This window comes from Synechococcus sp. GEYO (assembly GCF_900473955.1).
Classification (GTDB): domain Bacteria; phylum Cyanobacteriota; class Cyanobacteriia; order PCC-6307; family Cyanobiaceae; genus Synechococcus_C.
Genome location: NZ_UCNL01000003.1, coordinates 54,990 through 109,575, shown reverse-complemented (window position 1 = coordinate 109,575; position 54,586 = coordinate 54,990). Strand labels below are relative to the sequence as shown.

Genomic DNA, 54,586 nt, shown 5'->3' with positions numbered 1-54,586 from the left:
TTCGAGCGCGGCGGCGATCTGCTCGGCTTCCTGTTGGCTCAGATCACTGACCAGCCAGGAGTCGTCCTGACCAGCGTCAAGGATCAGCTGGCGGGAGCTCACACGCAACCGCACGGGTTCCAGCCCTCCGAGCCAACCTGCGAGGGCAAGGGCTCTGGTGCGACTGAACAGACGCAGCCCGGGAACTTCAAGATTTGCCTTGAGAGAGGGGGGGACAGGCAGCAGACCGTTAAAGCCAAGGGGCCAATCATTTGCATCCTTCAAGCTGCCGACGGGCAGCCCAGCCCAGGTCCAGGCGTCGCCCCGGACGGCTTCGGGCAAGGGCAAAGGTGGGGTTTCAACAGGGGACGGCGGCAGGGCAAGGGGGCCTGCCATGAAGCCCTCTTCCTGTGGGTATAGCGTCCGCTCTCGTTCATCCAGCCAGTCGAGCAGGGCATAGGTGCGCCTGCTCGATACCACTTCCAGCAGCAGTTCAGCCGCCGCACGCTGCACCATCGTTCTCATGGCACTGCGCCAGGCGCGCAGTCTCTGCGGTGGCTTCCAACCCTGCTCTTCAGCCTCGGCCAAGGCTTCGCGCAGGGCAGCGGCCAACCAGGTGGAATTCACCTCGCTTGCCGGACAGAGCTTCTCGAAGCGGAAGCATTCGTTGCTGTTGATCTCCGGGGTGCTGATGATCAGCAGCTCCCAGCGCTTCTTCCCATCCTTTTCGAGGATGGGCCTTGAATAGAAGTCCAGCTCCCAGTCGGCCTGACGATCGCTCCGGGACTGGGGGCCGGCGTCACCGGCAGACATGGAAGCTGTGATCATCCAGCTGACTGTTCCTGCTGCCTGAGGGCATTACGGGCTCTGTTGGCTCGATCGGCAGCCTCGGCCATGACGGTGTCCTTATCGACGAGAAGTTCCCCTGGTTGGCCTTCCAGTAGGGCAGTGTTGAGTGCGATCCGGCCTCGACCGGGATCAAGCTCGGTGATCAGAGCCTTCACGGTGTCGCCCTGTCCGAAGACTTCGCGCAGTGTGCGCAGACTCCCTCCGGTGATCACGGACTGATGCAGCAGTCCACTGACGCCTCCCAGATCGATGAACAGTCCATAGGGCTTGATCGAGGCCACCTGACCTTCCACCAACTGCCCCACCTCAAGCTCTGAAAAACGGGCGGCCGTTGCAGCGCGCTTCTCGGACAGGACCAGTTTGCGGGTCTCGGAGTTGACCTCAAGGAAGGCGACGCCAAGTATCTTCCCAACCAGTGCTTCGTGGTTTTCACCCTCCTGAAGCTGTGATCTGGGAATGAAGCCCCTTAATCCTTCGAGGTCGCAAGTAACACCCCCTCGATTGAAACCGGTGATTTTGACCTGAGCCACCTTGCCGTCCTTGGCGAGCTGCTTGACCTTGTCCCAGCTTTTGCGCAGAGCTAAGGCACGGCAGCTGATGGTGACCATGCCATCGGCGTTCTGTTCACGGGTGACCAGCACCTCAATCTCGAGCCCCTTGGGAAAGCGTTCCTTCAGATTGGTGATGACCCCAAGACCACATTCGCTTTTGGGCATGAAGCCGGGAGCCTTGCCGCCTATATCGACATAGACACCATCGCTTTCCATTGCAATCACGGTGCCAGTCACTACCTCACCTGTTGTGCCTACTGGCTCATTGGCATCGAGCGCTGCGAGGAAGGCATCTTCATCGAAATCAAAATCGTCAACGCTGCGGCTTGCTGCAGTGGATGATTCAGCGGGTGCATTACTCAGCTTGCGGCTTGAATCAGCAGGGCCGAGTAGGTCGGCCATGGTCATCCCCGCTAGATCTTCATCGTCGGCATCGCGTGACGGAGCGGCAGACGCTTGTGGCCCTCTGGGAGGCGCAGGGGGGCTGGGAGCAATCGACTGGCTTCCTTCTGCTGCAAGTGCGGCTTGCTCAAGCTGTGCGGCACGCTTCGCCGCCGCATCTGCTGCGGCACGGGCCTCGTCCGCTTCTTTGCGCAAACGATCCTGCTCTTCCCGCTTGCTGATATGCATCACCTGAAGCGGTTTTCGTGGCGGCTGTGCCGAAGCTGCAGCAGCTTTGCCACCATCAAGTCGGGGATTCTGACGTTCTGTTCCGGCCATGGAACCCATTGTCCTTGGCAGGACAGTCTGACAGCAGGAGGTTGATTCAGGATGAGCGTCGATGGTGGACAAAACTCCAGGCGGCTGGGCTGCAAGACCTGGCCGGAGGCCTCTCTGGCATTGGAGCGGAGCGGCTCAACCCTTGTCTGGCCATTCGGCGCTTTTGAGCAGCATGGTCCGCAGCTCCCTCTCCTCACGGATGCGCTTTTCGCGCAACGCATTCTCGATCGCGTGCTGGAAGGGCTTCCCGAAGAGATGCCGATTTGGGCTTTGCCGACTCAGGCGATCGGTCTTTCACCTGAACATCGCGGCTTTCCAGGAACACTCAGCCTCAGTGCCGAACTGCTGATTCGGCTTGTTAAGGAAGTTGGTCAACAGCTCGCGGCCCAGGGTGTGCAGCGATTGGTGTTGTTCAACGCCCATGGCGGTCAGATCGGTCTGTTGCAAACAGCTGCCCGTGAACTGGCGGTCGAGACCCCTGCGATGGCCGTCCTTCCCTGTTTTCTCTGGAGTGGAGTTTCGGAACTCAAGTCCCTCGTGCCTGCTGATGAGCTGGCGAATGGGTTGCATGCTGGGCTCGCTGAGACCAGCCTGATGCTGGCGCTTGAGCCCTCTCTGGTTGGTGAACAGAGGCCGCTCGATGGTGACCACTTCAGCGAGACGGCGGCAGCCACTCCTCCTGAAGGCTGGAGTCTTGAAGGTTCCGCCCCTCTCGCCTGGTTTGCCGCAGACCTCAGCCATTCCGGTGTTGTCGGGGACAGTCGCGGTGCTGATGTGATGCTCGGAAGTCAGTTGGAGACTGCGCTTGTGGCCCATTGGCGTCGACTGTTCAGCAGCCTGATGAGATCCAGCTGGCCACCTCAAGCAGACCCGCGACGTATCTGAACACCATCAATCGAACATCCAATATCGGTGGCACTGGTTACAGTCACCGACGTTGACCGTTACGGAAAGATCCATGCCGACCCCCGTCAGCCCCGAGGTCGCCGTCCTTGACGAGCGGGATGCATCGGCACAGCAGCTGCCTGACTTCACCACTGAGGCTTACAAGGACGCCTACAGCCGCATCAATGCGATCGTGATTGAAGGTGAGCAGGAGGCCTACGACAACTACATGTCGTTGGGCACCATGATCCCCGAGCATGCTGATGAACTGGCTCGGCTAGCCAAGATGGAAATGAAGCACATGAAGGGCTTCACGTCTTGCGGCCGCAATCTTGGAGTTGAAGCAGACCTGCCTTTCGCCAAGGAATTCTTCGGTCCCCTACACGGCAATTTCCAGACCGCCTTCAAGGAAGGCAAGGTCGTGACCTGCCTTTTGATTCAGGCATTGCTGATCGAAGCCTTTGCTATCTCCGCTTATCACATCTACATCCCTGTGGCAGATCCGTTTGCCCGCAGGATCACCGAAGGTGTCGTGAAGGATGAGTACACCCATCTCAACTATGGCCAGGAGTGGCTTAAGGCCAATTTTGAAGCCAGCAAGGAAGAGCTTTTTGCTGCCAACAAGGCCAATCTTCCTCTGATTCGTTCGATGCTCGATCAGGTTGCTGGTGATGCTGCTGTTCTTCAGATGGATAAAGAAGATCTGATTGAGGATTTCTTGATTGCCTATCAAGAAGCTCTCAGCGAGATCGGCTTCAACATGCGTGAGATTGCTCGAATGGCAGCAGCAGCTCTCTGAACCTCGGCTGAAACGAGCCTACTAAGTCCCATTTGGAAGGTTCAGGTCCGGTTCAAGCACAGGCACGTTTTCCATCGAACGTGCCTTCATGGGAACATGAGTTATCAGCCCGTTATCAGGGTGAGATTGAATTCAATGCGTACACGTACGACCGTCGGCAGTACATGTTTGGTCTGATCGGGCACTCCACCAGCTTTGAGGCGGCGAGGCGCAAGGCTTCAGATCTCGGGTTCGATCACATCGCCGGAGGCGATCTAGATGTCTGGTGCAGTGCGCCTCCCCAGCTGGTGGAGAACGTTGAGGTCACGAGTGCTACAGGCAAGACCATCTCTGGTGCCTACATCGATTCCTGCTTTGTGCCTGAGATGCTGAGCCGCTTCAAGACGGCTAGGCGCAAAGTGCTGAACGCCATGGAGCTTGCTCAGAAAAAGGGCATCAACATCACGGCTCTTGGCGGCTTCACGTCGATCATTTTTGAAAATTTCAACCTTCTCCAGCATCAGCATGTGCGCAGCACAACCTTGGAGTGGGAGAGGTTCACCACGGGCAACACCCATACGGCCTGGGTGATCAGTCGTCAGGTTGAGAACAATGCTCCTCTTCTGGGCATCGATCTCTCGAAAGCCAAGGTTGCCGTGGTCGGTGCCACTGGAGATATCGGTAGTGCTGTCTGCCGTTGGCTCTCCAATCGCACGGGTGTTGCTGAGCTGCTGCTGGTTGCCCGTCAGCAGCAGCCCCTCAAGGATCTCCAGTCGGAACTGGGTGGCGGAAGGATCCTCAGCCTTGAAGAGGCACTCCCTGAGGCTGATGTCGTGGTCTGGGTCGCGAGTATGCCGCGAACGCTTGAAATTGATTCAGCCTCGCTGCGGAAACCCTGTCTGATGATCGATGGGGGTTACCCCAAGAATCTCGATGCCAAGGTCGCCTGTGAAGGCGTTCATGTGCTGAAGGGAGGCATTGTTGAATTCGGCAGCGACATCGGCTGGACCATGATGGAAATCGCTGAGATGGATAAACCTCAGCGCCAGATGTTCGCCTGCTTCGCGGAGGCGATGCTGCTTGAATTCGAGGAGTGTCACACCAATTTCAGCTGGGGGCGTAACAACATCACTCTGGAGAAGATGGATTTCATCGGCGCTGCATCGGTCCGTCACGGTTTCTCCACCCTCAATCTCCAAGGACAGCCTCAGGCTGTTGTTGTCTGAAGTCGTTTTCCCCTTCCTCAATGGCACGTCGCCCCCTGCTTGATTTCGAGAAACCGCTGGTGGAGCTCGAACAGCAGATCGAGCAGATCCGTCAGCTGGCAAGAGATTCAGAGGTCGACGTCAGCCAGCAACTGCTGCAGTTGGAAACGCTTGCAGCCCGCCGTCGTGATGAGATTTTTCGTTCCCTGAGCCCGGCTCAGAAAATTCAGGTTGCCCGGCATCCTCATCGGCCAAGCACCCTCGATTTCATCCAGATGTTCTGTGATGACTGGGTTGAATTGCATGGTGATCGCCGTGGCAGTGATGACCAGGCACTGATTGGTGGGATCGGACGGCTAGGGGAACGATCGGTTCTTCTGATCGGCCATCAGAAGGGGCGTGACACCAAGGAGAATGTGGCGCGGAATTTCGGCATGGCCACTCCGGGTGGCTACCGAAAAGCTCTGCGGCTGATGGAGCATGCCAATCGCTTTGGTCTGCCGATTTTGGCCTTCATCGATACGCCCGGGGCTTATGCCGGTCTGTTGGCGGAGGAACAGGGGCAGGGTGAGGCCATTGCCGTGAATCTGCGCGAGATGTTCAGCCTGCGGGTTCCCATCGTCGCCACGGTGATCGGTGAGGGGGGCTCCGGCGGTGCACTCGGAATCGGAGTCGCTGACCGGCTGATCATGTTTGAGCACAGCGTTTATACCGTGGCCAGCCCTGAGGCCTGCGCCTCGATTCTTTGGCGTGATGCGGCGAAGGCTTCCGAGGCTGCGGCTGCGTTGCGGATCACCGGCAAGGATCTGCTCAGCCTTGGTGTGGTCGACGAAGTTTTGCCTGAGCCAGCTGGTGGTAACAATTGGGCTCCCCTCGAAGCAGGTGAGACGCTGAGAGCAGCACTGAATCGCCATCTCGACGATCTTCTGGCTTTGTCCGTCGATGATCTGAGGGATCAGCGCTACATGAAATTCAGGGCCATGGGGCGTTTCCTCGACGCCACCTCGCCGGAAGGAGGTTTCGCTGCCTAGGGTGCTCCGGATTGCACGGATTTCTTGCCTTCCGTTCTGATCACCGGCGCATCACGTGGAATCGGTCATGCCGCTGCCAAGGCTTTTGCCGAGGCGGGGTGGGATTTGCTTCTTGTGTCCCGCAGTGAGGCTGCATTGCAGTCTCTCGAGTCGGAACTGAGTGCTGGTGGTGTTCGTGTCGCCTACAAGGCGATCGATCTCACCGACTCATCCGCCATCGCTCCCGGCATTGGTGAATTACTGAATCAGGGTTTTCGCCCTTCAGTGCTCATCAACAATGCCGGTGCTGCCTGGACCGGGGAATTGTTGGAGATGCCTCTAGACCGCTGGGACTGGTTGATTCAACTCAACCTCACCAGTGTTTTCCAGGTTTGTTCCGCTGTTGTTCCTGCCATGAGACCAGCGGGTGGATTGGTGATCAACGTGAGTAGCCATGCGGCCAGAAACGCTTTTCCCGGTTGGGGGGCGTACTGCACCGTCAAAGCTGCTCTGGCGAGTTTCACTCGCTGCCTGGGTGAGGAAGAACGTGCTCATGGCATTCGTGCCTGCACTCTCACGCTTGGTGCGGTCGATACCTCCCTCTGGGACTCCCCGACCGTAGACAGTGACTTCGACCGACGTGCCATGCTGCCCGTCAATCAGGCCGCTGCCGCTCTTCTTCACTTGGCCCAGCAACCTGCCACTCAGGTTGTTGAGGATTTAACCCTCATGCCAGCTACAGGCGCTTTCTGACTTCTGAAAGAGATGACTTCTACACTTCCTACTTCCACTAACGGAACCACTGCCGCTGCGCTCAGTCAACTGAGTTCGCATGCGTCACTGAGTAAGGGCCGTGGTCAGTTCGCTCTTACTGACGCCAAGATCTCCGAGGTGATTCGCGAGCGTCTGCGTGAGCGTGGGGCTTCATTCCTCGCCAATGACAACATCGCCGATCACATTCTCCCTGGAGAATTAGAGGAGCTTCAGATGGAAGTGGCAGATCGCTTCCGTGATCTTCTGCACAGCCTCGTGATTGATATCGAGAACGACCACAACACCGAAGAGACGGCCGAACGGGTCGCCAAGATGTATATCCAAGAGGTCTTCAAGGGGCGTTATCACCAACAACCCAAGGTGGCCAGCTTCCCGAACGTGAAGCAGCTCGATGAGATCTATACGGTTGGACCTCTCACCGTCCGTTCCGCCTGCTCTCACCACTTTGTGCCAATTATGGGCAACTGCTGGGTCGGCATTAAGCCAGGTGCCCGAGTGATCGGTCTCTCCAAATTCACCCGCGTCGCGGACTGGGTGTTCTCACGGCCTCACATCCAGGAGGAGGCAGTGATGATCCTTGCAGACGAAATCGAGAAACTCTGCGAGCCCAAGGGCCTCGGGATCATCATCAAGGCTCAGCATTACTGCATGAAATGGCGTGGTGTGAAAGAGCCTCAGACCAGCATGGTCAATTCCGTGGTCCGGGGTGACTTCCGTCATGACCCCAGCCTCAAGCAGGAATTCTTTGAGCTTGTGCGCCAGCAGGAAGCTCTGCTGAGTAACTGATCTGATCCGCTCGCTGGCTGAGTAGGACATGGGGTGCCTCAAGCAGCTCCCCAATTGTTCAATTGCTGATCGGACCGATCACGTTGCTGCTGACTCGTTGAACGTTGCCGTCAAGGCCGCGCACTACCAGTACAGCCATCAGCCTTTCGTTTCGGTCCTGCGGGCCGACTTGATAGCTGTGGCCTGAGCCCGATTCCACCAGCGTCCAGTTCCCCTGGCCACTGCGGCGGTACCAGTGGACATCAAGTTCATCCACTTCAGCTCCCTGAAGTTGCAGTTCCGCTTTCAGCAGCGCACCTTCCCTGGCCTCTCCAACCAGCACAAAGCGTTGCAGTCCTTGGATCGCCTGCTGCAGATGTCCCTCCTGCTGAAGCCCCTGGTCGATCTGTCCATCGAGCACCTGAATCTGCTTTTCAGGGCTTGCCGTCAGGCCTGGCACACATTGAAGACTGCCGTTCTCCAGTCGGCATCCCGGCAGCATGCCCTGGGCTGAACCCCCGAATGGGACTGCCGCCATCAGGGTGAGGAAAAGTGACGTAGCCCGGAACATGGGTGCTGTTGAAGGGAGATTCAACCTATCCCCGGTTGCCCGAATTGACCCTGACGGCCTCAACGAGTGCTTCGACACGACGGAGATCCTTCACCCCCGGACTGTGCTCCAGGCGGCTGGACGCGTCCAGACCAAAGGGGCTCACTTGATGCACCAGTGTTGGGACCCACTCAGCGCTGATCCCTCCAGCCAGCCACCAGGGAAGGTTGCTGCAGATCCGCGTCTCCAGCCGCTCAAGCCATGCAGGATCGAGGCGATGCCCCGTCCCTCCCAACTGCTTCGGGCTCCAGGCATCCAGAAGCAGGGCATCCACGCTGGCGGCATAGGCGTCGATGCCGTTGAGATCCTCCTCCCCACGCAGGCGTAGGGCTTTCCACCACTTGATGGCGGGATACAGCCAACGCAGCTCTGCGCATCGTTGTGGCGATTCCTCCCCATGCAGCTGCACCACCGAGGGCTGTCCCTCCCCCGACAGTGCCGATGTCAGGAGTTCATTGCTGGGGTCTGCCACGACCCAGACCCGCTTCAGTAAGGGATGTTCCTGGGTCAGTCTCTGAAAGATGGCCCTACGTTGATTCGGCTCTACGAAACGCGGCGTGTCCGGGACTCCGATCACGCCGATCGCATCCACTCCCATGGCGGCGATCTCACAGGCCTGATCGCAGTCGGTTAGGCCGCAGATCTTGAGAGACAGGCCCTGATCGACCATGGGGGAGCAGCATTGGATCTCCTTTCTAGGATTGAGCTAACACTGCCGGCCAGCCCGCCGGAAAATCATTTGGGTGATGGCTGGCAACTTATGCGAATCGGCGGGATCCCTCTGAGGGTCCATCCCAGTTGGTTCATTGTTCTGGTGTTGTTCACCATGGCCTTTCAGCAGCAGGTCGCCAAACTGCCTGCCGCAGCCGGTGCTGATTGGATCAGCTGGTCCATGGGGCTTCTCACTGCGCTGCTGTTGTTTGTGTCTGTGCTGTTGCATGAGCTTGGCCATTCCTTTGTGGCCCTGCGCGAGGGAGTGAAGGTGAGCAGCATCACCCTGTTTTTGATGGGTGGAGTCGCTCGGGTGGAACGGGAATGCTCCACGGCGATGGGCTCGCTCAGGGTGGCTGCCGCCGGTCCGGCGGTGAGTCTGATCCTTGGAGCTGTGTTGCTGTTCAGTGTCCACTCCGCTGAACATGTCAGCCCCCTACTGGGAAATCTTGTGGCTCAGCTCGGGGGGCTCAATCTGGTGCTGGCGCTGTTCAACCTGCTGCCGGGGTTGCCGCTGGATGGCGGCTTGATTCTCAAATCCCTTGTCTGGCAGTGGACCGGCAGTCAACGTCGAGGCATTCAGGTGGCGACCGCCAGTGGTCGTTTCCTATCTCTCCTTGCCTTGGTGATCGGGTTCTGGATTGTGCTTAGGGGAGGTGGATTCGCTGGACTGTGGCTCGTGCTTCTCGGCTGGTTCGGAATGAGCGCGTCCCGAAGTCAGACCCAGACCCTGGCCCTGCAACAGGTGCTCAAGCGGGAAACTGTTGGACCGGCGACCTCCCGTCGCTTCCGCGTGGTGGAGGCGGATCAGAGTCTGCGCAGTCTCAGCAAGTTGCGTCTGGGAGCGGTGGACAGCGACGATCCCTGCATCCCTGACTGGGTGCTTGTCTGTCGAGGCGGTCGATGGATTGGCTTCATCACGGATCAGCCACTTAAGGACCTACCTGTTCAGCAATGGGATCGCCAGACCATTGCTGATCATCTTCAGCCCCTGGAGCGTTTGCCCTCGATCAAGCAGGCAGCACCACTCTGGGAGGCGGTCCTTGCTCTGGAAGAGACGGAGCAGGGGCGTCTGCTGGTGCTCGGCCCTGCCGGTTTGCCCGACGGAACGCTTGATCGCATTGATCTGGGCGAAGCCGTTCTCAAGGGTTTATCCGTGAAACTGCCGGAGGCCATGCTCACGGCGGCACGCCGCTCCAACACTTATCCGTTCGGAATGCCCCTGGCCCAGGTGGTGAAGAGTATGCGTGCTTCAGGGCTTCTTGATGATCAAAGTGCTGAAGTATCCAGTCGATAACGCTCAGCACCTTGCTGCATCAAGGTGAGTTCTTCGCTGCTCAGGGGCTGATCAGTCCAGTCGTGATTTGACAGCCCCTCGCTGAAACTGGAGATCAGCGCTGTTTCGACTGCCGAGGCATCGGGCGCGGCTGGCCTCCATTGCGGAGGGTCGGTTCCGAATACGGTTCGCCAGAGATCCGCCGGTGAGTTGAGAGGGATTTCACCGTGCTGCAGAAGATGGCCGTGCTGCCAGAACTGGGCACTGCCAATGCGTTTGGTTCCCTGACTGTCGACAAGGTCGGCCGCTGTGGAACGGGCAAAGCAGTTCACGGCGCCGGCCTCTGCAGGGGCGACGCCTGGATTAAGACTGAAGCCCAGTTTTGAGAAGCCTGCGGTGAGCCAGTGGTTCACCTGCAGAAAAGCCTCCCGCTTCTGTCGCGGTGCTTCAGGCCACACCAGTGCGTAGGTCAGGCCACCGGCATGGAGCACGGCACCGCCACCACTAGGGCGGCGTAGCAGATCTAGCTCACCTGTCCTGGCAAGGTTTCGCCAAGCCTCTGGAATGTCCCGTTGATGCCTGCCCAGGGAGAGGGATGGCCGGCTCCAAACGTAGAAGCGCAGCACCGGTTGCTTCTGCCCCCTTGTCCAGCACTGCTCAAGCAGCAGGGCATCCAAGGCCATCTGTTCGGCGCCGTTGAGCGTGAGAGTCGGCAGCAGGCGACCGTGGCGTAAGTGCTCGGACCGGCAGGATGCTGGCAGAGTCATGGCGGCGATGACATTGGCGGATGTGCTGCTGGCCGTGCCATTGGGGCTCCTGGCAGGAGCTCTGGCCGGTCTACTGGGAATCGGTGGTGGTCTGATCTTCGCGCCTCTTCTGCTCTGGATGGGGCTCAGCCCCCACCAAGCGCTGGCAACGAGCACGTTTGCCATCGTGCCGACGGCGATCGGCGGCAGTTACACCCATTGGCGGAGCCGTTCCTTGCCGCTGAAACCTGCCATGGTGATTGGCCTGACGGCTTTTGCGACTGCACTGATCTTCAGTCGTCTGGGTGGTCTGGTTGCCGGCTGGCACCTCTTGGCTCTGCAGGCCTTGCTGTATCTGGTGTTGGCTGGCTCAATCCGAGCCGATCCTGAAGCATCTCAACCGAGTGATGGGCAGCGTCCATCTCCCTGGGGGTTGTCTGCGGTCGGTGCTGTGGCGGGTCTGTCCGGAGGACTGCTTGGACTGGGCGGAGGGCTGTTGATGGTGCCCCTGATGGTGAGGGGACTGTCGATGCCCATCCGTCAGGCGATTCGACTGAGCACGTTGGCCGTGGCCTGTTCGGCCAGTGCAGCCTCGCTCCAGTTTCTGCAGGAAGGACGGGGACTGGCTTGGATGGGGTTGCTGCTCGGAGGCGTTGCTGCTGTTTCGGCCCAGTGGACCGCATCCCGCCTGGATCGGGTCAAGCCGGGAATGCTGGCCTGGCTCTTACGGCTTCTGGCATTGGTGCTAGCCATCGACAGCGGTCGCAGGGCCATCGCCCTCGCGCTCTCCCTGAACTGAACTCAGCCCCCAGTCCAGGCGATCAGAGGCTGAAGGCCAAGAGCGATCACCAGGCTGACAATTACGCCGATGGACGCTTTCCAGAGATCGCCGCCAACGATCTTGCCGAGACTGCCTCCGGATCGGTTGGTGAAGGCGTATTCAAATTCCTGTTCTTTGATGCGAAGGGCGATTTCACGACCACCCAGCAAACCCAGGAACACCCACGTTGTGCTTAACGGGAAGCTGCTGAGAAATGCCTTGTACAGCAGGCAAAGCCCGAACATGAAGTCGATCACCGTGGCCGAACGCAGATCAGTGGTGTTGGTTTTGCTGCGAAGCACACCCTGAATCGGACCACCGCCTATGGCGACGAGCACACACAGTCCGATGCAGAGGACGGCGGTGCAGACCAGCATCGGAAATAATTCAAGCTCGCGGGGAAGGAAGACGAAAATGTTGGCGAGATCCTGCACCATCCACATGCTCCAGAGGAAGCCGGTGGAGGACCACTGAAGGCCATACCAAACCTTGTTGAAATCCTTGCCTTCCTGGGTCCGCCGGAACACCCAACGCTCCAGTAGCCACATTCCAAGAACCCAGGCCGCCAGTCCGAGACAGAACGCCAGGAAATAACCAGCCAGAGAACTTTCGAGAAGTTTTGGGATGTTCTTGGGAACAAATGCGGAAAGCACCAGGAAGGATGTGCTGACGGGCGCGCCCCAGGCGGTCAGCCCCAGCACCGCAATCGGAGGAATGATGTAGGCCCAGGTGAAAGTTTCAGGAGTCGGGAAGTTTGCCAGCCGTCCCCAAGCAGGGTCGCCGCCGTTGATGGACCAGCCGAGCATCAGCACGCAGATCGTGACGGTGCAGATGAAAATCATCTGCACCACTTTGGGAGTGCGTTTTTTGTTGGATGAGATGTAAGTGCCGAGTGTCTGAAGCGAATCGTTCGCCACCACTGAGTAGGCAGCTAACAAAAAGCCAATAACCATCCAGATGTTGACGTCCATCGATCCAATGAATTCCATCTGGTTTTAAGAAGCGTCTCGCGGTGCTTGTGTTGTGTGAACAACACGTGGATTGTGCGCATCCTGCGTGCGGTCTTCTTTGAAGGCTTAGTTCAACACGGTCAGTGACTGGATTTGGAATGTTTTTACCCAACTTGCGAGTGCCTCCAGTGAGGTGCGATCTGGAAGACAGACGCAGCCACTGCCGGGGTTGCAACCATGGATGCCCAATCCGGAGCGGGTCGTTTCGAAGCGTGGCGTCAGGGTGAGCCAGATGTCGTCTCCCAAGGCTTCAGGCAGACCCAAGAAGTAGTTGCCCGAAGGCAGGGGGGCTCCATTGCCGGGAGACCAGCGGCGATCGAGTGATTGGCTGGAAGCAAACCCGCTCACGGCCTCCCAGCTGGCCAGAAGTCGATCGTCTTGATGAAGCTCAAGTTTCCAGAGGCGTTCTCCATCCTGACGTTCGTCTTCAGTGCGTCGAGCCGACAAAGAAAGAGGCGCTTGGCTCAGATTGGCAATGAGCTCTGGGGTTGGGCCGAGCTGCCCTGGTGGTGAAGGTTCCTGTGGCTGTGATCCTGAAATCGCTGCAGGGATGGAGGCTTGCGCTGGTGCTCTGAGGGCTTGCTCTGCTGGTGATCTCCTCAAGCAGCCCTGCAGAAGAACCCCCGCCAGCATTAGGCAGCACCACTGACCTCCGGCTCTCCTCGGGGTCATCGCGCCTGGTCCAGCAGCTCCCAGAACCCCCCATCCAACTCGAAGCCAAGGCTTGCCGCCATCAAGGAAAGATTGCCGCGTTGATGTCCAGGAATCCCCGCATCTGCTCCATGCTGATCTAGAAGCATCAGCCGGTGAGTGATCCAGATCTCAAGGGCCTGGGGGTCGAAACGGATGCCTTCGCTGGGGCTGAAATCGTGGGGAACCAACATCGCCACATGTTGAGCCAGGCTTCCGCCGGTGCGATCCAGCAACAAAGGCAGCCAGGGGTAGTGCGCGTCTGCACGCAGAGCCCACAGCCGAGGCTCAGGACATTCGCTCAGCTCTCTTGGGTCATTGACCTCACGGGGCCAGTCGTAACGCAATTCCAGGACAGCGCCGGCATCGAGCAGCTCCTGAAGAGGGCGTTCCATCCAGGCTGAAAGCGCCTGCAGGTTCAGTGTCCTGATCGCTTTTGCGTCGATCGTCACCAGGGAATCAGGACTCAAGGCTTCCATGCGGGTGTGACAGGCCTTTGCGAATGATGGCGCCCCGAGGCCTGCGCAGGAAAGAATGCAAAGGTTTCAAGCTTCCGTCATGGTCAGCACCCTTACCCAGGCCGAAATCTTCATCGCTCTCGTGGTGGCTGCTCACGCCGGTATCCTTGCGATTCGGCTTTGCGTGAGCCTCTATCGCGCCTGAGCTCTAAGGGGCCTCTTGGCACGAACGGTACGCCGCGTTACAAGCGGGCATGCAGAAAGCCGTTTCGTCAGCACCTGATGCCGCCTCTCTGGCGGCCTTGCTTCAGCAGCAGAATGATCGAAGGGAACTGTTGTGCAGTGCCCTGGCGCTTGCCGTGAAGGGTGGTCTGATCTTTCTGGGCGTGGTGAGTGTTGTGCGGTTGTCGATGGCATATCAAGAGCGGCTCGACCGCCATGGAGAGCTGGCGGCTGTGGTGGATGTGGAAGCCACCAAGCTGCAAGGGCTGCAACATCGCTTTGACACCCTGTTCACCCTCGGTGGTGACGAACGTTTGATGGATGAGCAGGAGCAATGGATTGCTCCCAATCGCTTACGGGTGATTTGGCGCTAACGGTCTTGCTCTAATGGCCTGTTCTTTGGGGCTGACAGCTGCCCGCAGAGTTTCGTGACCGGTGGCGGTTGTACGCATGGTCTGAGCGGCAGACTGAGCGATCTGCACAGATCCCCCGATGCCCGTTCCAGGCACTGTTCTGATCACCGGAACCACATCCGGGGTCGGTCTGAATGCCACACGTGCTCTTCTGCAACAGGGCTGGACTGTGATCACGGCCAACCGTTCTCCTCAGCGTGCCGCCGCCGCTGCCGATGAGCTCGACCTGCCCACTGAGCGGTTGAAGCACGTGCTGATGGATCTGGGTGATCTGGCGAGTGTCCGCCAGGCGGTGGAGGGACTGCCCGACCAGATCGATGCCTTGGTCTGCAACGCTGCCGTCTACAAGCCGAAGCTGAAACAGCCAGAACGTTCACCCCAGGGTTATGAGATCTCGATGGCCACCAATCACTTCGGCCATTTCTTGCTGATTCAGTTGCTGATGCAGCGTCTCATGGCCTCGACACACCCCTCTCGCCGTGTGGTGATTCTTGGCACGGTCACTGCGAATTCCAAGGAGCTTGGAGGCAAAATTCCGATTCCTGCTCCTGCCGATCTCGGTGATCTCTCCGGCTTTGAGGCCGGTTTCAAAGATCCTATTTCGATGGCCAGCGGCAAGTCCTTCAAGCCCGGGAAGGCTTACAAGGACAGCAAGCTCTGCAACATGATCACCACGCAGGAACTGCACCGGCGCTTTCACGCCGAAACCGGCATCAGTTTCACCTCGCTCTACCCAGGGTGTGTTGCCGACACTCCGCTCTTCCGCAACGCCCCAAGGCTGTTCAGAAAAATCTTTCCTTGGTTTCAGAAGAACATCACCGGTGGCTATGTCTCCCAGCCGCTGGCGGGTGAGCGTGTTGCCCAGGTGGTTGCTGATCCAGATTTTGCAGAATCCGGGGTGCATTGGAGCTGGGGCAACCGTCAGAAGAAAAACGGACAGCAGTTCAGCCAGGACTTGTCCGACAAGGTCACCGACTCCCAGACCGCTAGCAGGGTCTGGGAGCTGTCGGTGGGGTTGGTCGGGCTGGGTGCCAGAACCTAAAGCTCAGTCAAATCCAAGCAGGTCGAAGATTTCGCGATCCTTCAATGAGACGGCTTCGAGGGGTTCGACCTTGTCGAGCATGTTCTGTGCAAGGTTGAGATATTCCTGTCGACAGGCTTGCACTGCCTCGTCGTCGTCGTCCATCTCAAAGATGGTGCACTTCTTCAGGCGGGAGCGGCGAATGGCATCCACATCCTTGAAGTGAGCCATGGTTCGCAGACCTGTGCGCTCATTGAACTTATCGATCTGATCCGTGTCTGCCGATCGGTTGGCGACAACACCTCCCAGCCGCACCTTGTAGTTCTTGGCTTTGGCCTGGATCGCCTGGACGATCCGATTCATCGCAAAGATCGAATCGAAATCATTGGCGGTCACGATTAGGCAGTAGTTCGCATGCTGCAGCGGCGCAGCAAATCCCCCGCAAACCACATCTCCAAGCACATCGAAAATCACCACATCGGTGTCTTCCAGCAGATGGTGCTCCTTAAGGAGTTTCACGGTTTGCCCCGTGACATAGCCACCGCAGCCCGTCCCTGCCGGTGGGCCGCCGCTCTCAACGCACTGCACGCCGTTGAATCCGGTGAACACGAAATCCTCTGGTCGTAGCTCTTCGCTGTGGAAGTCCACCTCCTCAAGGATGTCAATCACCGTTGGCACCATCTTGTGCGTGAGCGTGAAGGTGCTGTCATGTTTCGGGTCGCAGCCGATCTGCAGCACCCGTTTGCCCAGTTTTGAGAAAGCGGCTGAAAGATTCGAGGAGGTGGTGGATTTGCCGATCCCGCCTTTGCCGTAAACGGCAATCACCAGGGTCTCCTCCTGGATGTTCAGCGACGGGTCCTGAAGGACCTGCACACTGCCTTCTCCGTCAGCTGGCCGCGTCAGGGTCGTGGTCATGCAGGACCTTTGCAAAAGGGATCAATCTCATTCAACAGCAACACATGCATCCCGGCTGATATTCACCAAGAAATAAAAGATCCTTCGTTTCAGAAATGCTTGACCATCGTATTTTCTTTGGATTGATTAAAAGGAATGAGTGAATTTGCTCATGCCTTGTAGTGGGCTTTTGCGTCATAGAGCGTTTCGCTGCTGATCTCCAGGCGCCCCTCCTGGCGTGCATAGGTTTCGGTGTTTCGGCGCACCTTGCCACGCACAAAGAAGGGGATTTTTTTCAGTTCCGCCTCGCCGTCGGCAGTCCACACCGGGCCTTGCTCTTCATGGCTCATGACCACGGGGGATGGGCTGTGCTCTTCGGCTGCTTGATCTGTCCCGCCGCGATGACCCAGGTGGCTCTGATGTCCGTCCACAAACTCAAAGTCATGGCGGAACATGCCGATCAGATGTTCCTCAAGGCCCATCATCAGCGGATGCACCCAGGCGTCGAAAATCACATTGGCGCCTTCCCATCCCATCTGAGGGCTGTTGCGAGCAGGAACGTCCTGCACATGCATCGGCGTACTGATCACGGCGCAAGGGATTCCCAATCGCTTGGCGCTGTGTCGTTCCATCTGGGTTCCAAGCACCAGCTCGGGAGCGGCGTCGGCCATGGCCGCCTCGACCTCCAGATAGTCATCGCTGATCAGGGCTTCAAGGCCAAGTTCCTTGGCAGCCGCACGGACCGACCGTGCCATCTCGCGGCTGTAGGTGCCAAGGCCAACCACTTTGAATCCAAGCTCCTCACTGCAGATGCGAGCTGCCGCCAGGGCGTGACTGCCGTCGCCAAAAATGAACACCCGCTTACCTGTGAGGTAGGTGGAATCAACGGATTCCGAATACCAGGGAAGCCTTGAACAGCGATACCCTTCCTCTCCTGTGGGTGAATCCATCCCCAGCAGTGTGTGCAACTCCACCAGGAAGTCGTGGGTGGCACCGACGCCGATTGGGACCGTGCGTGTGAAGGGCATTCCGAAGCTGCGTTCAAGCCAGCTGCAGCTCGATTCGGCGATCTCCGGATAGAGGCACACATTCAGATCTGCCTGGGGGATTCGCTGGATATCGCTGACCTCCGCTCCCAGCGGTGCGACCACTCCGACATCGATGCCATGCACGGTGAGCAGTCTCTGGATTTCGAGCACGTCATCACGGCATCGAAATCCCAGCAGGGACGGACCGATCAGATTGACTCGAGGTCGCCGGCCGACGGCCATCCAGGCCTTGGGATCATGCTGCGGCTGATCAGGTGCCTGGGGCTTCAGCAGATTGCGCACAAGCTGGTAAAGCGTTTCTGCCGCTCCCCAGTTCTCCTTTTTGCTGTAAGCGGGTAGTTCCAGGGTTACAACGGGCATGCTCAGTCCCATGCCCTGAGCCAGGGCGCCCGGTTGATCCTGAATCAGTTCAGCGGTGCAGCTTTCACCCACCAGCAGTGCATCCGGACGGAAACGTTCTGCCGCTTCACGCACTGTGCGCTTCACCAGTTCGGCTGTGTCGCCTCCCAGGTCGCGTGCCTGAAAGGTGGTGTAAGTCACCGGTGGGCGCTGCCCGCGCCGTTCGATCATTGTGAACAGAAGGTCGGCATAGGTGTCACCTTGAGGCGCATGCAGCACGTAGTGCACGCCGTGCATCGAGGCGGCGATGCGCATGGCCCCCACATGCGGTGGTCCTTCGTACGTCCAGAGCGTCAGTTGCATGGGAATCAGGCGTGGATGGAAGGATTCGAGGTCTGCGGATGAAGTGCTGGATGGATGAGTTGCCTCCTGCGTAACGGGCGTGAGAACAATTCGGCCAGATCTCCGGCTTGATCGATGCCGTGGATGGGGCTGAACACGAGTTCGATCGACCATTTGGTGGTGATGCCTTCCGCTTCCAAGGGGTTGGCCAGTCCCATCCCGCACACCACAAGATCCGGGTGCTGATCGCGAACACGGTCCAGCTGCTGCTCCACGTGCTGACCCTCCGTCACGTCGGTGCCCTCCGGCAGCAGTTCCAGTTCCGGCGCCATCTGTTCGCGGTTGAGATAAGGCGTGCCGACCTCCACCAATTCCATGCCGCACTCGCGCTGTAGAAAGCGTCCAAGGGGGATTTCAAGCTGCGATTCCGGCAGCAGCACGATGCGTTTCCCAGTGAGTTCCGCCCTGTGGGGTGCAAGCGCCATGCGCGCTCTCTCTTCCAGAGGATCCAGCACTGCAGCAACCCGATCTCCAGGCAGGTTGAAATCCCTGCAGGCTGTCTCCATCCATCGGCGGCTGCCCTCCGCCCCGAGCGGAAACGGTGAACTAAGCACCTTGGCGCCCCGTTCCTTCAGCAAGCGTGCGGTGTTGCTCAGAAAAGGCTGGGTGAGCAGCACGGTGGTTCCTGGACCCACACCTGGCAATTCCGTGGACTGTCTTGGTGGAAGACTGCACACAGTCTCAATTCCGAGACGGGCGAACAGGTGAACCAAGCGGTCCTCAACTGCATCAGCCAGGGTTCCCGCAAGCAGAAGCTGGCGCTTGTCGGTGCTCGGCAGAAAGGGCACCAGGGCTGACAGGGCGCCGTCCTCTCCTTCTGTGAATGTAGTTTCGATTCCGCTTCCGGAGTAGTTCACCACACGAACCCTGCCTTGTAATTCCTCGTTGAGGCGTTCGGAGGCACGGGCAAGATCGAGCTTGATCACCTCGCTCGGGCAGGAACCCACGAGGAAGAGTGTGCGGATCTCGGGGCGTCGTGCCAGCAACTCACGAGCCACACGGTCCAGTTCGTCGTGGGCATCAGCCAGGCCTGCCAGGTCTCGTTCATTAAGGATGGCTGTGCCGAATCTGGGCTCAGCAAAGATCATCACGCCCGCTGCGCTCTGGATGAGATGGGCGCAGGTGCGCGACCCCACCACCAGAAAAAAGGCATCGGGCATGCGTCGATGCAGCCAGACGATCGATGTCAGCCCACAGAACACCTCCCGGGGTCCAGATTCCTTACGCAGATTGGCGCCCATCGGGATTCCAGAGCTGTCCTCCCTTTCACCATGACTCCGGATCGGCTCAACGGTGCAAGTGTCTGAAACTCTTTGGGATCGTTGCAGTCGGAAATGGTGGATCTGGGTACATTTCGACGACCGCCTCAGATCCACTGATGTCTTCTCTGCGTGTTTTCCCTGCCGCTCTTGCGCTGGGCCTGGCACTTGTGGCCTGTCAGTCGGCTGAGAAGAAGGCGGAGAAGGATGAGGTGAAGGTCGTTCATGGTGTTGAAGCCGTCTGTGCCGCTCAGGCCGACGTTGACGCTGCCGTGGAGCAGGTCAACGGTCTCACTCCTGATTCCACCGTGGCGGATGCTCAACAGGCGGGAGACAAGCTCAAAGGCGCTCTCTCGGCTCTCAACAAAGCTGAGGGTCAGCTTGAAAAGGCCGAAGTGAAGGAGTATCGAGATCAGGTGGATTTCTTCCGCAAAGCCGTTGCTGAAGTCAGCAAGAACAAGGACCTGACCCTGGCAGAAGCGGCTGAGCAACTGAAGGGCAAGGCTGCTCCGCTGCTCGCGGCGCGTGAACAGCTGGCATCCACAACGGTCTGCATCGATGTTGCCGATGACAGCGCCGATGCCAAGGCGGATGAGAAGCCGAAGTCCTGATCAGTGGGATTCAGAGTCGGCGGCGGAAGCGATCATCAGCGAAGCTGCCGCTGCCACGCCCATCCGAGTCGTCCATCCGGCTCAGGCGCCAGACATTGCGACTGACGCGCCGCGCTGTCAGGCCTCCCCTTTCGACAGATTCCGTGCCTGGTCGAGCCCCGAGCAAATAGGTGACTTCAGTCGTCGTTAAGGGAGCTCCGCTATCCACCGCCAGGGCGGTGAGTTCCAGTCTCTGGCGAAGCTTGCGCACCATGCCGGCATGGCTGCTGTCATCAGTGTCCAGCCAGGGCATCTCGGCCTGGCCTTCGCCGGCAAGACGCTGCATCAGGCTGTAGCTGACCAGACCCAGGGCCTGTTCGGCGTTGAGTTCAGTGGAAAGCTGGCCAGGTTCCTCTGATTTTCGACGGGCGGAAGCCATGGCTCACAGGACGATTTGCCCGAAGTTATCGGCTGTGTGGGGCAGTGCAAGCACCTGCACGCTGTTTGCCGATCGGCATCCGGTAAGATCCGCGCCATGAATCGTCTCGCCGGCTTCGACGCCAGAGAGCGGCGGGTTGGCGGAAGCGCTCTCGTCACTGGTACGGAGGTGAATCCCTCTGTCAGCGGAGCGAGCTGCGTTGTTACGACTGACTCGGAGTCTTCTCGGCTCAGTCGGAAAAACAGTCTTGTGCAGTCAATCGAGCTGCGCACCCATGTGTTCATCGATTCACTGCAGCCACAGTTGGCCGCCTACATGGGAACGGTGAGTCAGGGTTTTTTGCCGATTCCTGGGGATGCCTGCCTATGGATGGAGGTTTCGCCTGGTATGGCTGTTCATCGGGTGACCGACATTGCTTTGAAGGCCAGCAATGTTCGCCTCGGACAGATGGTGGTTGAAAGGGCCTTCGGTTCGATGGCCCTGTATCACCGAGACCAGAGCACAGTGCTCCATTCCGGTGATGTTGTACTGGAGGCCATTGGCAGCTCGGTTGACCAGCGAACACCCGCTGAGGTGAGTTGGACTGAAGTGATTCGTGCGATCACTCCAGATCATGCTGTCTTGATCAACCGTCAGAACCGGCGTGGTTCGATGATCGAGGCAGGAATGAGCATGTTCATCCTGGAGACCGAGCCTGCTGGATACGTCTTGATTGCCGCGAATGAAGCGGAGAAGGCATCTAACATCACGCTTGTCGATGTGAAGGCCGTGGGAGCTTTCGGACGTCTCACGCTCGCTGGACGGGAGGGTGATGTGGAGGAGGCCGCGGCTGCCGCCATGCGTGCGATTGATTTGGTGAATCGACGCGCCGCGCGGAGCTGAGCGTTCAGTCCAGGTCCAGTCTTCTGCGCAGACCTGGTGCCAGAGCGCGCGCGGCCTTGCCTCGACTCCCAAGTTTGGACAGCTGGGAGGTGTTCAGTTCTCCATAACTGCAGCCGGCCTCGCGCACCCAGAACAACGATTCAATTCCGCCTCCTGGATAGGCCGGTGCAGACAGAAGCTCACCCCAGCAGATCCCTTCAGCCTGCTCATCGCAGACTCCATCGGGTGAGCAGAGCACCATGGCGCTTCTGAAGAGGGCACTGCGATAAGGCACGTCCGCCATCGCCTGCATGAGCTTGGAGAGTTTTTCCTCATTACTGGAGGCAAGCCGTGCGGTGTAGAGCCCTGGAGCTCCATCGAGGGCATCTACTTCAAGTCCGGAATCATCCGCCAGAGCCCAGCAACCTGTTCTTGCAGCCGCGGCAATGGCCTTGAGCCGTGCATTCTCCAAATAGGTACTCCCGGTTTCCTCAACATCCAGATCGGATGGTTGGCGCTGGACCGACACGTTGATTGGGCCAAGCATCGTTTCGATCTCAGCAACCTTCTGTGGATTTCCGCTGGCGATGATCAGCGTGCGCAAAGCGCTGCTCCTGGATTGGAGCACCATTGTGTGTGATCAGGTGTAAGTCTTTTGAGCCTCAGTAGTCAGTGGAAACCTGAAGAGGTTGAACATCCCACCCGGAAAAACCGAATTTTTCAAATTCCCGTCTGTAACGCTATGGACCTTTTTCGGTCTTGCCACCGCATGTGTTGGCGTGCTGACTTCGGAGCGCACAGTTCTTTAGATCAGTCCCTGACAGGGTGATCAGCAGGGCTTATCAGGTTCACTACGGACAGTGATCCCGAGAAAGCGCATTAGCTCTTGACGGGGCGCCCATTGGCAGAGCAGTCTCACCGGCGAACATCCCCCCCCTATTCCCGGTAGGTAATGGCAAACGAAACCATGGGCATCGCTCTCGGCATGATCGAGACACGCGGCCTCGTTCCTGCGATTGAAGCGGCTGACGCCATGACCAAGGCAGCCGAAGTGCGCCTGATCGGTCGTGAGTTCGTCGGTGGCGGTTATGTCACCGTTCTGGTGCGCGGCGAAACCGGTGCTGTGAACGCTGCTGTGCGTGCTGGCGCCGATGCTTGCGAGCGCGTTGGCGACGGCCTCGTTGCTGCTCACATCATTGCCCGCCCCCACCGCGAAGTGGAGCCTGCACTGGGCAACGGCAACTTCCTTGGTCAGAAGGACTGAGTTCGTCTGAACCTCTGAAATTTTGAGGTTTCAACGACTCACCCGCCTTCAACGACTTAACGGAGTTTTCTCATGAGCAAGAAGTACGACGCCGGGGTAAAGGAGTACAGGGACACTTACTGGACTCCTGATTACGTTCCCCTAGACACTGACCTGCTGGCCTGCTTTAAGTGCACCGGCCAGGAAGGTGTGCCCAAGGAAGAGGTTGCCGCTGCTGTGGCTGCTGAATCGTCCACGGGTACTTGGTCCACCGTGTGGTCCGAGCTCCTTACCGATCTCGATTTCTACAAGGGCCGCTGCTACCGCATTGAGGATGTCCCTGGAGACAAGGAATCCTTCTATGCCTTCATCGCCTACCCCCTCGATCTGTTCGAAGAGGGTTCCATTACCAACGTTCTGACCTCATTGGTCGGTAACGTCTTCGGCTTCAAGGCTCTGCGTCACCTGCGTCTCGAGGACATCCGCTTCCCGATCGCTTTCATCAAGAGCTGCTACGGCCCCCCGAACGGCATCTGCGTCGAGCGCGACCGGATGAACAAGTACGGCCGTCCTCTTCTTGGTTGCACCATCAAGCCGAAGCTCGGCCTGAGCGGTAAGAACTACGGCCGTGTGGTCTATGAGTGCCTGCGTGGTGGTCTGGACTTCACCAAAGACGACGAGAACATCAACTCCCAGCCTTTCCAGCGTTGGCAGAACCGTTTCGAGTTCGTTGCCGAAGCCATCAAGCTGTCTGAGCAGGAGACCGGAGAGCGCAAGGGTCACTACCTCAACGTGACCGCCAACACTCCCGAGGAGATGTACGAACGCGCTGAGTTCGCCAAGGAACTCGGTATGCCGATCGTGATGCACGACTTCATTACCGGTGGCTTTACCGCCAACACCGGTCTGTCGAAGTGGTGCCGCAAAAACGGCATGTTGCTGCACATTCACCGTGCAATGCACGCGGTGATCGACCGTCATCCCAAGCACGGCATCCACTTCCGCGTTCTCGCCAAGTGTCTGCGTCTGTCTGGTGGTGACCAGCTTCACACCGGCACGGTGGTCGGCAAGCTCGAAGGTGATCGTCAGACCACCCTCGGCTACATCGACCAGCTGCGCGAATCATTCGTGCCTGAAGACCGCAGCCGCGGCAACTTCTTCGATCAGGACTGGGGTTCCATGCCTGGCGTGTTTGCAGTTGCTTCCGGTGGTATCCACGTGTGGCACATGCCTGCACTGGTGGCGATCTTCGGTGACGACTCCGTTCTGCAGTTCGGTGGTGGTACCCACGGTCACCCCTGGGGCTCCGCTGCAGGTGCTGCTGCCAACCGTGTGGCCCTCGAGGCCTGCGTCAAGGCACGCAATGCCGGTCGCGAGATCGAGAAAGAAAGCCGCGACATCCTTATGGAAGCCGGCAAGCACAGCCCTGAGCTGGCGATCGCCCTCGAGACCTGGAAGGAGATCAAGTTCGAGTTCGACACCGTCGACAAGCTCGACGTTCAGAACTGATCGCAACCACGGCCGGTTAATTGAACCGGCCACCTTTTTTACTTACACCCAGGATCCCCATGCCTTTCCAGAGCACCGTGGGTGACTACAAAACAGTCGCCACCCTGGAGACCTTCGGCTTTCTTCCGCCGATGACCCAGGACGAGATCTACGACCAGATCGCCTACATCATTGCCCAGGGTTGGAGCCCGCTTATCGAGCACGTCCATCCCAGCAACTCCATGGCCACCTATTGGTCTTATTGGAAGCTGCCCTTCTTTGGTGAGAAGGACCTCAATGTTGTTGTGAGTGAGCTCGAGGCTTGCCATCGCGCCTACCCCGACCACCACGTGCGCATCGTCGGTTACGACGCCTACACCCAGAGCCAGGGTGCTTGCTTCGTGGTTTTCGAAGGACGCTGATCCTTCGAGCCTTTGGTTCCGAGCCCTGATCTGAGTTCAGGGCTCCAGATTTTTTTCGGGAGCATCAGCTCCCAGCTCTTCGACGACTTCACCGGGCGGACATGGCAAGACTTTCCAGTCGAGAACTCGCACTTGAGCGCCGCAAAGCGCTGACGACCTCCGGTAAGAAGGCGTCTGCCGCCGCCGGTGGTAACAACCGCGTGCGCACTGCGACCGATGCTCGTCCCACCCGTACGGAAGTCACGGCAGTGAACGAACCAGCGGTGACTGCTCCTGTAGCGGCAGCTCCCGAACGTGCGGCCTCTCTCACTCGGACGCCCGCACGCTCCCACTCCTCAAACGCGAAGGCGCTGCGCAATCCCAGCCGCGATCTGGTTCTGTCCCGTCGTGAAGCCCTGTCTCGCCGCGGCAAGACCGCAGCATCCAGCCGCGACCGCAACCGTGCAGATGTGGCCCGTGAAGCTCCGTCCCCTGCACCGGTTGTTGCTGCTGAAAAAGCTGATCGTCCAGCCGTCACCGTTGAGCTGACATCGCGCTCCGGTGATCGCCGTGCCGGTCTTGAGCGCCGCTCAGTCACCCCAAAGAGGCGTTCCATCGAAAATCCCAGCCGTGCCCTGGTGCTGGCGCGTCGTGATGCCATGTCAAAACATGGCAAAACCGCTGGTAAGCAGCCCACCAGCGCAGCCGCTGTGGCCCGTCAGGCCAATCCTGATCTCTCCAGCCGGGAGATCGCTCAGCAGGTGCGCGAGCTGCGGGCTAAAGCCGGTGCAATCAGCAAGCAGAACGCTGGCGTTACACGTCCCACCGGACCCAATCGCCACGGTGCCAAGCAGGCTGCCGCCGCCGATGCTCACTGGAAAGTGGGAGAAAGCACGACGCCATCCGGACAGACCGTGACCGGGACCCAGGCCAACCGCTCGGTGAAGACCACCGGCAATGAGGCCAGCACCTGTCGCTCCATCACAGGCACTGAGTACTTGGGCGCTGAGGTCTTCCAGACATTCTGTCAGCAGGCCCCCGAGCCCACAACACCTGCCAAGGTGAGAGTTACTGCCACCAGTCATGGCAATCGTGTGACCGGTAATGAGGTCGGTCGATCGGGCAAGGTCACCGGCGATGAGCCGGGCACTTGCAAAAGCGTGACAGGCACGGAATACATTTCCGCCAATCAGTCCGCTGCCTACTGCGGTGGGTCCAACCCATCCCCTCGCAAGGTCGGACACAGTCTCACCTTGGAGGGCCGCCCTGTGAGTGGTGTGATGGTTGGACGTTCCGCCAGCGTCACCGGCGATGAAGCCGGAGCTAACCGCAGCCTCACCGGAGATCAGTACCTCGGTTCAGATCCCCTCCCCGATGGTCGCCCAGCCGCAAAGGTCGGTCTGTCCGCCACTCTTTCAGGAACGGGAGTGACAGGCACCTTGGTTGGCCGTTCCTCCCAGGTGACTGGAGATGAGTTCGGATCCTGCCACCGCGTGACCGGTGATCAGTACATCAGCTCTGAGCAGGTCAATGCTTTCTGCGGAGCAAAACCTGACCCCGAGGCCGCCAAGGTCGGTTTCAGCATCACCAACCGCAATCAGGTTGTGAGCGGGACCCGCACGGGCCGTTCCGAGCGTGTCACCGGTGATGAGCCTGGCAGCTGTCAAGCCGTGACCGGAACGCCCTACGCCGGTCTTGAGCAAGCAGGCCAGCATTGCGGAACTCCCGCAGTTCAGGCGATCAGAGAACGCACACCTGTCCGTCCTGGAACACCTTCAGCCGCCATGACCGGCATTCAGCCCGGAGTCGGCGGAGTGATGACCGGCGATCAGCGTGGTGCCTGTGAAGCGGTGACAGGCACTCCCTACGTGGGTGCTGACCAATTGGCTGCAGCCTGTGGCGCAGAGGCTCCGGCCGGCACCGACACCCATGGTCAATCGCCTGAAGGTGCTGCCTGGACCCGTTTCAGCGTCACGTCACCAGCTCGCGCTGCTCAACAGCAGCGTGATGCTCAGGGTTCCGTCACTGGAACGTCCTATGAACAAGGCAATCGCATCACCGGCCCTTTTGACATGGCCGGCGGCAAGGTCACCGGCACCGAGCAGTTCCGCTTCGACAACCGCGATTTTCAGCGCCGGCACTTCCAGCCCACTGTGGCCGTTGTCAGTGAACCTGCTGATGAGCCAACCTCCCGGGTGACTGGTGAGGGCTCCTCCACCAAGGTCACTGGAGATGACTGGGACCGTGGCGAGCATGTCACCGGTACCGAAGGTGCTTCAGCCCGCCGGCGCAACCCCAGCCGTCCTGGTCCCATGGGTGCCATGGCTCCCTTCGAACGCAAGCGAAATGAGCAAGCCGAGTGGCCTGTCTGCCGTGTTACCGGATCCCATGGCAACACCGACAAAGGCTCTCTGATCACCGTCTCTGGCGGCGCAAGGGGCTGATTCGCAAATGGTTCGCTCCATGCCTTCCCGTGGCGGGCGACCTCTTGCGCCCACTGCTCCCACCCGGCGCCAGCTCCAGGCCTCACTGGCTCAAGACACTGCTAAAGCTGAATCCTTCTCACAAGGGGAGGTCAGCTCGCCCTCCGGCAGCACAGCACGACAGTCGGCTCTTCTGCGCCGCCAGGCCCTGACGACATCTGGCAAGGCTGCTTTACCGAAGGGCGGTTCCGTCTCAGGCGGACGTATCCGTTCCCAGGCAGACCGTCGTCGTCCCACTCCCCAGCAGCCCGGCTGGGTGAAGCGTGGAGAACTTCGAACTTCAGTTGCCGTCAATCTCAGCAGAACATCCCTTCCCTGGTCGGTGGAGTCCCATCCGCTGACCGACCAGTCGGCCAATGAACGCCTCAAGGCTTACGAGCTGGAGGTGAAGGGCCGTTTCGATCGGATTGTGCCTCTGTTGAAGCAGGTCTCTGCTCTGCAGCACGAACAAGACTTCCTGGCGCAGGCTCAGCGGCTGGCCCGCGCAGAATTGGGTTTCGATCTTCCGGATCACATCCTTGAGAAGTCGTGGGTGAGACCTCTCGACATGCGCGCATTGTTTGCATGGTGCGTCTTCCAGTCCCACCAGCTGTTCAGTGAACGTTTTTTCCAGGACGACCCCCTGGAAGCCGCGTCAGGCAGCCGGGCTTCGGAGGAATTCAATGCGTTCCTCCTCGACTGCGGTTTTCATCTGCTGGACGTCACACCCTGCGCCGATGGTCGCCTGGCTCACACAATTGCCTATGCGCTGAGGATCCCTTTCAGTGCTGTGCGCCGGCGCTCCCATGCCGGAGCCATGTTCGATGTTGAGAACACGGTCAATCGCTGGATCAAGACCGAACATCGCCGTTTTCGTGAGCAGGTTCCGAATGAGGCGCATGCGCCAACCCGTTACCTGAAGGTGGTGGCTTATCACTTCAGCTCCCTTGATCCAACGCATCAGGGTTGTGCAGCCCATGGCAGCGACGACGCTCTGGCCGCATCCTCAGGACTTCAGCGTCTGCATGACTTCCGTGAAGCTGTTGAAAACAGCTTCTGCTGTGGTGCTTCTGTCGATTTGCTTCTGATCGGTCTGGACACAGACACCGATGCCATTCGTGTTCATGTTCCTGATCAGGACGGAGAGATCCGACTGGATCAGTGGCTCTGTGCCAGATCGCTTTACGAAAGCACTGCCCCGCTCACGGTGCAGCAGGCCAGGGATGCTGTCCAGGCCGCTGTTCAGACCCATGTGTCATCCGCCCCCGATGAAGGCATGGTGCGGTTCATCACACGATTGCTTGTCAGCAACATCTCCCAGCAGGATTACGTTCGATCGCTTCATCACGGCGCTTATCCCGACGCCGGCCATGCAGAGCGCTTCATCGGTGTCGGCATCGGCTTTAAGGAGGTGCATCTGCGCAACCTCACCTATTTCGCTCACCTCGACACCGTTGAACAAGGCGCTCCTGATCTTGATGTCGGAGTGAAAATCTTCAAGGGACTCAATGTCGCCCGCGATCTGCCAATTCCGGTCGTGGTGCGTTTCGATTATTCAGGCAAGGTGCCCGGTGCGCGGGAGCGTGCCATTGCCGATTGCCATCGAATTCAGAAGGCCATCGATGAGCGTTATTCAGCGCTTGTCAGCGAAGGTCTGCTCCACACGCTTCTCACCATTCGCGACCGTGACCAGCCTCTCCCGGCGGTGGCGGTAGGTTCCACACTCGATCCCGTCCAGCAGGAGGCTCACTGACCATGCTGATTGTCAAGGTCCTGAAGCCGCTCGTTTCAACCAACCGGATTCCGGATTTCGAGCACAAGCATCTCCAGGTGGTTCTGGACGGCAGCACCAAGAAAGTGGCTGTCGATGCAGTCGGGGCCAAGCCCGGCGACTGGGTGATCTGCGTCAGCAGTTCCGCCGCCCGCGAAGCTGCAGGCAGCAAGTCTTACCCCAGTGATCTCACCATCGTGGGCATCATTGACCACTGGGAGCCCGATACACCCAAACCGTCGTCGGCACCCCCTTCAGCTCCTGCATCCTCCAAGCCATCCCCCTCCTCTAAGCCAGGAGAGAAGACCTGATGGAGATCATGCAGGTGATGGGGACACTGGTCTGCTCTTACCGCCTGGGGGGGTTGGATCACATGCACCTGCGCATTCTCCAGAACAACAAGGGCAAGCAGCTGGTTGCTGTTGACCCGGTCGGAGCGCGAGAGGGCAACTGGGTTTTCACCGCCAGTGGTTCTGCAGCCCGTTTTGCATGCCCCAACAGCTCCGTGCTCACGGATCTGACGATCGGTGGAATCATCGACCACTGGATGCCGGATGGATAACTGATCGCGTCCCGTTCCTCCATTTCATCCATCAGAACTTTTCCCCATGGCATCCCCAGCTCCCCGTCGTCGCTCTTCCGCAGCCGCTGCTGCAGCTTCGACCACTTCAACGACGGCCAAGGCCTCAGGTCAGGCCTCCGCTGGGGCCGCAACCAGTTCTGCATCCAAAGCGGTTTCCTCGACGGCTGATTCGGCAGCCTCTAAAGCCACTGTGGATGTGACTCCGGTCGCGAGCAGTCGCTCTACAACCACCCGTCGCAGCACCACTGCAAGGTCTGGCTCCAGCCGTGCCTTGGCGGCACGGAGTAGCAGCAGCCGTCGCGCTTCATCGTCTTCAGGCTCATCAGGCTCAGGTCGCGCCTCCAAGTCCGTCTCAGCTGCTCCTGAACCGTCTGTGCAGGGAGTGGCCCTCGGCATGATTGAAACCCGCGGCATGGTGCCTGCCATCGAGGCTGCCGACGCGATGACGAAGGCTGCCGAAGTGCAGCTGATCAGCCGTGAATATGTCGGTGGCGGCTATGTCACGGTGATGGTGCGCGGTGAGACCGGTGCCGTGAACGCCGCAGTGCGAGCAGGCGCTGATGCCTGTGAGCGTGTCGGAGACGGCCTCGTGGCGGCCCACATCATTGCCCGTCCCCATCAGGAAGTGGAGCCTGCGCTTGTTCCGACCAATGTGCGAAGACGTAGTTGATCAATAACGTCTCTCTGCATCATTTCGGACTAGATTCCCCGGCCAACACGAACCACAACGGCCCTTCAGGTCTCGTTGCTTTTGACTCCAGCTCTTTCGCTGCCTCTTCAGACCGCCTGGTTGATTCCTCTCTATGGATTCGCCGGAATGCTGGTGTCCCTTCCTTGGGCCTTCGGATGGTTCCGTCGAGATGCCCATCGACCTCCGGCGTATCTCAACATCCTGCTGACCCTGCTGGCCGTGGTTCACGGGAGTCTTGTGCTCAGGGAAGTCATGGCAAACGGTCCTGCTTTGATCGGCATGCCCTGGCTGACTGTGGGTGATCTCAATCTTGAGATCAGCTTCAGCCTTTCGCTCACCAATGTTTCCGCTCTTGAGCTGATCACTGGCCTGAGCCTTCTCTCCCAGATCTATTCGCTGGGGTACCTCGACAAGGAATGGGCGCTAGCTCGCTTCTTTGCTCTGCTCGGTTTCTTCGAGGGAGCGATGTCGGGAGTTGTGCTGAGCGATTCTTTATTTCAGAGCTATTTCCTTCTGGAGATGCTCACCCTGTCCACCTATCTGCTGGTGGGCTTCTGGTATGCCCAGCCGTTGGTGGTCACTGCAGCCCGCGACGCGTTTCTAACCAAACGCGTCGGTGACGTGATGTTGTTGATGAGTGTGGTGGCCCTCACCGCCTGGTCAGGCGTTACGAGCTTCGATGATCTCTACAGCTGGTCGGCCCGGGACACCCTGACGCCATTGGCTGCAACTCTGCTCGGTCTTGGACTGGTGGCAGGACCAACCGGCAAGTGCGCCCAGTTCCCCATGCACCTCTGGCTTGATGAGGCCATGGAGGGTCCGAACCCTGCCTCGATTCTGCGCAATTCCGTTGTGGTGACCTGTGGTGCGATCGTGCTGCTCAAGGTCATGCCCCTGTTGCAGCACGCGCCGGTGACTCTTGTAGTGCTTCAGGTGATTGGCACGATCAGCGCCGTCGGCGGTTCCCTTGTTTCGATTGCCCAGGTTGATATCAAGCGCACGCTGTCGTACTCCACGACGGCCTATCTCGGTTTGGTGTTCATCGCGATTTCCTTGCAGGTGCCCGTGCTGGCATTGCTGCTGCTCTATGCCCACGCCGTTTCGAAGGCTCTCCTGTCGATGAGTGTCGGTGGGGTGATCGCTTCGACCAACTGTCAGGACATCACCGAGCTCGGCGGTTTGGCCAGCCGTATGCCCGCTACTACAGGCGCCTTTCTGGTTGGTGGAGCTGGGCTCGTTGGATTGCTTCCACTCGGTGGATTCCTCTGCCTTGCCCAAGCTGTGGAGTTGGTCGGAGCCAGAGCTGTGGTGTTCGTGCCGGTATTCCTGATCACCAATGCCCTCACAGCGTTGAACCTCACCCGGGTGTTCCGCCTGGTGTTCCTTGGTCCATCACTTGCTAAGACCCGTCGAGCCGCTGAGATCAACTGGCAGATGGCGTTGCCGATGGTGGCTCTCACCGTGATCGTGGTGCTGACGCCGTTCCTGCTGATCCGTCTGGAATCCCTCGATGGTCTGCTGGCCTTCCCCTTCTGGGCGGCTGCTCTGGTGGTGTCGAGTGGTGCTTCCGGGTTGATTGTCGGGGCTCTCGTTCCCCTAAACAAAGCCTGGTCACGCTCTCTCAATCCGATTCTTCGCTGGTTTCAGGATCTGCTCGCCTACGACTTCTACACCGAGCGTTTTTACCGAGTCACAATTGTCAATGTGGTGGCCACCTTCTCGCAGCTCGCCGGCTGGTTTGACCGCAATGTCGTCGATGGCGTGCTGCATGGTCTGGCACGCTTCTCCCTGTCGAGTGCCGAAGGCCTGAAGCTGAGCATCAGTGGTCAGACCCAGTCGTATGTGCTCACCGTGATCGGCGCCATCGTGCTGCTGCTCATGTCTCTGAGCTGGGTTCTGCAGTGAGGTCATCATGCTGACGATTCTTCTTCTGATCCCCTTCCTGGGCGCATTGTTGATCTGTGTTCTGCCGGATGCAGACAGTTCCGACAATTCTGAGAGTGTCGGTCGCAGTCGGACCTTCACCCTGGTCACCCTCGCGGTCCAGTGCCTGCTCAGTTTTGGTCTGCTGATCCCCTTTTCGGCTGTCGAGCCCGGCCAGCAGCTGGTGGAGATTCTTCCCTGGCTTCCGCAGATGGGCCTTGAATTCAGCCTCGGAGTTGATGGTCTGTCGCTCCCGCTTGTGCTGATGAATGGGGTGCTCTGCCTCGTGGCAGCAGCTGCCTCGCGCTCAGTTGAGAATCGCCCCCGCGTGTATTTCGCCCTTCTGCTGGTGATCAGTGGAGCTGTGAATGGAGCCTTTCTCGCTCAGAACCTTCTGCTCTTCTTCCTGTTCTATGAACTGGAACTGATTCCTCTCTGGCTGCTCATCGCCATCTGGGGTGGCGCCAACAGGGCCTATGCCTCCACCAAGTTCTTGATCGTCACCGCCGTGTCAGGCGTGCTGATTCTGGCGGCCTTCCTGGGGATCGCCTTAGTCACGGGAAGCGTTGATTTCGGAATTCGCCCGATCCTCACGACTCAGATGGGATTGACCAGCCAGCTGGTCCTGATGACCTGTCTTCTGATCGGCTTCGGGATCAAGATTCCCCTTTTCCCTTTCCACACCTGGCTTCCAGATGCGCACACCGAAGCGTCCACGCCAGTTTCAGTGCTGTTGGCCGGGGTCTTGCTCAAGCTGGGCACCTATGGCCTTCTGCGTTTCTGCCTCGGCCTTTTCCCGGAGGCCTGGTCCGTGGCGGCTCCATGGCTGGCTGGCTGGGCTGCCGTTTCAGTGCTGTATGGATCGCTGGCAGCCATCGCTCAGACCGATATGAAGCGGATGGTGGCCTACAGCTCCGTGGGCCATATGGGCTATGTGTTGCTCGCCGCCGCTGCGGCCACCCCCCTCGCGCTGATTGGTGCTCTGTTTCAGATGGTCAGTCACGGTTTGATCTCAGCGGTTCTTTTCCTTGCGGTGGGTGTCGTTTATGAACGCACCGGCACCCGTGATCTGAATGTGCTGAGGGGGCTGCTGAATCCTCAGCGTGGTCTGCCACTCACTGGCACTCTGATGATCATTGGTGTCATGGCCAGTGCAGGCATCCCCGGCATGGCCGGCTTCATTTCCGAGTTCCTGGTGTTCAAGGGCAGTTTCGAAATGTTCCCTGTGGCCACCCTTCTGTCCATGGTCGGTTCAGGTCTCACAGCTGTGTACTTCTTGCTGCTGGTGAACCGTGCCTTCTTCGGTCGTCTTGCGGTGGCTCCCGGCGCCAATCAGAATCCAAAGATTCTCAATCAGGTTCCTTTCGCTCAGCAGATTCCTGCTCTTTCGATGTCTTTGCTGATCCTTCTGCTTGGTGTCGTTCCCAATCTGCTCGTGGGCCTGAGCCAGCCAGCCACCGCCCAGCTCAGTGAACTCGCCACACTGGTCCAGCCTGGAGGGCTCTCATGACCACCACTGCCCGACCTCAAGCCACTGAACCCACGCTCCCCGATCAGGAGGAACTGATCAGGCGCCTGCTCTCGGATACACCTCTGCTTGCTGACACCCCTGATCATCTGCTGCAGGTGGTCAACGTGCTGGAGAGCTATGGCCTCGTCCTGGATGCCTATAGCTGCAACCTGGTTCATCAGGGGAAGACACAGCTTCTCAACCCGTTCCCGGTGTTCCGCTTCTTTCACGAAGGGTTGACTGCCAAGCGCCTCTGGGAGCACCTGATGGGCGACCGCATCAATTTCGAATATGCCGAGTACTGCCAGAAGGCGATGTTCTGGCATGGCACCGGTGGGATGGATGCCTATTTCGATTCAGAGCCGTTCCAGGATGTATGCCGCCGCGTGATTGCCCTGCGCTCCAAGCGGGATCCGCTTCTGCGTTTGGTGAACACCCTTTATCCGGGATTCGCGCCGGAGGCGATCCGGTCGATGACGACGATCTATGCGCTCGGCCTGTTCTGGCGGGTGATGAGTGACATCTTCATCGATCTGGCACGCCGTTATCGCATCGGGGAAGTGGCCTGTGTGCTTGATGTGGTTCACCACATCCGTGATGGTCTGGTGACGGCCGCAGGCAATCCCATCACCTACGAGGTCATGGTGGGCGGAGAGTCCGTCTGGGTGCTCCCCCCAGAAGCTGGTCTCACCTTCCTGGTGGATGTCGCAGTTCCCTATGTGGAGGCGGTGTTCTTTCGAGGGATGCCATTTCTGGGAACGGTGTCGTACAACGCTCAGGCCCGCCAGATCGCGGCAGACCAGAGCCTGTTCAAATACGGAGCTCTTTACGCCGATCCTTTGCCGAGTATGGGAGCTGGAATTCCTCCCAGCCTGTGCATGTCGGACATGTACCGGAACCTTCCCGAGGAGCTCAGCCGCTGGTACGACCATCATGGTCGTGCCCAGGCGGATCCCCATGTTCAGATCTGCATCAGCTTCCAGAAGTCGATGTTCTGTGTCACCAACGCAGCGATCGCCGGCACTATGCCCAATCCTCTCGATACCCAGGATCCTGAGCAGCAGGCAGCCAACCATGCCTATGCATCTGCTTGGTCAGAACGCCTGATGGGCTGCCAGCGGGTGGCTCTCCTTTAGGTTTCGGAGAGGCCTCGAGGTTGTTAATGGAAGCTTGGAACGAACGCAAGCGACCGGTCTGTCTGGAGAAGCGATTCGAGTTCGATAGCTACAGCTCAACCCGTGATTTTCTTGATCGGCTCGGTGAGTTCAGTGAACTGAACAAGCGCTATCCCGACATCAGCTTTGGGAAAACCTATGTGAACATCACTTTGCGCCCTGATGTGGACGCGGAGGATGCGAGCCTTACCGATTCAGATCACGCCTTCGCCGCGGCGATTGATGGACTCATCGATTGATCTTGAGGCCAGTTTTATTGCTTCGGGAGTCGGAGAGGTCCTCGAGCACTTAGACACCGAGCTGATCGGTCTGCGGCCGGTCAAAACCAGAATTCGTGAGATCGCCGCTTTGCTGTTGGTGGATCAGGCTCGTCAGTCCCTGGATCTGCTCAGCAAAGCGCCCAGCCTGCACATGTCGTTCACCGGTCAACCAGGAACCGGAAAAACAACTGTTGCGCAGAAGATGTCGCAGATTCTTCATCGCCTCGGTTACTTGCGCAAAGGCCATGTGATCACCGTCACCCGAGATGACCTTGTTGGTCAATATGTGGGGCACACGGCCCCGAAAACCAAAGAGATGATCAAACGCGCCCAGGGAGGCGTCCTGTTCATTGACGAGGCTTACTACCTCTACAAACCGGGAAATGAGAGAGATTATGGAGCTGAAGCGATTGAGATTCTTCTGCAGGAGATGGAGAGTCAGCGCAATGATCTTGTGGTGATCTTTGCCGGTTACAAAGATCGGATGACAGCCTTTTATCAATCCAATCCAGGACTTTCCTCAAGGGTTGCTCACCACATCGACTTTCCTGATTACAGCCAGTGTGAATTGATGGCGATTGCTCAACTGTTGCTGGAACAACAGCAGTATCAATTCAGCGAAGCAGCCGTTGAAGCTTTTGAGAGCTACATCAGCAGGCGGCGTCAATTGCCGTTCTTCGCTAATGCACGTTCAATCCGCAATGCCCTCGATCGTCTGCGACTGCGGCATGCCAACCGCTTGTTCTCTCGCCGCGGTCAACCTCTCAGTCGTGAAGCCTTGATCACGATCGAAGCTGCGGATGTGTTTGCCAGTCGTGTGTTCCAGGGGGAAGTGGAGGGAGCCGATCCTTCCATGCCACTGACCGACGGAGCCGTCTGAACACTGCTCACCTCGGGGTGGGCTGCTCAAGATCCCTTTTGATCAATGCCATCAGGTAGGAGGGTGCCTTGTAACGCCCTGGAAGGCAGCGGTTCAGCGTTTCCAGATGGCCCCAGCACACGGTTTTTTCGATGTCCTTGACTTCTCGACCTTCCTTGAGCAGCCGTCGTAACGCCTTGCAGTACAGGGGATAGCCCGCTTCCAGTTCGCCGATGGTCAGCTTGGCCTGGGCCATGAAGGTCGCTCGGTTCATCTCTTAACTTATGAAACCGCCGGATCGCTTCATCCAAGCCAGGCGATGCAGTCGATCTCCACCTTGGAGCCCTTGGGTAGTGCTGCGACCTGAACGCAGGCCCTGGCAGGGCTCACACCGCTTCCGAACATTTCGGCATAGATCGCATTAACCGCCTGAAAATCGGCGAGATCGACCAGATACACCGTGGTCCGCACGACCTTGGCGGCCTCAGTTCCTGCAGCGCTCAGAACGGCCTTCAGATTGCGCAGCACTTGCCTTGTTTCAGCTTCCACATCGCCGCCACCCACCATTGCTCCGGTGGCTGGGTCAAGAGGGATTTGGCCAGAGCAATAGAGCCATCCGCCAGCCTGCACGGCCTGGTTGTACGGCCCGACCGGAGCAGGTGCGTCAGGTGTGGTGACGGCTTGATGGGTGGTAGTTGACATCAAGAGGGATCACAATGGGTCTGCATTTTCGCGCTTCGTGTCGATGGAGTCCCCTCCAGTGGAGATCGACGGTCTCTGGCACAGCTATGACGCTTCCGGAGCGGAGTGGACTCTTCAGGACATCAATCTCAGCCTGCAGGGCGGTGAACTTGTGGGGTTGTTGGGCCCCTCCGGCTGCGGCAAGACCACCCTTCTGAGATTGATCGCCGGCTTTGAAAGACCAATCCGCGGCAGCATTCGCCTTCATGGCCGCGAGGTGGCCAGCCCTCAGCGCTCGCTGGCCGCCGAACGCCGTGGAGTGGGCATGGTGTTTCAGGACTATGCCCTGTTCCCTCACCTGAATGCCTGGGCCAACACCTGTTTTGGTCTTCGCGGCGGGCAGGACACAGGTCGGGCGTCCTGGCTGCTGGAGCTGCTGGGTCTGGAACGGTTGAAAGAGCGTTATCCCCATGAGCTTTCCGGCGGTCAGCGTCAACGTCTGGCTTTAGCGAGAGCTCTGGCCCCAGCGCCATCGGTGGTGCTGCTTGATGAACCCTTCTCCAACCTGGACGTGGAGGTTCGGCTGCGCTTGCGCAGTGAACTGCCTTCTGTTCTCAGTGCCTGCAACGCCAGCGGCGTGTTGGTCACCCATGACCCGGAGGAAGCCCTGGCCATTTGCAGTCGGGTGGCTGTGCTGCGCGACGGACGGCTGCATCAGTGCGCCAGCCCGAAGGAGCTGGTGGAATCACCGGCAACACCTTTCGTCGGCAGCTTTGTGCTTCAGCGCAATGTTCTGCCGGTTTGGAACGATGCTGCCGGCGGTTGTCTGCGCTGCCCTCTGGGTGATCTGGAGAGACCTGGCGATCTTCAGGCCGATGCCCTGCCAGAGGAGGCAACGGTTTTGGTCGCTCCCGAAGCCATCGCGCTGCTGGAGGATGCCAACGGTGAGGATCAGGTGGTGGGGCGCGAGTTCCTTGGCCACAGCTGGATGTACAGGGTGAAGAGCGGTGACCGGCAGCTGAGGCTGCTGAGACCGCTTTCCGAGGACTATGTACGCGGCCAGACCTGTCGTCTGCGTCTTCAGCCCGGTTCATCGGTTTTGCTGCACCCTCAGCGACGCGCCCTGCTGACCCGAGCCAGTTGATCTCTGTTCAGCCGCTCCAGCTGTCCTTGTGAAGCCTGAGTTCACGCAGCTCTTGCACTGAACATGCTCGCAAAAATAGGTTGGTGCGCCGCTCCTCACCCATGGTGCTGGGCAGGGACAGACTTCCACGGCTGCGCAGGTCTTGGACTGTGCTCAGGCGTGCGGCGATGGCCTGATCATCTGGTCTGAGGGCATGGGCCCAGCGCAGGTTGCCTTCGGTGTACTCGTGAGCGCAATGCACGATGGTGTCGTCTGGGAGATCTTGCAGGCGTTTGAGGGCCAGATGCATGTCTTCGGCTGATCCTTCGAACAGGCGTCCGCAGCCTGCCCCGAACAGGGTGTCGCCACAGAACAGCACTGGCGTCGGAAGCTCCGGTGAGCACCCCTTGGGTAGGACATAAGCCAGATGCGCCCGGGTATGGGCTCGCACGTCGATCACTGAAATGGGCTGTCCGAGCAGCTCGAGCTGCATGCCCGGCTCGACCGACACCGTCTGGAAAGGAATCCGCTCCTGATCGGCTGCTGCTGCGATCACCGCAGCTGAAGGCCATTGCCGCAACAGATCGGGTGTGCCGCCGATGTGGTCTGCATGGTGATGGGTCTGCAGGACGGCGGCGAGCTCCAGCTTGCGATCCACCAGCCATTGCCTCACTGGTTCGGCGACAGCGGGATCGACGACGACCGCCTCGCGTCCCCTTGCCCAGATCCAGACGACGTTGTCCTGCAGGACTGGCAGTGGCTTGATTCCGTCGCTCTGACAGGGGTGGCCCATCGTTAAAGTTTTGGGCGATGCAAGCTTCCATGATCACCGTTGCACTGGCCAAGGGCGCGCTGCTGCGGGAGTCCGTGGAACGTTTCAAGCTTGCCGGTCTTGATTTTTCGGCGGTGTTGGATCCCGATAACCGCCAGCTGATGGTGCCTTCGGTCTGTGGCCGGGCCCGAGCTCTGCTGGTTCGGAACGGTGATGTGCCGGTTTACGTGGCTTATGGGCAAGCCCAGCTCGGTGTGGTTGGTTACGACGTGCTGCGCGAGCACCAGATGCCTGTGGCGCACCTCGTCGATCTTGGCTTCGGCGGCTGTCGTATGTCCGTTGCCGTCAAGTCGAGCAGTGGTTACCAGAGACCCACCGACCTGCCGCCGCATTGCCGTGTGGCCAGCAAATTCACCCGTTGTGCCAGGCAGTATTTCGATTCCATTGATCTCCCGGTTGAGCTTGTGCACCTCACAGGATCCGTGGAGCTTGGTCCAATCACAGGAATCGCAGAAGCAATTGTCGACCTGGTCGCCACAGGACGAACCCTCAGAGATAACGGTTTGGTGGCGATTGAAGACCTCTTCCACACCACGGCCCGACTCGTGGGCCATCCGCTTTCGCTGCGCTTGGATCAGGGAGAGCTGCAACAGGTTATCGAGGCGATGGATGCTCCCAAGAGGGAGATGGTGAGCACGACCTGATGGCCGGTTCCGATCTTCAGCGCATCAGTCGGCTGGGGCGCTACCTCGGACGCGACCGTCGTCGTCTGCTGCTCACCCTGATCCTGCTGATTCCGGTGGCGCTTGCCGGCGCGATTCAGCCGCTGCTTGTCGGTCAGGCCATCTCGATTCTGCGCACCGTCTCCGGTGCCACCAACGAGGCGGTCGCTCCGATCCTGCAGCCTCTCGACAGCACCCTGGCCCTGCGGCTGATCATTGGTGCTCTGCTGATTTCTGTGCTGGTGCGTCTGGCTCTACAGGGGGTGCAGAGCTACAACATCCAATCCGTCGGGCAGCGACTCACAGCCCGAATTCGCCGTGATTTGTTCGCCCATGCGATGGATCTTTCCCTGCGGTTCCATGACCGCATGCCAGTGGGCAAGTTGCTCACGCGCCTCACCAGTGATGTTGATGCATTGGCTGAGGTGTTTGGCAGCGGGGCTGTTGGCATTCTTGGCGATCTGGTCACGCTCACCGTGATTGCGGTGACCATGTTGTTGATTGAATGGCGACTCGGGCTGCTCTTGCTCGTGTCTCAGGTTCCGGTGACCCTGGTTGTGCTCTGGTTGCAGGGGCGCTACCGCAAAGCCAACTATCGGGTGCGTGAGGAGCTGTCGCAGCTGAATGCAGATTTTCAGGAAAATCTGCAGGGTCTCGACGTAGTTCAGATGTTTCGCCGTGAAGCCTTCAACGGTGACCGTTTCCAACGCACCGGCCTGGCCTATCGCGAGGCGGTGAATGGAACGATTTTGTTTGACAGCAGCATCTCCGCATTCTTGGAGTGGGTTTCCCTCGGTGCCGTGGCGATTGTGCTGGCTCTGGGGGGCTGGATGGTCACCTCCGGGGCGATGGGGCTGGGGATCCTGACAACGTTCATCCTCTATTCACAGCGGCTGTTTGATCCACTGCGGCAGATGGCCGAGCGATTTACCCAGATTCAGGGTGGCTTGACCGCGGTTGAGCGCATTGGAGAACTGCTCGAGGAGCCACTGGAAATTCGAGATCACACCCTTGCGGGCCCTGGCAACACCAAGGAATCGCCTCTTGAAACCTTGCCTGCTCCACTGCAGGTGATGCCGTCGGCCCGCGGCGAAGTCGTGTTTGAAGGTGTTCATTTCGCCTATCGACCTGATGAGCCGATTCTTCAGGATCTGAGCTTCAGGCTTGCGCCCGGTGAGCATGTGGCGTTGGTGGGCCCCACCGGTTCTGGAAAGACCACGGTGATCCGCTTGCTCTGCAGGCTTTATGAGCCCCAGCAGGGCCGCATCCTTCTCGATGGACGCGATATCCGCAGCCTTCCTCTGGCGGATCTACGTCGCCAGCTGGGGGTGGTTCTCCAGGACACCTTTCTGTTCAGTGGCAGCGTCGGTGACAACCTCCGACTCGATAAGGAGATCGATGACAAGCAGCTCAAGGAGGTTTGCAGAGATCTCGGCCTCAGCTCACTGCTGGGCCGGCTTCCTCAGGGGCTGGACACGGAGCTGCGCGAGCGCGGGGGCAACCTCAGCTCTGGAGAACGTCAACTGCTTGCTGTGGCTCGCGTGGCGATTCGCAATCCCAATGTGCTTGTGATGGATGAGGCCACCGCCTTCATGGATCCTTCCACGGAAGCCACTCTGCAAAGAGATCTCGACCGCTTGCTGGAACGCCGAACCGCCGTGGTGATTGCTCACCGTCTGGCCACCGTTGAGGCCGCCGATCGGATCCTCGTTCTGCGTCGTGGCCGTTTGATCGAGCAGGGAACCCATTTGCAGTTGCGCGCTCAGGGCGGTCTCTATGCAGAACTCGCCGAACTTCAAGAACGAGGTCTTGCCAGGCTCTGAGCCTCAATCCAGCTGGACAGGATGTCGCTCAGAATCTCTGGCTTCTCTCGCATCGGCAGGTGGCCACAGCCAGCGATCTGGCGATAGTCATGCCCAGGGCTGTAAGCCGCCAGATGGCGCACATAGCCAGGTTCCATCACCTGATCGTTGTCGCCACTGATCCAGAGGCTGTCGACGGCTAGGTCAGACACCAATCCAGGTAGTTCTCGAACTGCGCCCCGGCTGGTGCTGTTCACCAGTAGTCCGCGGGCAGCCCGCCGCTCGGCCTTGAACGGTCCAAGGGTTCCAAGGGGTGCTGGTAGCTGAGCCAGGCCATCGGGACGCAGCTCCAGAATCAACTTCCCGAAGCCGCGCAGTCGACGAAAGGGCCGTGGCTGATAGATCCCTCCCCCTGCTGCCAGGAGAACAATGCCCAATAAACCGGTCTGTTTCTGTTGTCGCAGATGTGCTTCGGCATGCAGCACCACGCTGCCGCCGAGTGAGTGGCCCAACAGCACGAAGGGTCGTCCCTTCGCTCTGTGAATGGCGTCGTCCGCCAGCCAGCGGCCGTAGGCCGACAAGTTGGGAAGCAGTCCTGAGGGGCGCTCCGCATCCCCGAAGCCAGGCAGATCAGGGCACCAGAGCTCAATCTCTGGATGGCGTTCTTTCCAGCATGCGGCAAGAGGCGACCAGACCTGCTTGCTCAAAAGCCAGCCATGAACAGCTATCACCAGTTGACTTGCAGGCATCTGTGCAGAACTTGCCCATCCACCTTGCCGCCTTCCGCACCTTCCGTGCGCCAGGATCGTGACAATGCAGCATCGTCAGTGATCGACGACCCTTCCCTTACGCCAGAGATACTGCAAGTGATGTATGGCGATCAGGCGAAGCTGTGTGCGACCCCTGCCAGCCAGCTCACTCTGGTGTTCAGCCAGCACCGACCCTTCGATTTGGTGGAGTTGGAGCAGCTTCTGGAAGCTGTGGGCTGGAGCCGGCGACCTGTCAGACGGGTTCGCAAGGCTCTTGACAACAGCCTGATCCGGGTTGGTCTCTGGCGCCACGATGCCCGGATCCCACGTTTGGTGGGTTTTGCGCGCTGCACAGGCGACGGGGTGCTCGAAGCGACTATCTGGGATGTTGCTGTTCACCCCCTGTACCAGGGCTCCGGTCTCGGCAGTCAGCTGATGGATTACATCCTCGATGCTCTGCGCGCTCTTGGGACTGAACGCGCCACATTGTTCGCCGACCCAGGGGTCCTGCCTTTCTATAAACGTCTGGGCTGGGACCTTGAGCCCAATGGTCATCGCTGCGGTTTCTGGTACGCGAACTGAGTGCCGTAGTAATCCTCGGCTAGCCGCTCCGCAGACTCGCCCTGCTTCCAGCGCCGACGCAGCCGTGCATTACGCCAGCTGCGCCGTAGGACTCCATCGTCTTGCCAACGTCGGCCATCGGTGGTCAGTGGCAGGCCTATCCGCTTGAGATCAGCGATGCGGCTCAGGCGCTCCACCAGATCCAGATCCTCCATCAGAGGCAGCTCGGCAAAGCCGCCGCAACGGTGATAAAGCTCGCGATGCAGCAGTAGCCCTTGATCACCGTAGGGACGCTGCAGCCAGCGACTGCGCAAGGCCACAGCCTGCTCCAGCAGACGTCGCGACGCTGTGGAGGGAGCAATTCGAAAATCGAAATACCAGGCGTTAGCTGCTGCGGCAGAGGTTTGCAGTAGCGGGCTGACCCCCCTGAACCATTGAAGGGGAAGACGACTATCTGCATGCAAGAACAGCAACCAGTCGCCATGGGCCTGAGCCGCTGCGGCGCGCAGTTGACGGCCACGGCCAGCGGGATGAATTTTGATCAGATGAGCACCTGCCAAGCCTGCGATCTCTGGTGTGGCATCGCTGCTCCCCCCATCCGCTAGCAGAATCTCCAGTCCGCTCCCAACGCACTGCAAGTCCGCCAGCAGCAACGGCAGCCGTTCTGCCTCATTGAGGCAGGGGATGACCACGCTCAGAAGTTCTGGCCTGGTCATGCCAGCCATCCCTCAAGATCCTCGAGCTGGTCGATGTCATTGCGTGTGTCGAGCTGTGCCGGCTTCAGACCGCGCTGGCAGGCTCGCTGCCAAGTGAGGCCAAAGACCTGGTCGCTACCCCACGGGATCGAATGAAAGGGCCAGCGGGGTGCTCCTGGTGCCGTTGCCGACAGACCGAACAGCCAGTAGCCACCATCCCGTGATGGTCCGATCACGAGTGGTGACTGCCGAAGAAGCTCGATAGCCCTGATCAGATCTCTTGCAGCCAGGTCGGGAAGATCTGTGCCGATCAGGATCACCGGAGCCGCAGGGTCAGTGGAACGTGCCCGCAGCACCTCCCTGCGCATGCGGTTGCCAAGATCTCCTCGGCCTTGTGCGCTGATGCTGGCTTCAGGAATCGAGGCGAGCCAGCGACGGCAGGCTCTTGAGCCGGCACCGCTGATGGCGATGTGCAATCTCAGCGTTCCATCTCTGGCGAGACCTTGGGCCACAGCCAGGGTGTGAGCGATCAGCCGCGCCTGGATCCCTGCCGCCTGCGAAGACCCAAGTGTGCTTGCAAGGCGACGTTTGCAGCGCCCGCTGGCAGGCCAGCGGGTCATCACCACCAGGATGGGCTCGGTCATCGGATCAGCCCGCCAAGGATTACTGCTGCCGCGGGAGTTCCTCAGGTTTCACCATCAGCTCGAGGCTTTCGCCATCGCGCTCAACAATGATGGGCATGGCCTGGCCGACACGCCCCCGGTCGACTGCCAGCTGCACCTGGGAAGCATCCTGCACTTTGGTGCGGTTCACTTCACGGATCAGGTCGCAGGGGCGGATTCCGCCCTCTGCAGCAGGGCTGTTCTCCACCACTTCGATCACCACCACGCCGTTCAATTCAGGCACCGTGCACAGATTGCTGTTGGCCGTGGCATTGATCTCCTTGGCGAGCTGGGGTGTGAGGCTCTGGAGACGGACGCCAATGAATGGGTGAGACGCCTGGCCGGTACTGATGATCTGCTGCGCGATTCGCTTGGCCAGATTGATCGGGATGGCAAAACTCAAGCCGGCTCCGGGGGCCTTTTTGATGGCGGTGTTGATGCCGATCACCTGACCAGCGGCGTTGATCAGCGGCCCGCCGCTGTTGCCCGGATTAACGGCAGCATCGGTCTGGATATAGGGCACTCTCTGCCCCTCTCCTATGGCATTGGTGCGATCCACGGCGCTGATGATCCCAGCCGTCACCGTGTTGTTGAGGCCAAGGGGATTGCCGATGGCGATGGCCCATTCCCCGGGCTTGAGATTGTTGGAATTGCCGAGGGGAGCGACCGGCAGTTTGTCGGCAACCACCCGCACCACAGCGATGTCCGTGAGTGGGTCACTGCCAAGAACGCGACCGCTGAAGCTGCGACCGTCGGGCAGTGTGACCGAGACCTGGTCCGCGCCCTCCACAACGTGTGCGTTCGTGAAGATCAGCCCGTCAGAACGCGTGATGAATCCGGATCCCTGGCCCGCCTGTTGCTGGATCGGTGCTCTGCCGCCGAAGAGGTTGCCAAGCGGGTTCACGACACGTTTCACAGTATCGATCCGCACCACTGAGGGACCGACCCGATCCACCGCTTCAACAATGATGTTTTTCCCCGGTTGAAGGGGGGCTGAGCGGGGGCCATCGCTGACCTCCGGTAAGGGGTCTCTGGTAGGGGCCTGATCCAGTCCGATGCGTTGCTTCCAGGCGGTTCCGCAGCCGCAGAGACTGGAGCCGATGAGGCCGACGCCGATGAGCGTGAGTGCGCGCTTCAGTGGACGCTGGATGGCGGAGGCCATGAAGATCTGTGATGTCGTCAGCACCTCATTAAAGACGGACCGATCGGCCTGGAGTGCGTAGATTCAGCCACCGTGATTCGGAGGGTGTAGTGCTGACGGGCAGTGAGCTTTGGAGCAAGGTTCAGCAGGCCCTTCAGAGCAACCTCAGCAAGCCGACTTTCGAGACCTGGATCCGCCCTGCCCAGTGCAGTGGATTCAGGGAGGGGACTCTGACATTGCTGGCGCCCAACAGCTTTGCCAGTAACTGGTTGCGCAAGAACTACGCGAGCACCATCGCGGACGTGGCTGGTGAAATCATTGGTCAGCCTGTGACGGTGTCGGTTCTGGCGCGTGATGCCGAGGACCTCCAGGCAGGTTCGGCAGCTGAAGCTGTCACGGCTGCAGCTTCAGCTGCAGCGGTGCCGGCTCCTGTAGCGCCGCCAACCCCAGTGAAGAAGGCGCCCCGACGTCTGCCGGGGCTGAACATGCGGTACGTGTTCAACCGATTTGTCGTGGGGCCTAACAGCCGCATGGCCCATGCCGCTGCCCTCGCTGTCGCTGAGGCCCCGGGGCGCGAATTCAATCCGCTGTTCATCTGTGGAGGGGTCGGCCTCGGTAAGACCCATCTCATGCAGGCCATCGGCCATTACCGCCTCGAGATCGACCCTGAGGCCAAGGTGTTCTATGTCTCCACTGAGACCTTCACCAACGACCTGATCGTGGCGATCCGCAAAGACGGCATGCAGGCCTTTCGCGATCGTTACCGGGCCGCTGACCTCATCCTTATTGATGACATTCAGTTCATCGAGGGAAAGGAATACACGCAGGAAGAGTTCTTCCATACCTTCAACGCGCTGCATGAGGCAGGTCGACAGATTGTGATTGCGAGCGATCGTCCCCCTAGCCAGATCCCGCGACTGCAGGAACGTCTGATCTCGCGTTTCTCCATGGGTTTGATCGCTGATATTCAGGCTCCGGACCTGGAGACGCGCATGGCGATTCTTCAGAAAAAGGCCGAACAGGAACGTGTTGCCTTGCCAAGAGATCTGATTCAATACATCTCTGGTCGTTTCACCTCCAACATCCGTGAGCTGGAGGGAGCGCTCACGAGGGCCGTCGCCTTTTCCTCGATTACCGGGATGCCGATGACCGTTGAATCGGTCGCTCCCATGCTGGATCCCAGCGGCCAGGGTGTTGACGTCACACCACAACAGGTGATCGACAAGGTGTCAGAGGTCTTCGGGGTGACTGCAGATGACATGCGCAGCAGCAGTCGTCGCCGGGCCGTCAGCCAGGCCCGGCAGGTGGGCATGTTCCTGATGCGTCAGGGCACCGGCCTCAGCCTGCCGCGCATCGGTGAAACCTTCGGCGGTAAGGATCACACCACGGTGATATACGCCATTGAGCAGGTGGAAAAAAAGCTCGGCACTGATCCACAGCTGGCCAGTCAGGTGCAGAGGGTGCGTGATCTGCTTCAGATCGATTCACGCCGCAAGCGTTGACTGTGGCTTGAGGAAACGGCTGCATGCGAGAACATGTCGACCGCATCGGCTGAAATCATTCCTGCCTGAACGACGATCGTGGATCCTGACGCTTCCTCCCTTAGTCACCACTGATGGGAGCCGCACGTCGACCGTTTGTTCGTCATTGCTGATTGGTTCAGTTTCCACCGGTCCAGCCGGCCAGATGAGCTGCAGCTCGGGACTGAGCCAGTCGCCGGGATGCTGGCAGAGCAGGGTCCAGCTGGGAGGAACTGAACGGCGGCAGAGGGCGGGTTCGCAGCCATGCCCCCCAGCGGAACTCGTGATACGGGATTAAGCGCTGTGGTTTGATCAGGCCTTCCTTCTTGAGTTTCCAGACGAGGCTGCGGTAGGGGTCGTCTTCAAGGCCCAGCAGTGAATGGGGCAGCTTCGAGGGTTCCCAGGGACCGTTGCCGCGTCCGTCATGGAGATAGAGCCAGCCCCGATCCTGCAGGGCCAGTAGGGCTGCATCGCGGCTGTCGCTCTCAATCTCAGCGATCACGTAGCCATAAGTGGTGACGTTTGGATCCATCTCCAGAAGTGCCCTCAGGCGATGGTGTCGATCCACCATCCAGAGCTGCCCAAGGCGGTTGCGCACAAGGGGCACGGGCTTGCCGCGTAGATACTCGAGACGTTCTGTCTTGCTTTCCTGGCTGAAGTCCTTCTGACGGCTGCGAACTTCCGCCAGCCCAACGCACATTTGCGTGGGCTGGAGATCACTCACCCTGACTTCGATCAGGCTGTGGTCATCGTCATGATCAGGAATCCGGTCGTAGCGAGGCAGATGCACACCGGACTCCAAGTCTCGATTGACTCAACCCTATGCGGATCTCAGTGATTGTTTGGTTTGTTGATCTGAATCGCACCCTGTGAAGAGCTGGAAACCAAACCCATCAGAATGGTTGGTAGTTGAACGTCAGCTGCGGTGAACCAGTCGTTTGATCTTGTTGTGCTCGGTGCTGGTTCCGGTGGCTTGGCCGCTGCCAAGCGGGCGGCACGTCATGGTGCTCGCGTGGCCATCGTGGAGGGTGACCGCGTTGGTGGCACCTGTGTGATCAGGGGCTGTGTCCCCAAGAAATTGCTGGTGTATGGATCCCAGATGGCGGAGCAGATGGAGGAGGCCTCCAGTTATGGCGTCCATCCTTCTGAAGTCCGGATTGATTCATCACAGTTGCTGGCCAATATGCGTGCTGAGGTGGATCGCCTCAATGCCATGCACATTGAATTTCTGGCGAAGGCCGGTGTCACCCTGATCCAAGGCTGGGGCCGGTTCGAGGACGACCATCACATCCTTGTCTCGACTGATCCCGGTGGTGACCCGCAGCATCGCCTGCAGGCTGAGAGGGTGCTTATCGGCGTCGGCGGTCGCCCTCAGCGACCTGATATTCAAGGAGTCGAGCTGGGCTGGGTCAGCGACGACATGTTTCTGTTGGAACGTTTCCCTGAGCGGATGGTTGTGGTGGGTGCTGGCTTCATCGCCTGCGAATTCGCCGGCATCCTCAGCGGTCTTGGTGTTGAAGTCACCCAGCTTGTGCGGCGTGAGCATCTGCTGCGGGGCTTCGACGCCGAACTGGCTGGAGTGGTTCAAGAGGGTATGGCGGAGAAGGGCGTGAATCTTCAGTTCACAACAATTCCTAAAAGTATTGAGGGAACGCCGGGAGATCTCGTGGTGCGCACGGATCGTGGAGATCGCATTGCCTGTGGCGGGGTGCTGCTTGCCACAGGACGTCGGCCTTTCCTGAAGGGACTCAATCTTGATGCAGCGGGCGTCTCGACTCAGGGGAATCGCATTCCCGTCGATGCTGATCAGCGCACCAACGTCTCCCATGTGTTCGCCGTCGGTGATGTGACTGATCGCATTTGCCTCACGCCAGTGGCGATTGATGAGGGTCGCGCCTTCGCTGACAGCATTTTTGGAGACCGACCGCGTCAGGTGGACCATGAGCTGGTGGCCAGTGCCGTGTTCAGTCAGCCTGAGCTGGCAACGGTGGGATTGTCGGAAGAAAACGCCATCGCTCAGTACGGCGCTGATGGCGTCGTGATTCACAGAGCCCGGTTCCGTTCCATGGCGCAGGCACTGCCGAAGCGCGGCCCCCGCTGCCTACTCAAGCTCGTGCTTGAAGCGGAAACCGAGCGAGTGCTGGGTTGCCATATGGTTGGTGAGCATGCCGCTGAGATCATTCAGATGGCGGCGATCGCGGTTGGGATGGGAGCGACCAAGGCCGACTTTGACCGCACGATGGCTCTGCATCCCACGGTGTCGGAAGAGTTCGTGACCATGGGCTAATCACGCATCACTGTTCCTCGATGAGCCGATCGGTTCATGATCAGAGCTCCGAGGATCAGTGCTGAAGCCTTTGGTGAAGTGTCTCGGCCATGCGCAATGCCATAGCGATTGTGGTGAGGCCCGGCCCCACACTGGGGCAGCTTGGGAACACACTGTTGTCGGAGATATAGACGTTCTCTAGTTCATGGCACTTGCCATCGGCGTCCACAACGGATGCGACGGGATCCTCACCCATGCGACAGGTCCCGCAGGCGTAGCCCACCACACTGAGAGGTGCTTCACCACGGGGATGTACGGGCTCTGAGGTCACCACCTTGGTGACCGGATCGGCCTCCACACTTTTGAGCGTGTCGATCCAGCGATAAACAAGTCGGTCGTGAGCCTCCAAATTGTTGTGGAGATAATTGATGCGGATCTGTTCCTTGTTGAGCCATACCTTGTTTTCCGCATCGGGAAGCACTTCGGTCATGGCCCACCAGGCCACTGATCGCGATGCCAGTCGCTCGAGGCCGAAATCAGGAATTAATTTGCTGATCAGCGACAACACTGGCGGTGACTCCGCAAAGAGTGCGTCCTGCAGAACACCGCCTGCCGACTGAATGTGCCCAAGGGGGAAATTCACATTCTTGTCTCCCCAGTAGTAGTCGTTAATGCCCAAGGAGCGGGCATAGCGACCGCTGTTGGCTTCAGCGGAACGCTGCAGGATTGAGGTGAGCTGAATATTCATCAGGTTTCGGCCCACCTGGTCGGACTTGTTGCTGAGACCACGGGGATGCCGTTCACTGCCGGACCGCAGCAGGATGACTGGAGTGTTAATCGCACCGGCCGCCAGGACGACCAGATCAGACGAGAACAGCCAGATCTCCCCGTCCACATCGGTCTCAACTCTCTTCACCTCTCGTCCGCTCGGGTTCACGTGCAACCGCAGGACCTTGGCCATCGTTCGGATGTCCAGCTTGCTTTGCTCGGCATTGTCCAGGCCGAAGAGTTGGGCGTCACCACTGGGATCCTCCTCGCTTTCAGACCAGCTGAGCGGTAGGTCATACGGCTTGCAGCCATGGCGTTGAAGTCCTTCGCGAAGCTGTTCAAGGAAGGGCACGACCGGCCGCGGTGCATGATCGAAGTCCTTGCGACGTGAAGGCTCTGTCGGGTCAACATGGGCTTGACCGTGAACTCGGTAGAGCGTCTCTGCTTGGTCGTAATAGGGCGCTAGATGGGCGTAATCGAAAGGCCAGGCCGGTGACACACCCCCTTGGAGCGGCAGGTCACCGAAATCTTGCTCGCGCATGCGTTCCAGCACGGCTCCCCAGATCTTGGTGTTGCCACCGAGGCTGTAGGACGTCTGAGGAGCAAACGGGTCTCCATCAGGACCGAACCATCGTTCATCTTTAGGGTGATAGCGATCCTTGCGCAGTAGATCCACATCGGCCACGTTCTGATCACTGAGTGCCATCGCTGCACCCCGCTCCAACAACAGAACGCTTCTGCCCTGGCGAGTGAGCGCTCCTGCAAGAGTTCCTCCGCCTGCACCACTTCCGACGATGATGATGTCGTAATGGCGGTCATCGATGATCATATTTGGCTGATGTCGTTGAGGACTAAGTGATACAAACGGCGATCAGCTGGTTCGCTGCCACACATAAATCAGGACATAAAGGATGATCCAGATCACATCCACAAAATGCCAGAACAGGCTCACTGCGGTGACACCCATATCACCATTGGCGTAGTTGTTTGGGCGGAAGGAACGCGCCAGCATCAGGCCCATCAGTAGAATTCCTGTGATTACATGAAGTCCATGAAATCCGGTAAGTAAATAAAACGTTCCACCGAAAACTCCACTGCCCAGGCCGAATTTTAGCTCCGACCATTCGACATACTGCCCGTATACGAAGTAGCTGCCCATGGCCATCGTGAGTAACCACATGGCCCGGAATCCCGAGAGATTCTCTTTGTGGAGATAGCGCTCGGCAAAATAAGCCACAAAGCTGGAGCTTACGAGAATGACCGTGTTGATGAGAGGCATCCTGGTTTCCAGGCCTTCGACGCCATCAGGTAACCATTCGGGACTGGTAATCTTCAGTAGCGCATAGCCGATAAAAAATGCCAGGAAGATGATGCTTTCTGAGCAGAGAAAAATGATAAAGCCAGTGAGATTGTGCCCGTCATGTTGGATGTGTCCGGGTACATGTTTCAGTGGTAATTCAGCATTTGTGCTGGTCACTACTTAGGCCTCCATAGAACGTCTGATATAGAAATCCTCGTCTTCAACAAGGGGTTTTCCTAGGCCATAGCCATAGGGCTTGCTGATCACAGTGGGAATATCGTCTTCGAAATTTTCAGCAGGAGGCGGTGAGGGAAGTAACCATTCCAGGCCGATTGCTCTCCAGGGATTGGCAGGGGCTTTGGCACCCCTCGCCCAAGAGCTGACGATGTTAAGAATGAAGGGAATAGAAGCCACTCCAAGCATAAAGGCTCCGATGCTCGCGATCACATTCCAGAGAGCGAATTCGGGGTCATAGGAGGCAACCCGTCGAGGCATGCCGTAGAGGCCTGCCCAGTGAAGAGGAAGCCAGTTGAGCGTGGCACCGATGAAGGTGAGAGTGAAATGAACTTTTCCCAATCCCTCGTAGTACATGCGACCGGTAAATTTCGGGAACCAGTGGTAAATTCCGGCGAAGACTCCGAATCCAATGGTGTTGAAGATGATGTAATGAAAATGAGCAACAACGAAGTAAGTGTTGCCTACGTGGATATCAATCGGCACCGTGCCAAGCATGACGCCTGTAATGCCTCCGAAAATGAAATTCACCAGACCTCCCAGCACAAACAGCATCGCTGTGGTGAGACGAATTTTTCCTCCCCAAAGCGTTCCCAGCCAGGCGAACACTTTGACACCAGTGGGCACAGCGATCAGCATTGTGGTGATCATGAAAAGATTGCGCATCCACTGAGGAGTTCCCGTGTAGAACATGTGGTGTACCCAGACAATCAGTCCCAGGAAGGTGATGATGAAGGAGGCCAGCGCTACGAACTTGTAGCCGAACAGAGGTTTACGTGAATACACCGTGATTAGCTCCGAGAAGATGCCGAACACGGGCAGCACCATCACGTACACCGCGGGATGTGAATAGAACCAGAAGAAGTGCTGGTAAAGGACGGGGTCTCCACCTCCTTCAGGCTTGAAAAAACTGGTCCCGAAACTGAGATCGAACAGGAGCATGATGGCTCCACCGGTGAGTGCAGGAAGACCAATCAGCTGAAGGGTCTGCGCTGCCCATGCGGTCCACACAAACACCGGCATGCGGAAATATCCCATGCCCGGAGCCCGCATTCGAATGATTGTGGTGACGAAATTGACGGCTCCCATGATCGAAGACACCCCCGAAATTGCTACAGCAAGGATCCAGAGAAATTCACCATTGATGAAATGTCCGAGTGGGTTCTGAATGCTCATGGGTGGATAAGACCACCATCCCGATGAAGCTGGTCCGCCCGGCACGAAGAAGCTGCTCAGCAGCACGACAGCAAACACAGGTACCAGCCAGAAGGCCGCGGCATTGAGCTTGGGAAAAGCCATGTCGGGAGCACCGATCATGGTGGGGATTAACAGGTTGTTGAAGCCGTTCAGAACCGGAAACAGAAACAGGAACAGCATCACTGTTCCGTGCATTGTGTAAAGACCGTTGTAGACACTCGGGTCGACTAGATCAGCAGGTGGAGTGATCAATTCTCCGCGCATGACCATGGCCAGTAACCCACCCAGAAGCAAAAAGAGCAGGGAGAGGCCGATGTATTGAATGCCGATGACCTTGGCGTCGGTATTGAAGCTGAAGAAGCGCTTCCAGTTGTCCGGAGCTCCTGGAACGGGGTGGGGAGCCTTGAGCACCCTCGGGTCGTAATTGGTGAGCGTCATCGTTTCAGGAGTCGTGGGGCGCTTCGGGATTGCCGGGGTCGTTGACCAAGGGAGGAGGCGCTGGAGCAACCGTGGCCCAGCCCCGGTCACCTTCCTTGAGGCGTTTTTCGTAGAGAGTGGTGCCTGGGCTCAGTCCCTTCACCATCGGGCGCTTGGCGGTTCTTGTCAGCCATGCGTCGTAGTTCTCTTCCGATTCAACGATCACATCGGTCTGGTTCTGGGAGAAATAAGCACCGCTAAACATTGCATCGCGCAGCCTGAAGCGTCCTTCTTTTGTGGGTGTGAGGCTGTAGGAAATCACGCTGCCTGGAATGATGTCCTGTTTAAGACGGAAGGCTGGGATATAGAAGCTGTGAATGACGTCCTTAGAACTCAATAGAAAATTCGCTCTCAAATTCAAGGGAAGATGCAGCTCGGAACTGCGAACTCCACTTGGATAGATGAACTCCCAGGACCATTGCCTCGAAATCACTTCGATGGGTCCGACCTCACGAGTGACATCCAGAGTGGCAACGGCTTCGGGTGCCTGATTGATGGCAACGTCATATTTTTGTTTTGGACCAAGAGTGGCCAGTGTTTCGTTGACATGAATTGAATAAAAGGCTAGAGCCATGACAACGAAGAATGGAATCACGGTCCATATGATTTCTAGCTTCGTGTTGCCCTCAATTGGCAGACCATCACTTTCGTCATATTTTTCGGCACGATTGAATAAAACGGACCAGATAATGAATCCAACGCAGCCGATGAAGATAAATGCTCCGATTCCTACTTCCAGACTGAAAAGATCATCCACATAAGGTGCGGCTGAGGAGGCTGGGATCGGGAGCCATCCGTAAGCCCAACGTGAGATCTGAATGCTTGCCAGAAGATCAATGGCTGTCGCGATCAGGATTGTCACGAACAGCTTGACTGGAAAGCGTTTTTGATTCATTCGGCGAGTCGATGTCATGGAAGCGACTCCTTGAGATCTGCCCCGGCAGCTAAAAGTTGATCTGCTGTGATGTGTACGCCGAACTCACTGGCAAGCCAGGCACCAAGACTTCCATGCACGCCCATCACAAGCAGGATTGTTGCTCCACAGAAGAGATACAGCCAGGTCACTTCTCGACCGAAGTCCTTGCGCCATACGAAGCGTTGATATCCCCGCCAGATGGTCATCACCACGATGATCAGCAGCAGGGCCACGCCGCCGATGGCATGCCAGATCATTGTGCTGATGGCGTTCTGTCCGATGACGGTGCGAATCTCCCCTGGAAGCGGTACGGCCAGGAGCATTTCGTAGAAGCCGGCGGCCACCGTGAAAAAAGTGATCACGCTGCAGGCCAAAACGTTGTACCAGCCCACGTCATGGAAGCCGGTGCGCGTCACAGGTAATGCCAGGAAACGGAAGATCCTTTTTTCCAGTGGATAGAACGCACCTGCGAAATCGAAAGCAATGCCGATTGCGAACAATCCGATTGTGAAGTGAACCAGGTTTGGATGGATTGGAATCCTGTAGGGAAGATCATTGGCCCCGAGCTGGTCTGCGATCTGGTTGATGGGAGAAGGAATCGCGATCAGTTGGAAGAATTTCTCAGAGTTCATGACACCGCTCCACTGCGGATTGCATCAACCACAGGCACAGTGTGCAGTCCGTAAATCCAAACGAGCATGTCTCCCAGATACACCTGGCAAAAAACGAGCGTGGCGAGAACACCATCGAGTACGAGAAAACCTGCAGGTAGCCGAGTTGGATCCTTTTGCCTCACCACATAGCGCCAGCCTGTGAAAAGACCAAGCACACCGGCGAGCGACCAGCCGATCGTGCTGTGGTAATTCAAAATGTCTCTGGAAGCTCCATAGGGGTTGGCCAGGCCCGCTTCAATTTGGCCGAAGATAATGGCGACGAAGATTGCAATAGTCGCCACCACAAGATTCCAAAAGCTGACTTCAAATAGATTGCGTTTGTTGGTTATGACTCCAATCAGATCAAATACCACTGTGATCAGCGCCATTGCGATCACGAAGTGAACAACGATTGGATGGATGACATCCAGCCAGGGAAGATTTTTATCGTTGAGAGGTGGAAGCAGCTCGAGCATCGGCAAGCCGCGCAACGTCCTCCAAGGATGGACAGCATTCAGGATGCAGTCAGCCTTTCATTTACGAATGCTCGCGATGTTGTGACATCGCTCCCAGCGAGATCTCTCAATTCAGTTCAGCTCATTGGGCTCTTTGAGACGCTTGCGTTGTAGCTGTCGCCAGTACAGACCAGCTTGAA

General features: G+C 58.6%; 60 protein-coding genes (2 of these 60 only partly in view). 32 read left to right on the top strand and 28 right to left on the bottom strand.

The window, feature by feature from the left end; genetic code table 11:
- Together DXY37_RS01495 and DXY37_RS01490 are read right to left on the bottom strand one after the other, a co-directional pair.
- Window positions 1–792, bottom strand: the 5' portion of a protein-coding gene (locus DXY37_RS01495; protein WP_244276772.1) for a Tab2/Atab2 family RNA-binding protein. The gene continues 108 nt to the left of window position 1, outside the view; 792 of the gene's 900 nt are visible here — the first part of the coding sequence; it begins with the start codon at window positions 790–792; its stop codon lies beyond the left edge, outside the window.
- A gap of 11 nt (window positions 793–803) precedes the next feature.
- On the bottom strand, window positions 804–2,099 hold the full coding sequence (locus DXY37_RS01490; RefSeq protein ID WP_115125167.1) for a S1 RNA-binding domain-containing protein: 1,296 nt from the start codon (window positions 2,097–2,099) through the stop codon (window positions 804–806).
- Between the two features lie 51 nt (window positions 2,100–2,150).
- On the opposite strand from DXY37_RS01490, the gene DXY37_RS01485 reads away from it, so the two are divergent.
- The 6 genes from DXY37_RS01485 to folE all read left to right on the top strand — a co-directional run bounded on the left by DXY37_RS01485 (window position 2,151) and on the right by folE (window position 7,537).
- Window positions 2,151–2,984, top strand: a complete 834-nt coding sequence (locus tag DXY37_RS01485) for a creatininase family protein (RefSeq protein WP_115125033.1) — start codon at window positions 2,151–2,153, stop codon at window positions 2,982–2,984.
- Window positions 2,985–3,057: 73 nt separating this feature from the next.
- Window positions 3,058–3,783, top strand: a complete 726-nt coding sequence (locus tag DXY37_RS01480; RefSeq protein ID WP_115125032.1) for an aldehyde oxygenase (deformylating) — start codon at window positions 3,058–3,060, stop codon at window positions 3,781–3,783.
- 164 nt (window positions 3,784–3,947) lie between these two features.
- Window positions 3,948–4,988, top strand: coding sequence for a long-chain acyl-[acyl-carrier-protein] reductase (locus DXY37_RS01475; RefSeq protein WP_115125166.1), 1,041 nt, complete (start codon window positions 3,948–3,950; stop codon window positions 4,986–4,988).
- 20 nt (window positions 4,989–5,008) lie between these two features.
- Window positions 5,009–5,998, top strand: coding sequence for an acetyl-CoA carboxylase carboxyltransferase subunit alpha (locus DXY37_RS01470; protein WP_067092914.1), 990 nt, complete (start codon window positions 5,009–5,011; stop codon window positions 5,996–5,998).
- Window positions 5,999–6,022: 24 nt separating this feature from the next.
- The gene (locus DXY37_RS01465; protein WP_115125031.1) at window positions 6,023–6,730 is read left to right on the top strand and encodes an SDR family oxidoreductase; all 708 of its coding nucleotides are present in this window, start codon (window positions 6,023–6,025) and stop codon (window positions 6,728–6,730) included.
- 12 nt (window positions 6,731–6,742) lie between these two features.
- Entirely contained in the window at window positions 6,743–7,537 is a 795-nt protein-coding gene (gene folE, locus DXY37_RS01460; protein WP_115125030.1) for a GTP cyclohydrolase I, read from the top strand.
- Between the two features lie 58 nt (window positions 7,538–7,595).
- On the opposite strand, the gene DXY37_RS01455 is transcribed toward folE, so the two are convergent.
- On the bottom strand, window positions 7,596–8,054 hold the full coding sequence (locus tag DXY37_RS01455; RefSeq protein WP_244276771.1) for a hypothetical protein: 459 nt from the start codon (window positions 8,052–8,054) through the stop codon (window positions 7,596–7,598).
- A 58-nt stretch (window positions 8,055–8,112) separates the two neighbouring features.
- Window positions 8,113–8,796 (bottom strand): phosphoribosylanthranilate isomerase, encoded by a 684-nt coding sequence (locus DXY37_RS01450; RefSeq protein ID WP_115125028.1) that lies wholly within the window; start codon window positions 8,794–8,796, stop codon window positions 8,113–8,115.
- A gap of 69 nt (window positions 8,797–8,865) precedes the next feature.
- Between DXY37_RS01450 and DXY37_RS01445 the strand changes: the two genes are divergently transcribed.
- A complete protein-coding gene (locus DXY37_RS01445; protein WP_115125027.1) occupies window positions 8,866–10,134 on the top strand; it encodes a site-2 protease family protein in 1,269 nt (422 codons plus the stop codon).
- Here the strand turns inward: DXY37_RS01445 and DXY37_RS01440 are convergent.
- Complete coding sequence (locus DXY37_RS01440) at window positions 10,107–10,880, bottom strand: lipoate--protein ligase family protein (RefSeq protein WP_115125026.1); 774 nt, start codon at window positions 10,878–10,880, stop codon at window positions 10,107–10,109. The two genes, DXY37_RS01445 and DXY37_RS01440, sit on opposite strands and share 28 nt — an antisense overlap.
- On the opposite strand from DXY37_RS01440, the gene DXY37_RS01435 reads away from it, so the two are divergent.
- Window positions 10,879–11,658, top strand: a complete 780-nt coding sequence (locus DXY37_RS01435) for a sulfite exporter TauE/SafE family protein (RefSeq protein ID WP_244276770.1) — start codon at window positions 10,879–10,881, stop codon at window positions 11,656–11,658. The two genes, DXY37_RS01440 and DXY37_RS01435, sit on opposite strands and share 2 nt — an antisense overlap.
- Before the next feature lie 2 nt (window positions 11,659–11,660).
- Here the strand turns inward: DXY37_RS01435 and DXY37_RS01430 are convergent, their stop codons facing one another.
- From DXY37_RS01430 to DXY37_RS01420, 3 genes are all read right to left on the bottom strand, one after another.
- Window positions 11,661–12,650, bottom strand: coding sequence for a hypothetical protein (locus tag DXY37_RS01430; protein WP_244276769.1), 990 nt, complete (start codon window positions 12,648–12,650; stop codon window positions 11,661–11,663).
- Window positions 12,651–12,755: 105 nt separating this feature from the next.
- Window positions 12,756–13,361: a hypothetical protein gene (locus tag DXY37_RS01425; protein WP_244276768.1), complete on the bottom strand. Its 606-nt coding sequence runs from the start codon at window positions 13,359–13,361 to the stop codon at window positions 12,756–12,758.
- Window positions 13,358–13,858 (bottom strand): CRR6 family NdhI maturation factor, encoded by a 501-nt coding sequence (locus tag DXY37_RS01420; RefSeq protein ID WP_115017072.1) that lies wholly within the window; start codon window positions 13,856–13,858, stop codon window positions 13,358–13,360. Before DXY37_RS01420 ends, DXY37_RS01425 begins: the two co-directional genes overlap by 4 nt.
- A 79-nt stretch (window positions 13,859–13,937) precedes the next feature.
- Between DXY37_RS01420 and psaM the strand changes: the two genes are divergently transcribed.
- The 3 genes from psaM to DXY37_RS01405 all read left to right on the top strand — a co-directional run bounded on the left by psaM (window position 13,938) and on the right by DXY37_RS01405 (window position 15,514).
- On the top strand, window positions 13,938–14,042 hold the full coding sequence (gene psaM, locus DXY37_RS01415) for a photosystem I reaction center subunit XII (protein ID WP_067092922.1): 105 nt from the start codon (window positions 13,938–13,940) through the stop codon (window positions 14,040–14,042).
- A gap of 49 nt (window positions 14,043–14,091) precedes the next feature.
- A complete protein-coding gene (locus DXY37_RS01410; RefSeq protein WP_115125023.1) occupies window positions 14,092–14,433 on the top strand; it encodes a hypothetical protein in 342 nt (113 codons plus the stop codon).
- Window positions 14,434–14,551: 118 nt separating this feature from the next.
- The gene (locus DXY37_RS01405) at window positions 14,552–15,514 is read left to right on the top strand and encodes a protochlorophyllide reductase (protein WP_115125022.1); all 963 of its coding nucleotides are present in this window, start codon (window positions 14,552–14,554) and stop codon (window positions 15,512–15,514) included.
- Between the two features lie 3 nt (window positions 15,515–15,517).
- On the opposite strand, the gene bchL is transcribed toward DXY37_RS01405, so the two are convergent.
- From bchL to DXY37_RS01390, 3 genes are all read right to left on the bottom strand, one after another.
- Entirely contained in the window at window positions 15,518–16,408 is an 891-nt protein-coding gene (bchL, locus tag DXY37_RS01400) for a ferredoxin:protochlorophyllide reductase (ATP-dependent) iron-sulfur ATP-binding protein (RefSeq protein ID WP_067092925.1), read from the bottom strand.
- A 149-nt stretch (window positions 16,409–16,557) separates the two neighbouring features.
- Window positions 16,558–18,138 (bottom strand): ferredoxin:protochlorophyllide reductase (ATP-dependent) subunit B, encoded by a 1,581-nt coding sequence (locus DXY37_RS01395; RefSeq protein WP_115125021.1) that lies wholly within the window; start codon window positions 18,136–18,138, stop codon window positions 16,558–16,560.
- 5 nt (window positions 18,139–18,143) lie between these two features.
- On the bottom strand, window positions 18,144–19,418 hold the full coding sequence (locus DXY37_RS01390) for a ferredoxin:protochlorophyllide reductase (ATP-dependent) subunit N (protein WP_115125020.1): 1,275 nt from the start codon (window positions 19,416–19,418) through the stop codon (window positions 18,144–18,146).
- A 137-nt stretch (window positions 19,419–19,555) separates the two neighbouring features.
- Here DXY37_RS01390 and DXY37_RS01385 point away from each other — a divergent pair, with 137 nt between their 5' ends.
- Window positions 19,556–20,047 carry a hypothetical protein gene (locus DXY37_RS01385; protein ID WP_115125019.1) on the top strand — a complete coding sequence of 164 codons (492 nt, stop codon included), beginning with the start codon at window positions 19,556–19,558 and terminating at the stop codon, window positions 20,045–20,047.
- Between the two features lie 10 nt (window positions 20,048–20,057).
- Here DXY37_RS01385 and DXY37_RS01380 read toward each other — a convergent pair whose 3' ends face one another.
- Window positions 20,058–20,465 carry a hypothetical protein gene (locus DXY37_RS01380; protein WP_115125018.1) on the bottom strand — a complete coding sequence of 136 codons (408 nt, stop codon included), beginning with the start codon at window positions 20,463–20,465 and terminating at the stop codon, window positions 20,058–20,060.
- Window positions 20,466–20,561: 96 nt separating this feature from the next.
- Between DXY37_RS01380 and DXY37_RS01375 the strand changes: the two genes are divergently transcribed.
- Window positions 20,562–21,347, top strand: a complete 786-nt coding sequence (locus DXY37_RS01375; protein WP_115125017.1) for a BMC domain-containing protein — start codon at window positions 20,562–20,564, stop codon at window positions 21,345–21,347.
- Between the two features lie 4 nt (window positions 21,348–21,351).
- Here the strand turns inward: DXY37_RS01375 and DXY37_RS01370 are convergent, their stop codons facing one another.
- Window positions 21,352–21,957: a non-canonical purine NTP pyrophosphatase gene (locus tag DXY37_RS01370; protein WP_115125016.1), complete on the bottom strand. Its 606-nt coding sequence runs from the start codon at window positions 21,955–21,957 to the stop codon at window positions 21,352–21,354.
- Between the two features lie 321 nt (window positions 21,958–22,278).
- Between DXY37_RS01370 and DXY37_RS01365 the strand changes: the two genes are divergently transcribed.
- From DXY37_RS01365 to cbbX, 13 genes are all read left to right on the top strand, one after another.
- Window positions 22,279–22,590: a BMC domain-containing protein gene (locus DXY37_RS01365; protein WP_006169870.1), complete on the top strand. Its 312-nt coding sequence runs from the start codon at window positions 22,279–22,281 to the stop codon at window positions 22,588–22,590.
- 72 nt (window positions 22,591–22,662) lie between these two features.
- Window positions 22,663–24,078 carry a form I ribulose bisphosphate carboxylase large subunit gene (locus tag DXY37_RS01360; RefSeq protein WP_067092932.1) on the top strand — a complete coding sequence of 472 codons (1,416 nt, stop codon included), beginning with the start codon at window positions 22,663–22,665 and terminating at the stop codon, window positions 24,076–24,078.
- Between the two features lie 59 nt (window positions 24,079–24,137).
- Entirely contained in the window at window positions 24,138–24,479 is a 342-nt protein-coding gene (locus tag DXY37_RS01355) for a ribulose bisphosphate carboxylase small subunit (protein ID WP_066905746.1), read from the top strand.
- 101 nt (window positions 24,480–24,580) lie between these two features.
- Window positions 24,581–26,902, top strand: a complete 2,322-nt coding sequence (locus tag DXY37_RS01350) for a CsoS2 family carboxysome shell protein (protein WP_115125015.1) — start codon at window positions 24,581–24,583, stop codon at window positions 26,900–26,902.
- 7 nt (window positions 26,903–26,909) lie between these two features.
- Window positions 26,910–28,673, top strand: a complete 1,764-nt coding sequence (locus DXY37_RS01345) for a carboxysome shell carbonic anhydrase (RefSeq protein ID WP_115125014.1) — start codon at window positions 26,910–26,912, stop codon at window positions 28,671–28,673.
- 2 nt (window positions 28,674–28,675) lie between these two features.
- Entirely contained in the window at window positions 28,676–29,002 is a 327-nt protein-coding gene (locus tag DXY37_RS01340; RefSeq protein WP_115125013.1) for a carboxysome peptide A, read from the top strand.
- The gene (locus DXY37_RS01335) at window positions 29,002–29,253 is read left to right on the top strand and encodes a carboxysome peptide B (protein WP_115125012.1); all 252 of its coding nucleotides are present in this window, start codon (window positions 29,002–29,004) and stop codon (window positions 29,251–29,253) included. The genes DXY37_RS01340 and DXY37_RS01335 overlap by 1 nt, the downstream gene beginning before the upstream one ends.
- Before the next feature lie 46 nt (window positions 29,254–29,299).
- Entirely contained in the window at window positions 29,300–29,944 is a 645-nt protein-coding gene (locus DXY37_RS13710) for a BMC domain-containing protein (RefSeq protein WP_115125011.1), read from the top strand.
- Window positions 29,945–30,025: 81 nt separating this feature from the next.
- Window positions 30,026–31,870 (top strand): NAD(P)H-quinone oxidoreductase subunit F, encoded by a 1,845-nt coding sequence (locus tag DXY37_RS01325; protein WP_115125164.1) that lies wholly within the window; start codon window positions 30,026–30,028, stop codon window positions 31,868–31,870.
- A 4-nt stretch (window positions 31,871–31,874) separates the two neighbouring features.
- A complete protein-coding gene (locus DXY37_RS01320) occupies window positions 31,875–33,398 on the top strand; it encodes an NADH-quinone oxidoreductase subunit M (RefSeq protein ID WP_115125010.1) in 1,524 nt (507 codons plus the stop codon).
- Window positions 33,395–34,534, top strand: coding sequence for a CO2 hydration protein (locus DXY37_RS01315; protein WP_115125009.1), 1,140 nt, complete (start codon window positions 33,395–33,397; stop codon window positions 34,532–34,534). The genes DXY37_RS01320 and DXY37_RS01315 overlap by 4 nt, the downstream gene beginning before the upstream one ends.
- 26 nt (window positions 34,535–34,560) lie before the next feature.
- Window positions 34,561–34,812, top strand: coding sequence for a 4a-hydroxytetrahydrobiopterin dehydratase (locus DXY37_RS01310; protein ID WP_115125008.1), 252 nt, complete (start codon window positions 34,561–34,563; stop codon window positions 34,810–34,812).
- Complete coding sequence (gene cbbX, locus DXY37_RS01305) at window positions 34,796–35,713, top strand: CbbX protein (RefSeq protein ID WP_115125007.1); 918 nt, start codon at window positions 34,796–34,798, stop codon at window positions 35,711–35,713. Before DXY37_RS01310 ends, cbbX begins: the two co-directional genes overlap by 17 nt.
- 7 nt (window positions 35,714–35,720) lie before the next feature.
- On the opposite strand, the gene DXY37_RS01300 is transcribed toward cbbX, so the two are convergent.
- Window positions 35,721–35,948, bottom strand: a complete 228-nt coding sequence (locus DXY37_RS01300) for a DUF3136 domain-containing protein (protein ID WP_067092943.1) — start codon at window positions 35,946–35,948, stop codon at window positions 35,721–35,723.
- Window positions 35,949–35,995: 47 nt separating this feature from the next.
- Window positions 35,996–36,394 carry a RidA family protein gene (locus DXY37_RS01295; protein ID WP_115125006.1) on the bottom strand — a complete coding sequence of 133 codons (399 nt, stop codon included), beginning with the start codon at window positions 36,392–36,394 and terminating at the stop codon, window positions 35,996–35,998.
- Between the two features lie 43 nt (window positions 36,395–36,437).
- Here DXY37_RS01295 and DXY37_RS01290 point away from each other — a divergent pair, with 43 nt between their 5' ends.
- A complete protein-coding gene (locus tag DXY37_RS01290) occupies window positions 36,438–37,517 on the top strand; it encodes an ABC transporter ATP-binding protein (RefSeq protein WP_115125163.1) in 1,080 nt (359 codons plus the stop codon).
- Between the two features lie 7 nt (window positions 37,518–37,524).
- Here the strand turns inward: DXY37_RS01290 and gloB are convergent, their stop codons facing one another.
- The gene (gene gloB, locus DXY37_RS01285; RefSeq protein ID WP_115125005.1) at window positions 37,525–38,289 is read right to left on the bottom strand and encodes a hydroxyacylglutathione hydrolase; all 765 of its coding nucleotides are present in this window, start codon (window positions 38,287–38,289) and stop codon (window positions 37,525–37,527) included.
- 29 nt (window positions 38,290–38,318) lie between these two features.
- On the opposite strand from gloB, the gene hisG reads away from it, so the two are divergent.
- On the top strand, window positions 38,319–38,972 hold the full coding sequence (hisG, locus tag DXY37_RS01280; protein WP_115125162.1) for an ATP phosphoribosyltransferase: 654 nt from the start codon (window positions 38,319–38,321) through the stop codon (window positions 38,970–38,972).
- Window positions 38,972–40,813 carry an ABC transporter ATP-binding protein gene (locus DXY37_RS01275; RefSeq protein WP_115125004.1) on the top strand — a complete coding sequence of 614 codons (1,842 nt, stop codon included), beginning with the start codon at window positions 38,972–38,974 and terminating at the stop codon, window positions 40,811–40,813. Before hisG ends, DXY37_RS01275 begins: the two co-directional genes overlap by 1 nt.
- Here the strand turns inward: DXY37_RS01275 and DXY37_RS01270 are convergent.
- Window positions 40,786–41,541, bottom strand: coding sequence for an alpha/beta fold hydrolase (locus DXY37_RS01270; RefSeq protein ID WP_115125003.1), 756 nt, complete (start codon window positions 41,539–41,541; stop codon window positions 40,786–40,788). The two genes, DXY37_RS01275 and DXY37_RS01270, sit on opposite strands and share 28 nt — an antisense overlap.
- Window positions 41,542–41,661: 120 nt before the next feature.
- Here DXY37_RS01270 and DXY37_RS01265 point away from each other — a divergent pair, with 120 nt between their 5' ends.
- Entirely contained in the window at window positions 41,662–42,123 is a 462-nt protein-coding gene (locus DXY37_RS01265; protein WP_074159282.1) for a GNAT family N-acetyltransferase, read from the top strand.
- Here DXY37_RS01265 and DXY37_RS01260 read toward each other — a convergent pair.
- From DXY37_RS01260 to DXY37_RS01250, 3 genes are read right to left on the bottom strand one after another with little or no spacing between them, the layout of a single operon-like run.
- The gene (locus DXY37_RS01260; RefSeq protein ID WP_371637748.1) at window positions 42,093–42,818 is read right to left on the bottom strand and encodes a TIGR04283 family arsenosugar biosynthesis glycosyltransferase; all 726 of its coding nucleotides are present in this window, start codon (window positions 42,816–42,818) and stop codon (window positions 42,093–42,095) included. The genes DXY37_RS01265 and DXY37_RS01260 overlap by 31 nt on opposite strands.
- Window positions 42,815–43,441: a TIGR04282 family arsenosugar biosynthesis glycosyltransferase gene (locus DXY37_RS01255; protein ID WP_115125001.1), complete on the bottom strand. Its 627-nt coding sequence runs from the start codon at window positions 43,439–43,441 to the stop codon at window positions 42,815–42,817. The genes DXY37_RS01260 and DXY37_RS01255 overlap by 4 nt, the downstream gene beginning before the upstream one ends.
- 19 nt (window positions 43,442–43,460) lie before the next feature.
- The gene (locus tag DXY37_RS01250) at window positions 43,461–44,621 is read right to left on the bottom strand and encodes a trypsin-like peptidase domain-containing protein (RefSeq protein WP_115125161.1); all 1,161 of its coding nucleotides are present in this window, start codon (window positions 44,619–44,621) and stop codon (window positions 43,461–43,463) included.
- A 53-nt stretch (window positions 44,622–44,674) separates the two neighbouring features.
- On the opposite strand from DXY37_RS01250, the gene dnaA reads away from it, so the two are divergent.
- Window positions 44,675–46,102, top strand: coding sequence for a chromosomal replication initiator protein DnaA (gene dnaA, locus DXY37_RS01245; protein WP_244276766.1), 1,428 nt, complete (start codon window positions 44,675–44,677; stop codon window positions 46,100–46,102).
- Between the two features lie 157 nt (window positions 46,103–46,259).
- Here dnaA and DXY37_RS01240 read toward each other — a convergent pair whose 3' ends face one another.
- A complete protein-coding gene (locus DXY37_RS01240) occupies window positions 46,260–46,922 on the bottom strand; it encodes a ParB-like protein (protein ID WP_115124999.1) in 663 nt (220 codons plus the stop codon).
- A 123-nt stretch (window positions 46,923–47,045) separates the two neighbouring features.
- On the opposite strand from DXY37_RS01240, the gene gorA reads away from it, so the two are divergent.
- Window positions 47,046–48,407: a glutathione-disulfide reductase gene (gorA, locus tag DXY37_RS01235; RefSeq protein ID WP_115124998.1), complete on the top strand. Its 1,362-nt coding sequence runs from the start codon at window positions 47,046–47,048 to the stop codon at window positions 48,405–48,407.
- A gap of 55 nt (window positions 48,408–48,462) precedes the next feature.
- Here gorA and DXY37_RS01230 read toward each other — a convergent pair whose 3' ends face one another.
- The 7 genes from DXY37_RS01230 to DXY37_RS01200 form a co-directional block, all read right to left on the bottom strand.
- Window positions 48,463–49,983 (bottom strand): GMC oxidoreductase, encoded by a 1,521-nt coding sequence (locus DXY37_RS01230; protein ID WP_115124997.1) that lies wholly within the window; start codon window positions 49,981–49,983, stop codon window positions 48,463–48,465.
- A 42-nt stretch (window positions 49,984–50,025) separates the two neighbouring features.
- Window positions 50,026–50,631, bottom strand: a complete 606-nt coding sequence (locus DXY37_RS01225; RefSeq protein ID WP_115124996.1) for a heme-copper oxidase subunit III — start codon at window positions 50,629–50,631, stop codon at window positions 50,026–50,028.
- Between the two features lie 3 nt (window positions 50,632–50,634).
- Window positions 50,635–52,323: a cbb3-type cytochrome c oxidase subunit I gene (locus tag DXY37_RS01220; RefSeq protein ID WP_115124995.1), complete on the bottom strand. Its 1,689-nt coding sequence runs from the start codon at window positions 52,321–52,323 to the stop codon at window positions 50,635–50,637.
- 4 nt (window positions 52,324–52,327) lie between these two features.
- Window positions 52,328–53,275, bottom strand: coding sequence for a cytochrome c oxidase subunit II (locus DXY37_RS01215; RefSeq protein ID WP_115124994.1), 948 nt, complete (start codon window positions 53,273–53,275; stop codon window positions 52,328–52,330).
- Entirely contained in the window at window positions 53,272–53,910 is a 639-nt protein-coding gene (locus tag DXY37_RS01210) for a DUF2231 domain-containing protein (protein ID WP_115124993.1), read from the bottom strand. Before DXY37_RS01210 ends, DXY37_RS01215 begins: the two co-directional genes overlap by 4 nt.
- Window positions 53,907–54,407 carry a DUF2231 domain-containing protein gene (locus DXY37_RS01205; protein ID WP_115124992.1) on the bottom strand — a complete coding sequence of 167 codons (501 nt, stop codon included), beginning with the start codon at window positions 54,405–54,407 and terminating at the stop codon, window positions 53,907–53,909. Before DXY37_RS01205 ends, DXY37_RS01210 begins: the two co-directional genes overlap by 4 nt.
- 111 nt (window positions 54,408–54,518) lie before the next feature.
- A protein-coding gene (locus DXY37_RS01200) for a calcium/sodium antiporter (protein ID WP_115125160.1) crosses the window boundary here: on the bottom strand, window positions 54,519–54,586 show its 3' end. The gene runs 1,051 nt beyond the window's last position; the window shows 68 of its 1,119 coding nt (coding positions 1,052–1,119); its start codon lies beyond the right edge, outside the window; its stop codon occupies window positions 54,519–54,521.

Bases quoted from the DNA above. Each gene is read 5' to 3' on its own strand.
- DXY37_RS01490 (WP_115125167.1), bottom strand. From the start codon at position 2,099: ATGGCCGGAACAGAACGTCAGAATCCCCGACTTGATGGTGGCAAAGCT.
- DXY37_RS01485 (WP_115125033.1), top strand. From the start codon at position 2,151: ATGAGCGTCGATGGTGGACAAAACTCCAGGCGGCTGGGCTGCAAGACC.
- DXY37_RS01480 (WP_115125032.1), top strand. From the start codon at position 3,058: ATGCCGACCCCCGTCAGCCCCGAGGTCGCCGTCCTTGACGAGCGGGAT.
- DXY37_RS01475 (WP_115125166.1), top strand. From the start codon at position 3,948: ATGTTTGGTCTGATCGGGCACTCCACCAGCTTTGAGGCGGCGAGGCGC.
- DXY37_RS01470 (WP_067092914.1), top strand. From the start codon at position 5,009: ATGGCACGTCGCCCCCTGCTTGATTTCGAGAAACCGCTGGTGGAGCTC.
- folE (WP_115125030.1), top strand. From the start codon at position 6,743: ATGACTTCTACACTTCCTACTTCCACTAACGGAACCACTGCCGCTGCG.
- DXY37_RS01455 (WP_244276771.1), bottom strand. From the start codon at position 8,054: ATGGCGGCAGTCCCATTCGGGGGTTCAGCCCAGGGCATGCTGCCGGGA.
- DXY37_RS01450 (WP_115125028.1), bottom strand. From the start codon at position 8,796: ATGGTCGATCAGGGCCTGTCTCTCAAGATCTGCGGCCTAACCGACTGC.
- DXY37_RS01435 (WP_244276770.1), top strand. From the start codon at position 10,879: ATGGCGGCGATGACATTGGCGGATGTGCTGCTGGCCGTGCCATTGGGG.
- DXY37_RS01440 (WP_115125026.1), bottom strand. From the start codon at position 10,880: ATGACTCTGCCAGCATCCTGCCGGTCCGAGCACTTACGCCACGGTCGC.
- DXY37_RS01430 (WP_244276769.1), bottom strand. From the start codon at position 12,650: ATGGACGTCAACATCTGGATGGTTATTGGCTTTTTGTTAGCTGCCTAC.
- DXY37_RS01425 (WP_244276768.1), bottom strand. From the start codon at position 13,361: ATGACCCCGAGGAGAGCCGGAGGTCAGTGGTGCTGCCTAATGCTGGCG.
- DXY37_RS01420 (WP_115017072.1), bottom strand. From the start codon at position 13,858: ATGGAAGCCTTGAGTCCTGATTCCCTGGTGACGATCGACGCAAAAGCG.
- psaM (WP_067092922.1), top strand. From the start codon at position 13,938: ATGGTCAGCACCCTTACCCAGGCCGAAATCTTCATCGCTCTCGTGGTG.
- DXY37_RS01410 (WP_115125023.1), top strand. From the start codon at position 14,092: ATGCAGAAAGCCGTTTCGTCAGCACCTGATGCCGCCTCTCTGGCGGCC.
- DXY37_RS01405 (WP_115125022.1), top strand. From the start codon at position 14,552: ATGCCCGTTCCAGGCACTGTTCTGATCACCGGAACCACATCCGGGGTC.
- bchL (WP_067092925.1), bottom strand. From the start codon at position 16,408: ATGACCACGACCCTGACGCGGCCAGCTGACGGAGAAGGCAGTGTGCAG.
- DXY37_RS01395 (WP_115125021.1), bottom strand. From the start codon at position 18,138: ATGCAACTGACGCTCTGGACGTACGAAGGACCACCGCATGTGGGGGCC.
- DXY37_RS01390 (WP_115125020.1), bottom strand. From the start codon at position 19,418: ATGGGCGCCAATCTGCGTAAGGAATCTGGACCCCGGGAGGTGTTCTGT.
- DXY37_RS01385 (WP_115125019.1), top strand. From the start codon at position 19,556: ATGTCTTCTCTGCGTGTTTTCCCTGCCGCTCTTGCGCTGGGCCTGGCA.
- DXY37_RS01380 (WP_115125018.1), bottom strand. From the start codon at position 20,465: ATGGCTTCCGCCCGTCGAAAATCAGAGGAACCTGGCCAGCTTTCCACT.
- DXY37_RS01375 (WP_115125017.1), top strand. From the start codon at position 20,562: ATGAATCGTCTCGCCGGCTTCGACGCCAGAGAGCGGCGGGTTGGCGGA.
- DXY37_RS01370 (WP_115125016.1), bottom strand. From the start codon at position 21,957: ATGGTGCTCCAATCCAGGAGCAGCGCTTTGCGCACGCTGATCATCGCC.
- DXY37_RS01365 (WP_006169870.1), top strand. From the start codon at position 22,279: ATGGCAAACGAAACCATGGGCATCGCTCTCGGCATGATCGAGACACGC.
- DXY37_RS01360 (WP_067092932.1), top strand. From the start codon at position 22,663: ATGAGCAAGAAGTACGACGCCGGGGTAAAGGAGTACAGGGACACTTAC.
- DXY37_RS01355 (WP_066905746.1), top strand. From the start codon at position 24,138: ATGCCTTTCCAGAGCACCGTGGGTGACTACAAAACAGTCGCCACCCTG.
- DXY37_RS01350 (WP_115125015.1), top strand. From the start codon at position 24,581: ATGGCAAGACTTTCCAGTCGAGAACTCGCACTTGAGCGCCGCAAAGCG.
- DXY37_RS01345 (WP_115125014.1), top strand. From the start codon at position 26,910: ATGGTTCGCTCCATGCCTTCCCGTGGCGGGCGACCTCTTGCGCCCACT.
- DXY37_RS01340 (WP_115125013.1), top strand. From the start codon at position 28,676: ATGCTGATTGTCAAGGTCCTGAAGCCGCTCGTTTCAACCAACCGGATT.
- DXY37_RS01335 (WP_115125012.1), top strand. From the start codon at position 29,002: ATGGAGATCATGCAGGTGATGGGGACACTGGTCTGCTCTTACCGCCTG.
- DXY37_RS13710 (WP_115125011.1), top strand. From the start codon at position 29,300: ATGGCATCCCCAGCTCCCCGTCGTCGCTCTTCCGCAGCCGCTGCTGCA.
- DXY37_RS01315 (WP_115125009.1), top strand. From the start codon at position 33,395: ATGACCACCACTGCCCGACCTCAAGCCACTGAACCCACGCTCCCCGAT.
- DXY37_RS01310 (WP_115125008.1), top strand. From the start codon at position 34,561: ATGGAAGCTTGGAACGAACGCAAGCGACCGGTCTGTCTGGAGAAGCGA.
- cbbX (WP_115125007.1), top strand. From the start codon at position 34,796: ATGGACTCATCGATTGATCTTGAGGCCAGTTTTATTGCTTCGGGAGTC.
- DXY37_RS01300 (WP_067092943.1), bottom strand. From the start codon at position 35,948: ATGGCCCAGGCCAAGCTGACCATCGGCGAACTGGAAGCGGGCTATCCC.
- DXY37_RS01295 (WP_115125006.1), bottom strand. From the start codon at position 36,394: ATGTCAACTACCACCCATCAAGCCGTCACCACACCTGACGCACCTGCT.
- DXY37_RS01290 (WP_115125163.1), top strand. From the start codon at position 36,438: ATGGAGTCCCCTCCAGTGGAGATCGACGGTCTCTGGCACAGCTATGAC.
- gloB (WP_115125005.1), bottom strand. From the start codon at position 38,289: ATGGGCCACCCCTGTCAGAGCGACGGAATCAAGCCACTGCCAGTCCTG.
- hisG (WP_115125162.1), top strand. From the start codon at position 38,319: ATGATCACCGTTGCACTGGCCAAGGGCGCGCTGCTGCGGGAGTCCGTG.
- DXY37_RS01275 (WP_115125004.1), top strand. From the start codon at position 38,972: ATGGCCGGTTCCGATCTTCAGCGCATCAGTCGGCTGGGGCGCTACCTC.
- DXY37_RS01270 (WP_115125003.1), bottom strand. From the start codon at position 41,541: ATGCCTGCAAGTCAACTGGTGATAGCTGTTCATGGCTGGCTTTTGAGC.
- DXY37_RS01265 (WP_074159282.1), top strand. From the start codon at position 41,662: ATGTATGGCGATCAGGCGAAGCTGTGTGCGACCCCTGCCAGCCAGCTC.
- DXY37_RS01260 (WP_371637748.1), bottom strand. From the start codon at position 42,818: ATGACCAGGCCAGAACTTCTGAGCGTGGTCATCCCCTGCCTCAATGAG.
- DXY37_RS01255 (WP_115125001.1), bottom strand. From the start codon at position 43,441: ATGACCGAGCCCATCCTGGTGGTGATGACCCGCTGGCCTGCCAGCGGG.
- DXY37_RS01250 (WP_115125161.1), bottom strand. From the start codon at position 44,621: ATGGCCTCCGCCATCCAGCGTCCACTGAAGCGCGCACTCACGCTCATC.
- DXY37_RS01230 (WP_115124997.1), bottom strand. From the start codon at position 49,983: ATGATCATCGATGACCGCCATTACGACATCATCATCGTCGGAAGTGGT.
- DXY37_RS01220 (WP_115124995.1), bottom strand. From the start codon at position 52,323: ATGACGCTCACCAATTACGACCCGAGGGTGCTCAAGGCTCCCCACCCC.
- DXY37_RS01215 (WP_115124994.1), bottom strand. From the start codon at position 53,275: ATGACATCGACTCGCCGAATGAATCAAAAACGCTTTCCAGTCAAGCTG.
- DXY37_RS01210 (WP_115124993.1), bottom strand. From the start codon at position 53,910: ATGAACTCTGAGAAATTCTTCCAACTGATCGCGATTCCTTCTCCCATC.
- DXY37_RS01205 (WP_115124992.1), bottom strand. From the start codon at position 54,407: ATGCTCGAGCTGCTTCCACCTCTCAACGATAAAAATCTTCCCTGGCTG.